This is a genomic window from Lacrimispora xylanolytica (genome assembly GCF_026723765.1).
Lineage (GTDB): Bacteria > Bacillota > Clostridia > Lachnospirales > Lachnospiraceae > Lacrimispora > Lacrimispora xylanolytica.
Genome location: NZ_CP113524.1, coordinates 2183772 through 2241442 on the forward strand (window position 1 = coordinate 2183772; position 57671 = coordinate 2241442).

Genomic DNA, 57671 nt, shown 5'->3' on the forward strand with positions numbered 1-57671 from the left:
GGAATCGAGCCTATTCCAGTTCCAGCCATGGAAGAATACTTAGAAGAGGATATTGATATCCAGGCAGGACGCCTGGCAGCTGTTACGGCTCTGGAACCTGAACGACCAAATCCAGCCGATGTATTCAGTGGCAGCATTTCTCCTGTTCAAGAGAAAGAGGAAGATATCGTTCCATTCGAACCAGATTGGAAGAACGAGCCATTTATGGAAGAATTAGACGAACCTTCTATATATATGAAGAAAGAGAGTCGAACCTTAAAGGAGATGGAAGTCGTAGAGGAGGAGTTTCTTCCGGTAGAAAAACCAGATACCTTTACGGTTCCCGAAGAACAGAAGACAGTGGTTACGGCTACCGGAAAAATCATTGAAACAGATACGGAAGCCCTGCAGAAAAAATTGGTGAGCAAACGGGAGGAAGCCGCTAAGGAAGGCGATCTCTCTGTCAGCCAGCAGATCAAACAAAAAGAAGAAGTGGTGAAAAAGGAATACCAGTATCCCCCGGTTACATTATTGAAAAAAGGAAAAGCAACGGCTTTTTCTGACCGGGAATACAGGGAAACTGCCATTAAGCTTCAAAAAACCTTACAAAACTTCGGCGTTGGAGTTACTGTGACTAACATCAGCTGTGGTCCCTCTGTGACCCGGTATGAGCTTCATCCGGAACAAGGCGTAAAGGTGAGTAAAATCGTCAGTCTGGCTGATGATATTAAATTAAGCCTTGCTGCAGCCGATATTCGAATCGAAGCACCCATTCCTGGAAAATCTGCAGTGGGGATTGAAGTACCAAATAAGGAGAATAATATGGTATATCTGAGGGATATTCTGGAAGCGGAAAACTTTAAGAATCACTCCTCTAAGATTGCATTTGCCGTGGGAAAGGATATTGGCGGTCAGGTGGTTGTTACGGATATTGCCAAGATGCCTCATCTGCTCATTGCGGGTGCCACAGGCTCCGGTAAATCCGTCTGCATCAACACTCTGATTATGAGTATTATTTTTAAAGCGGACCCGGAAGACGTAAAGCTGATTATGATCGATCCAAAGGTAGTGGAACTAAGTGTTTACAATGGAATCCCCCACCTTCTTCTGCCGGTAGTCACAGATCCTAAGAAAGCTTCCGGTGCACTGAACTGGGCGGTAGCGGAGATGACGGACCGTTACAACAAATTTGCCCAGTACAATGTAAGGGAAATTAAAGGATATAATGCCAAAGTAGATAGTATCAAAGATATCGATGACGAGAACAAACCGAAAAAGATGCCTCAGATCGTTATCATTATCGACGAGCTTGCAGACCTTATGATGGTGGCTCCGGGAGAAGTAGAGGATGCCATCTGCCGTCTTGCCCAGTTAGCCAGAGCGGCAGGCATTCATCTGGTCATTGCAACACAGCGTCCATCCGTTAATGTCATCACTGGTCTTATCAAGGCCAATGTGCCTTCAAGAGTTGCCTTTGCGGTATCTTCTGGTGTGGACTCCAGAACCATCATTGATATGAACGGTGCGGAAAAACTTTTGGGAAAAGGAGATATGCTGTTTTATCCGGCAGGTTATCCAAAGCCCATGCGTGTACAGGGAGCCTTTGTTTCGGACTCTGAGGTTTCCAAGGTTGTCGATTTCCTGACAGAACAGGGAATGACTCCAGACTATGATCTTGAGGTAGAAAGCATGATTTCTGCATCTCCTGGAGGTCAGGAGATGAAAAGTGGTGGAAATGACCGGGATGAGTATTTTGCTCAGGCAGGAAAATTCATCATTGAAAAAGATAAAGCCTCTATTGGTATGCTGCAGCGGATGTATAAAATCGGCTTTAACCGTGCGGCAAGAATTATGGACCAGCTTGCAGAAGCTGGCGTAGTCGGAGAAGAAGAGGGCACCAAGCCCCGGAAGGTTTTAATGAGTCCGGAAGAATTTGAGGAGATGTTGGAGCAGGGTTATTAATATAGATAGGGAACTTACATACAGGAGGATGATGCGGATGAAAACAGATATTGAAATCGCACAGGAGGCGGTTATGCTTCCGATTAAGGAAGTGGCTGCTTCCTACGGGATTTTAGAAGATGATATTGAGCTATACGGAAAGTATAAGGCAAAGCTTTCAGACCAGCTTTGGGAACAGGTAAAAGATAAAAAGGATGGAAAGCTGGTTTTGGTAACGGCCATTAATCCAACTCCGGCAGGAGAAGGAAAGACCACAACGACAGTAGGACTTGGGGAAGCCTTTGGAGTTATGGAAAAAAAGGCGATGATTGCTTTAAGAGAGCCATCTCTGGGACCGTGTTTTGGAATTAAGGGAGGCGCAGCCGGAGGCGGATATGCTCAGATCGTACCTATGGAGGACTTAAACCTTCATTTTACGGGAGATTTCCATGCCATTACTTCTGCCAATAACCTGTTATCCGCATTGCTGGATAATCACATCCATCAGGGAAATGCCCTGGAGATAGACACTCGTCAGATTCTCTGGAAGCGCTGTCTCGATATGAATGACCGTGCCCTTCGAAACATCGTGATTGGCCTGGGATCAAAAGCAGAGGGGTTTGTGAGAGAAGATCATTTTGTAATCACGGTTGCTTCTGAAATTATGGCCATTCTTTGCCTTGCAAATGACATGGATGATTTAAAAGAACGCCTAGGAAAGATTATTGTGGCATATAATTATGCTGGAGAGCCGGTAACTGCCCATCAGCTCCATGCAGTTGGTGCAATGGCAGCTCTTTTAAAGGACGCCTTAAAGCCTAACCTGATTCAGACCCTGGAGCATACAGGAGCCATTGTTCACGGCGGACCATTTGCCAACATTGCCCATGGCTGCAATAGTGTACGCGCCACAAAGACAGCATTAAAGCTGGCAGATATTGTAGTGACGGAAGCTGGATTTGGTGCTGATTTAGGTGCGGAAAAGTTCATGGATATTAAATGCCGCAAGGCAGGACTTAAGCCGGACGCCATTGTTTTAGTTGCCACCATCAGAGCCCTTAAATATAACGGCGGAGTTCCAAAGGATCAGCTGAACCAGGAGAATATTCCTGCACTTGAAAAAGGAATCGTCAATCTGGCAAAGCACATTGAAAACATGCAGAAATACGGAGTTCCCGTTGTTGTCACTTTAAATTCCTTCCTTACGGATACAGAAGCTGAATACCAGTTCGTCAAGACCTTCTGTGAGGAAAGAGGCTGTGAATTCGCTCTGTCCGAAGTATGGGAAAAGGGCGGAAAAGGCGGAATCCAGCTTGCAGAGAAGGTACTCTATACTCTGGAAAACAAGGAAAGCAAGTTTGCACCCATTTATCCTGATGATATGGGATTAAAGGAGAAGGTGGAGACTGTAGCAAAAGAAATATATGGAGCCAAAGGAGTGACATATGCCCCTGCAGCTTTAAAAGCCCTTAAAAAATTCGAGGAAATGGGATATGGAAACCTGCCAGTCTGTATGGCGAAAACACAGTATTCCCTTTCTGATGACCAGACAAAGCTGGGCCGCCCGGAAGGATTTGAAATCAATGTAAGGGATGCCTATGTATCAGCTGGTGCAGGGTTTGTGGTTGTACTGACAGGTGCCATCATGACGATGCCCGGCCTTCCTAAAAAGCCGGCGGCAGACGGCATTGATATTAATAAAGACGGAATAATAACCGGATTATTCTGATGGAGGTTTCTATGAAGTTTAAAGATTGGCTGAATGACTTAAAATATGAAGTATTACAGGGGAGTCTTGACGAGGAAGTGGATGAAATCGTCTACGACTCCAGAAAAGCCAGAGAAGGTGCTGTATTTGTATGTATGAAGGGAACGAAGGTGGATTCCCATGAATTTATCCCGGCAGTGGCGAAAGCCGGGAGTAAGGTTTTCGTAGTTGAGGAAAGGGTTCCCCTTCCTCAGGGCGTAACTGCAATCTATGTACATAATGCAAGAGAGGCTCTTGCCCTTCTTTCCGCAGCCAGATTTGGTTATCCGGCAGAAAAGATGGTGACCATCGGTGTTACTGGCACCAAGGGAAAAACCACTACCACCCATATGATTAAGGCGGTTTTAGAAGCCTGCGGAAAAAAAGTCGGCATGATCGGCACCACCGGCATTGTCATCGGTGAGACCGTAACTCCTACCAAGAATACAACACCGGAATCCTATGAACTTCATGAGGCATTTAAAAGCATGGTGAAAGCTGGATGCCAATACATGGTAATGGAAGTATCCTCCCAGGCTTACAAAATGCACCGGGTGGCAGGCATTACCTTTGATTACGGCCTGTTCACCAACATTTCTCCCGATCACATTGGACCGGATGAACATGCAGATTTTGAAGAGTATCTGTTCTACAAATCAAGAATTTTCCACACCTGTAAAAAGGGTATTATGAATCAGGATGATGCTCATTTTGAGGAAGTGACAAAAGATGCCGCATGTGAGCTCTACTCCTTTTCCATGGATAGGGAAGGGACGGACTTTAAAGCGGAAAATATCCATTTTGTATCCCAGCCTGATTTCGTGGGAATCGAATTCGATGTAAAGGGACGATATAACCTTTCGGTTCGTGTCAATATACCAGGACGCTTCAATGTGGCCAATGCTCTGGCAGCCGTCAGCGTTTTAAGCTTCCTTGATCTTCCAAAGGACAGAATCTGCCATGGACTGGAACATTTAAGTGTAAACGGCCGTATGGAAATCGTTCACACCTCGGATAAATGTACCGTCATTGTGGATTACGCTCATAATGCTATCAGCATGGAAAGCCTTCTTTCCACACTGAGAGATTATCATCCAAAGCGCCTTGTCTGTGTGTTTGGCTGTGGAGGAAACCGGGCCAAAGACCGCCGTTACTCCATGGGGGACAGCGCCGGCCGTCTGGCGGATTTTACAATTATTACCGCCGATAATTCCAGGTTTGAAAAGACAGAAGATATTATTGCGGATATTCGGGGCAGCATTGTAAAAACCGGCGGTGAATTTATTGAAATCCCGGACCGCAGAGAAGCCATCCGTTACAGTATGGAACATGCTAAACCAGGTGATATGATTGCCATTATAGGCAAAGGCCACGAGGATTACCAGGAGATGAATGGGGTACGTCACCATTTTTCCGACCGGGAAGAGGTTTTAGAGGCAGCAAAAGATCTAAACTTATAAAATACTCAAAAGTGAAACATACATGCCGGAAGCTGTGATTTGGGGCTTTCGGCTTTTCCACGGCAGATGGGAGGTTTGTGCGCCAGAGGCGTACAGGAAACGGAGGAAGTAATGGTAAACATGACGGTAAATGAAGTTATAAAAGCAACAGGAGGCAAACTGCTTTGCGGCCATCCTGATACAGTATTAGAACACTTAAGCATAGATTCCCGAAGTGAGAAGGAGCGCTCCCTGTTTGTTCCATTAATCGGAGAAAAGGTGGATGCCCACCGGTTTATTGACCAGGCATTTTCAAATGGAGCAGCCGCTGTACTGACCAGTGAACACGATTCCATGAATTCTGAAAAGCCATGGATCCGGGTGGAGGATACAAAAAACGCCCTTCAGGCAATTGGACGCTTTTACAGAGAACGTCTTACCATACCTCTGGTAGGAATCACTGGAAGCGTTGGAAAGACAACGACCAGAGAAATGGTAGCATGTGCTCTTTCTGCTGGCTTTAAGGTTTTTAAGACCCCTGGGAACCATAACAGTCAGGTGGGAGTTCCCATCACGCTTTCTGAAATCACTCCAGAAGATGAAATTGGAGTTATTGAACTTGGTATGAGCGAACCTGGAGAATTAACAGTCATTGCTAGGCTTGCAAGCATTCAGATGGCAGTCATTACAAATATTGGAGTCACCCACATAGAGCAGCTTGGTTCCAGGGAAAATATTTATAAAGAAAAGCTTACCATACAGGATGGACTGATGGAAGGCGGAATTCTGTTCTTAAATGGGGATGATGACATTTTAAAAGACACAAAAGCAAAAGAAGGATGTAAAACCATTTACTACGGGACTGGAGCTAATGCAGATTACCGGGCAGAAGATGTACATCTGGAAGAAGGTTTTCCAGCATTTACAGCCGTTTTTGAAGATCAGAGGGTTCCGGTAAAACTGTCTGTCATGGGAAGCCACAATGTTTTAAATGCCATGGTATCCCTTGCAGTTGCATCTGAGCGCGGCATCCCATTGGAAGCGGCTGCAAAGAAACTTTGTGAATTTACCGGCTTTAAGAACCGCCAGCAGATTTATGAATCCAATGGTATGACAATTATAGATGATACCTATAATGCCAGCCCTGTCTCCATGAAAGCCGGTCTTGAGGTATTAAATTCTCTTACAAAGGTAAAACGACGGATTGCTGTATTAGCTGACATGAAAGAGCTTGGAGAAGATGCTCCAAAATACCATTATGAAATTGGGGAGTATATCACAGAACATCCCATTTTTGAAGTAGTGACCCTTGGAGAGCTGGCAGGTGAAATTGCAAGGGCGGTAAGAGAACAGTCTAAAGAAATACAGGTAAAAGAATTTATGGAGCAGGAAGCTCTTGTTACATATTTAAGAGGAGAGTTAAAAGAAGGAGACGGAGTTCTCTTTAAAGGCTCAAACAGTATGAAACTCAGTCAGGTGGCCGATCAGTTCCATCTGGTTTAATCCTTTGATATACAGATAGAAACAGGTGAAGGAATGACAGAACAATATGCCCGTATTATCATAGATATTTCCCATGAAAAAGTAGACAGAACCTTTGATTACCGGATACCCGAAAGGCTATCCGAAGAAGTGTCTGTGGGATCCTTGGTCCTCATACCTTTTGGGAAGGGAAATGCCATGCGCAAAGGGTATGTGGTTGGCATTACCCCACATGCAGACTATGACAAGGATAAGATTAAAGAAATAGCAGGGATTGTAACAGACAGTGTTACGGCAGAATCCCTGCTTATTTCCCTTGCCTGGTGGTTAAAGGAACAGTATGGTTCCACCATGAATCAGGCTTTAAAAACCGTACTTCCGGTAAAGCAGAAGATAAAACCAAAGGAAAAAAAGATCCTCCGCTGTCTTCTTAAGCCGGAAGAATTAAAAAAGGCATTGGAAGAAGCGGAGCGAAAGAATTATAAAGCCAGATTCAGGCTTTTTCAGGCATTCATGGAAAGTCCCATGATTCCATATGAGATTGCAGTCAACCAGATGAACCTATCCTCCGCCACGTTAAAGCCGGTGATAGAAAAAGGTCTGATTACTCTTGAATCCGAAGAAGTATACCGAAATCCCATCACGTTAAAGAAAAGCCATGCCCAGCACGTTTTGTTAAACCAGGAACAGCAGACCATTGTGGATGCGTTTCAAAGAGATTATTCTGAGAATATAAGAAAAACATATCTCATACATGGCGTTACAGGAAGCGGTAAAACAGAAGTCTATATGGAGCTCATTGACCGGGTGATTCAGGAGGGAAAACAGGTAATTGTCCTGATTCCTGAAATCGCCCTTACCTATCAGACCGTCATGCGGTTTTACGGTCGATTTGGAAGCCGGGTATCTATCATCAATTCCAGGCTGTCTGCCGGGGAACGGTACGATCAGTTTGAACGGGCCAGAAATGGGGATATTGATATCATGATAGGCCCAAGATCCGCTCTTTTCACCCCATTTTCCCGCTTGGGACTGATTCTTATAGACGAGGAGCACGAAGGGGCCTATAAAAGCGAGGTAGTCCCCAGATACCATGCCAGAGAAGTGGCAGAAAAAAGAGCCTCCATGCAGAATGCTTCCCTGGTCTTAGGTTCTGCGACGCCTTCCTTAGAAGCCTATACCAAAGCTTTAAGAGGGGAATACAGCCTCTTTTTACTGACAGAACGGGCAAAAAAAGACAGCCGTATGGCCAATGTATGGGTAGCAGATCTGCGACAGGAATTAAAGGAAGGAAATAAGACCATTTTCAGCAGGCCTTTAAAAGAAAAGATGGAAGAGCGTCTGGCGAAAAAAGAACAGATCATGCTGTTTATCAACCGGAGAGGCTATGCGAACTTTGTTTCCTGTAGGTCCTGTGGAGATGCCATACGATGTCCCCACTGTGATGTGACTCTGACCCTTCATAATAACCGCAGCCTGGTCTGCCATTACTGTGGTCACACCATTCCCATGCCAAATGAATGTCCATCCTGCGGTTCTCCTTACATTGCCAATTTTGGAGTAGGGACCCAGAAAATCGAGCAGATGACAAAAAAAATGTTTCCATCTGCCAGGATTCTTCGTATGGATCTGGATACAACGAAGAAAAAGGGAGGCCATGAGGAAATCCTCACTGCCTTTTCAGAGGGAGAAGCAGATATTCTTATTGGTACACAGATGATAGTAAAGGGGCATGATTTTCCAAACGTAACGCTGGTAGGAGTTCTGGCTGCTGATCTATCCTTGTATACCCCAGACTACCGAGGCGCAGAACGTACCTTTCAGCTCTTGACCCAGGCGGCCGGAAGAGCTGGCAGAGATGAGAAGCCTGGAGATGTGGTAATCCAGACCTACAGTCCCGAGCACTATGCCATTACAACGGCTGCCAGCCAGGATTATCCGGCCTTCTATGAACAGGAAATGGTATTTCGCCGTATGATGAAATATCCTCCTGCAAATGTTCTTTTGACCATTCAGTTTTCTTCCAAAAATGAGGAGGCTCTGATATCAGCTTCAGAGGCGGTGGCAGCTTATGTTACCCCTTTGGCAGAGAAGGAAATGGTACAGACAATTGGCCCTTCAGAGGCTTCTGTATACAAAATTAATGATATTTATAGAAAAATTTTATACTTGAAACACGTAAACTATGATATACTAATAAAAATCAGAGATCAGATTGACGGTTTTTCTGAAAACCGACCGGATCTGTTTGACCTGGTCCTGATACAATATGATTTTTCATAAATGAGAGGATAAGAGAAGATGGCGATTAGAAAGATTAGAACCATTGGAGATGAAATTTTAAGAAAACACTGTAAGCCGGTGAAGGAAATTACACCGCGAATCATAGAACTGGTAGAAGATATGTTTGAAACAATGTATGAAGCCAATGGCGTAGGCCTTGCTGCTCCCCAGGTTGGTGTTTTAAAGCAGATCGTTGTAATTGACGTAGATGACGGCAATCAGTACGTGCTCATCAATCCGGAGATTATAGAAACCGACGGAAGCCAGACAGGACCGGAAGGCTGCCTTAGCGTTCCTGGAAAGTCCGGTACCGTAACAAGACCAAACCATGTAAAAGTAAGAGCCTATGATATTGAGATGAAACAGTTTGAACTGGAAGGCGAGGAGCTTTTAGCCCGTGCCATCTGCCATGAATGCGACCACTTAAATGGAGATCTTTACGTGGATAAGGTGGAAGGTGAGTTAGAGGATGTTACAGATCTTCCGGAAGACATGGAAATCATGGATATGGAGGAAGAGGAGTAAATATGCGTATTGTTTTTATGGGAACGCCTGAATTTTCCGTGCCTGCTCTAAAGGCACTGGTAGAGGCTGGACATGATGTGGTTGGGGTGGTGACCCAGCCGGATAAATCAAAAGGCAGAGGAAAAGAAATACAGATGCCGCCAGTAAAAGAACAGGCTTTGGAATACGGAATTCCTGTTTACCAGCCTGTTAAGGCCAGAGATCCTGAATTTGTTAAGGTCCTGGCTGATTTAGCCCCAGATACCATGGTTGTTGCAGCATTTGGCCAGATTCTTCCAAAAAGCATTCTGGATATTCCGAAATACGGCTGTATTTGTATCCATGCTTCCCTTCTTCCGAAATACAGGGGAGCAGCACCCATACAGTATGCAGTCATTCATGGAGAAAAGGAAAGTGGAATCACCACTATGCTTATGGCAGAGGGGATTGATACGGGAGATATGCTGGATCAGGAGGCGGTTTCCTTAGATTCAAAAGAAACTGGTGGAAGTCTCCACGATAAGCTGAGCCAGGTTGGAGCTGCCCTCATTTTAAAAACATTAAAAAAACTGGAAGATCAAACCGCAGTCAGAACCCCTCAGGACGATTCAAACTCCAACTATGTCGGCATGATAAAAAAGTCCATGGGTGATATTGACTGGTCCATGGAGGCTGTCAGCATAGAACGGCTCATCCGGGGACTGAATCCATGGCCCAGCGCCTATACAGTCTGGAATGGAAAAACAATAAAAATCTGGGATGCTGAAGTTGTGGACAAAGAGTACGAAGGCCCCTGCGGTCAGGTGGTGGAAACCGGTAAGGATTGTCTCGTTGTAAAGACGGGAAAAGGCGGCTTATCCATCAAAGAGCTTCAGATGCAGGGGAAAAAACGTATGGACATCGGCGCATTTCTGCGGGGATATCCGATTGTGGAAGGCACTGTTTTTGAAAGGAGTGTTTGATTATGTTTTACGGAGGAATGATGGGATATTATTATGATCCTACCTTGATATTTGTAATCATTGGCGCTTTATTATCCCTGGTTGCTTCAGCCAGAGTAAACAGCACATACAATAAATATTCAAAAGTTAGAAGCATGTCAGGGATGACTGGTGCAGAAGCTGCCAAGAGGCTTTTAAATTCTCAGGGAATTTACGATGTCCAGGTACGCCCTGTAAGCGGTCAGCTGACGGATCATTACGATCCAAGATCAAAGACCGTGAATCTATCTGATTCCGTCTATGATTCCACGTCAGTTGCTGCCATCGGTGTTGCTGCCCACGAGTGCGGTCATGCCATGCAGGACAACACAGGATATGTTCCCTTGAAGCTTCGTGGGGCCATTGTTCCGGTAGCCAATATCGGCTCTCAGGCGGCTTTCCCGATTATACTTTTAGGCTTTTTCATCGGGGGCGTGGGTTCCCCGTTAGTTAACATAGGATTGATTCTTTTTTCTGTAGCAGTCCTTTTCCAGCTGGTCACACTACCAGTGGAATTTAATGCTTCAAGCAGAGCCATTCACCTTCTTGGTGAAGTAGGCATTTTGGGAAGTGAAGAACTTGGACATACCAGAAAAGTTCTGGGAGCGGCGGCACTCACCTATGTAGCTGCTCTTGCTGCAACTGTGCTGCAGCTTGCAAGACTTGTATTTTTATTTGGAGGAAGAAGGCAGGATGACTAAAGAAACAGACAGCAGGGAGATTGCCCTTGATATCCTCATGGAGATACTGGAAAAATCAGGATACAGCCATATCATTCTGCGTCAGGCATTAAATAAATATCAATATCTGGACAAATCGGAGCGGGCCTTTATTTCAAGGTTAGTAGAAGGAACCTTGGAATATCTGCTCCAGATTGATTATGTCATAGACTCTTTTTCCAGTACAAAGATAAAAAAGATGAAACCTGTCATCCGTACCATATTGAGGATGTCGGTCTATCAGCTTTTATACATGGACCGGGTACCGGATTCCGCTGTTTGCAACGAAGCCGTTAAGCTTTCTGTAAAAAGAAAGTTTACCGGCTTAAAAGGCTTTGTAAACGGAGTTCTCCGCAATATTTCAAGAAACAAGGAAACCCTTTCCTGCCCCAATGCTTCCGTACGTTATTCCATGCCTGAGTGGATCGTATCCATGTGGGAGAAGGAATACGGAAGGGAAACTGCAGTTGCAATGATGGAATCGTTTTTAAAGAACAAAAAGACCACGGTTCGTTGCAATTATGCCAATGCTGCCAGAGAAGAGATACTAAAAAGCTTACAGAAACAGGAGGTAATCGTAGCAGAATCCGGACTTTCTGATGCAGTTCTTTATCTGGAGAAATACGATTATTTAGACAGCCTGGAGGCGTTTAAAAAGGGATGGATTCAGGTACAGGATTTAAGCTCCGTTTTTGTAGGGGAAGCAGCGGATCCTAAGAAGGATGATTATGTCATCGATGTTTGCGGAGCCCCGGGTGGCAAAAGCATTCATATCGCAGATAAGCTAAATGGAACTGGACTGGTTGAAGTCCGTGACTTAACTGCTTATAAAGTGGACTTAATACAGCAGAACATCGACAGATGCGGATTTAAAAACATACGCACTAAGGTTCAGGATGCATTAATTCTGGATCAGGAATCCATAGAGAAGGCAGATATTGTGATTGCAGACCTGCCTTGTTCCGGACTTGGAATCATCGGTAGAAAACCGGATATCAAATACCGGTTAAAGCCAGAGGACCTAAAAGAGCTGGCTTCTCTCCAAAGAGAGATTCTCTCCGTTGTCCAGTCCTATGTAAAGCCAGGTGGGAAGCTGGTTTTCAGTACATGTACCGTTAATAAACAGGAGAATGAAGAAAATGCCCTCTGGTTCTTAAAGGAGTTCCCGTTTGATCCTTTGGATCTTACCGGGAAGCTTGGAGACGGGATTTCTTCTGAGACCTTAAAGCAAGGATATATACAGTTATTGCCGGGAATCCATCCTTGTGACGGATTTTTCCTTTCGGCATTTGTAAAAAGGTAAAAAGAATGGAAAAAACAGATATAAAATCTATGGATTTGGAGAAGCTCACTTCATTTGTGGCATCATTAGGAGAAAAACCATTTCGGGCAAAGCAGTTATATGAATGGATGCATAAAAAGCTGGCTTCTGATTACGATGAAATGACCAACCTTCCCAAATCTCTGAAAGAAAAATTGCTGCAGTCAGCAGCATTTACATCCCTTGTGGTCGTAGATGAAAAAATTTCACAAATAGACGGAACAAGAAAATACTTATTCAGCCTTTCCGATGGAAACATCATTGAAAGCGTTCTGATGAAATACAATCATGGAAATTCTGTCTGCATTTCTTCTCAGGTGGGCTGCCGCATGGGCTGCCGTTTTTGTGCGTCCACCCTTGACGGACTGGAACGAAATTTAACCGCCTCAGAAATGCTGGACCAGATCTACCGGATTCAAAAGCTGACAGGGGAGAGAGTTTCTAATGTAGTTGTCATGGGGTCTGGCGAGCCTATGGATAATTATGACAATCTCATTGACTTTATCCGCCTTCTCACGGATGAGAACGGTCTTAACATCAGTCAGCGAAACATTACAGTATCAACGTGTGGCATCGTTCCCGGAATCAAAAAGCTGGCGAATGAGGACCTTCAGATCACACTTGCCCTTTCCCTTCATGCACCCAATGATGAAGTGAGAAAAACGCTGATGCCAATAGCAAAACGATATTCTCTTTCAGAAGTATTGCCTGCGTGCCAGGAGTACTTTGAAAAGACAGGAAGAAGGCTTACCTTTGAATACAGTCTGGTAAGCGGCGTGAATGATAATCTAAAAGAAGCGAAGGCACTTGCTGATCTTTTAAAAGGAATCAATGGCCACGTAAACCTGATTCCAGTCAACCCCATAAAAGAACGGGATTACGTGCAATCAGACCGGAAGGCCATACTGGATTTTAAAAATTATCTTGAAAAAAACGGAATTAATGTTACTATAAGAAGAGAAATGGGACGGGATATCAACGGTGCCTGTGGACAGCTTAGAAAGAGTTTTATCAGTAAGGAATAATGCGGAAGGGAGAACGAAGCGATGAAGGCTTGCGCTATGACCGATATTGGAAGAGTTCGAAATGCCAATCAGGATTATGTCTTTGCTTCAGCCGAATCTGTGGGCAGCCTGCCCAACCTTTTTCTGGTTGCAGACGGCATGGGCGGTCATAAGGCTGGGGATTATGCGTCCAGATATATATCAGAACATCTGGTGGAGCATATAAAACAGGCCGAAGACTCTGAAATTATACCCCTTCTGCGAGAGGGAATCGAAAAAGTCAATCAGATGCTCTACCAGGAGTCGAGAGACAAAGCGGAATTAAACGGCATGGGCACAACACTGGTAGCTGCTGTGATTGAAGATTCCTCCATGTATGTGGCAAATGTAGGGGACAGCAGGCTTTATCTGATCCGGAATCAGTTAAAGCAGATTACAAAAGACCACTCCTACGTAGAAGAGCTTGTTTCCCTGGGACAGATGGAACGGGGAAGCAGGGATTACCGTGAAAAAAAGAACATTATAACGAGAGCGGTTGGTACGGAAGAAAAGCTTGAGATCGATTTTTTTGAGGTCAGCCTTGAGCCGGGAGATTATGTACTTATGTGTTCTGACGGACTCAGCAATATGCTTGAGGACGCTGAGATGGAAGAAATTATCTGTTCAGAGCTGGAACTGGGGGAGAAGGCAGAGAAATTGATAACAGTCGCCAATGATAACGGAGGAAAGGACAATATTGCAGTCGTTCTCATAAATCCGGAAATTGGCAGGGAGGAAAGCTTATGATTCTAAGACCTGGCACATTTTTACAGGACAGATACGAGATACTGGAACAAATCGGTTCCGGCGGTATGTCATATGTGTATAAGGCCCTGTGCCATAAATTAAACCGCCTTGTTGCCATAAAAATATTAAAAGAAGAATTCAGTTCAGACGGTAGCTTTGTCAGTAAATTCAAGATGGAAGCACAGGCGGCAGCCCGCCTTTCTCATCCCAACATTGTGAATATATATGATGTCGTCGATGAGGACAATCTCCATTATATTGTGATGGAACTGATCGAAGGAATCACGTTAAAAAATTATATATCAAAAAAGGGCTGTCTTGATGTAAAAGAAGCCATTGGTGTTGCCGTACAGGTTGCTCAGGGTATAGCTGCGGCTCACGAACAAGGCATCATTCATAGAGATATTAAGCCTCAGAATATCATTATAGCCAGAGATGGCAAGGTAAAGGTTGCGGATTTTGGCATTGCCAGGGCAGCCTCATCTCAGACCCTCAGCGCGACTGCGGTAGGATCGGTTCATTACATATCCCCAGAGCAGGCCAGAGGCGGATACAGTGATGTCAGAAGCGATGTATATTCACTGGGTATTACCATGTATGAGATGGTGGCTGGACGGGTACCATTCCAGGGAGAGAATACGGTTACCGTAGCCCTGGCTCATTTAGAGACCCCAATTACACCTCCAAGCTATTATAACGAAGACATCCCGGTAGGACTTGAAAATATCATTCTCAAATGTACAGAGAAAAAGCCGGAATACCGTTATGGAAGCATGCAGGAGGTAGTGGCTGATCTACGCCATGCTCTGGTGGATCCCAATGGAGATTTTGTTCAGCAAAATCCCCAGATTGATGATTCCCAGACCGTGATCATAGGAAAACCGGAGCTGGAGCAGATTCGTTCCGGCAGAAAGGTTTCTCAGGACGCCCCCTCTGCCCCACATGGAATGCGGGATAAGGATCAGAGAAGGGAACGACGCCCCGAAAGAGGGGAGAATCCCAAACAGACAGCAGCAAGAACCAAAAAAGAGGATTCCGGCGAGGATATAAATCCTAAGATTGAAAAACTTCTTACTGCGGCAGGTATTTTGGTTGCAGTTATTATAGTAATTGTATTGGTGGTTGTATTTGCAAAGGTAGGCGGTCTTTTCCGTTCCGGTTCCTCTAAATCACAGGAATTAACGGCAACGGAATCAACAGAAGAGACTTTAAGCGAGAAGAGTGTTAAGATGCCAAGTGTACTGGGACTGACAACGGAACTTGCAGAGCAAAAGTTAAAAGAAAACGGCGGTCTCTATATGAAGACCAGCGATTACGTATACTCTGATACTGTTGCAGAAGGTGATATTGTTTCCCAGGATCCGTCTTCCGGCACTGTGGTTGACAAATATTCAGCGGTTTATGTGGTCGTGAGTAAAGGCCCGGAACATGTAAAGATAGATTTGACCAACTTAGGGCTTGAAAAAATGGAGGCTGCATCAGCAAAGACTCTGTTAGAAGAGAAGAAGCTGGTGGTTAAGATTGAGCAAAAAAACAGTGAAAGCATCCAGAATGGCTATGTCATAAGCTATAGCCCAACGGAGGCCAAGGAAGGCGATACCGTAACCATCACTGCAAGCAGCGGACCTGCTCTTACAAATCCGGTAACGGTACCAAACCTTGCCGGGCAATCAAAGGAGCTGGCGGCAGAGCTTTTGGCTGATGTAGGACTGACAGAGGGATCGGTGTCAGAGGCGGTCTCAGAGACAGTCCCTAAGGGAATGGTAATCAGCCAGTCAGCAGCGGCTGGCAGTCAGGTAGAGTCAGGCTCAGCGGTTAACCTTGTAATAAGCAGTGGAACGGCACAGCAGGCAAAATACAAATATCTTGCTTCCATTGACAAATCCTATTCTCTCCAAAATATTATCGGACCGGGTTCAGGAAGTACTCAGCTGACTTTAAAGATTCAGCTGAGACAGAATGTTAATGGAAGAGATGAGGTTCGGGATCTTATGGCACCAGTCACCTTAACAGGAGACCAGATGCTTCCGGTTTCATTTAAAAATTTAGAAGGAGCTTATGGTGTGACAAGCGGAACGGTAGAAATTGTGAATGTGGAAACTGGAGAGGTAATCAATTCCTATTCCATCACATTCGTTCCGGTTCCCCAATCGTAAGGAATTGTATATGACAGGAAAAATATTGAAAGGAATCGCAGGATTTTACTACGTACAAGCAGCGGATGGAAAGCTTTATGAATGCAGGGCGAAAGGAATTTTCCGAAATAAGAACGTAAAACCTCTGGTTGGAGATGATGTTGATATTTCTGTTCTGGATGAAACAGAGCTGAAAGGAAATATCGATAAGATTCTCCCTAGGAAAAATGCCCTCATTCGTCCCTCTGTTGCCAATGTGGATCAGGCGCTGGTGCTGTTTTCCGTTACCCAGCCTGAGCCGAATTTAAATCTTCTGGACCGCTTTCTGGTTATGATGGAGGTTCAGGAGGTTCCTGTCAATATCTGCTTTAATAAAATTGATCTTACAGGCGATGAAAGGCAAATGGAGCTGGCCGCTATTTATGAGAAAGCAGGCTATCCGGTGTATTTTACCAGCACCTGTGAGAAACAGGGTATCAGGGAGATTAAAGATCTGGTTCAGGGGAAGACCACAGTGTTAGCAGGTCCTTCTGGCGTGGGAAAATCCACGCTGACCAATCTGTTATATCCTAAGGCAGAGATGGAGACAGGTACCATCAGCGAAAAGATACAAAGAGGAAAGCATACCACCAGACATTCGGAATTATTTGGAATTGGCCGGGATACCTATATGATGGACACCCCTGGCTTTAGTTCCATGTACATCGAAGATATGGAGTGCGGCTGCCTGAAAGATTATTTTCCGGAGTTTGAGGCTTATGAAGAGAATTGTAAGTTTCTTGGCTGTGTCCACATCGGAGAAAAGGTCTGCGGCGTAAAAGATGCCGTATCAGAAGGAAAAATCAGCCAGAATCGCTATGATAATTACAGGCTGTTATATCAGGAACTGAAAGAGAAAAGGAGATACTAACGATGTTAAAACTTGCCCCCTCTATATTAGCTGCGGATTTCAAAAATCTTGGACAGCAGGTAATTGATGTGTCTTTGGCAGGAGCACAGTATATTCATCTGGATGTAATGGATGGGGCATTTGTACCCAGTATATCATTTGGAATGCCAGTAATAAGCAGTTTAAGAAGCTGTACAGACCGGGTTTTTGATGTTCATATGATGGTAGAGGATCCAGGACGCTATATCAGCGATATAAGGGCTGCGGGTGCAGATTTAATCTGTGTCCACGCGGAAGCTTGTACACATCTGGACCGTACGGTCAATCAGATTAAGGAGGCTGGCCTAAAGGTGGGAGTTGCCCTTAATCCGGCTACTCCGTTATCCGTACTTGACTGTATCCTTCCTGAGCTCGATATGGTTCTCATCATGTCAGTTAATCCAGGCTTTGGGGGACAAAAATTCATTCCTTATACTCTTACTAAGATCCGGAATTTAAGAAACCTCTGTAAGGAACGGGGACTTGATACAGATATACAGGTGGACGGTGGCGTTACCTGTGATAATGTGAGGGAACTGATAGATGCTGGTGCTAATGTTTTTGTTGCAGGCTCAGCCGTTTTTAAGGGAGATGCCGCAGCAAACACCAGAGACTTTTTGAAAATATTCGAGGAATATGAAGGGTGAAAGAAGAAATTACAGGATTGATCGTTACTGGAGGCCCGATTGACCATGGCTTTGCCCGGGAATTTATTAAGGGCAGAACCTTTGATAAAATCATTGCTGTAGACAGGGGCTTAAATGCTGTTTTACATCTGGAGCTGATACCAGATGCCATTGTAGGAGATTTTGATTCCGCAGATGAACAGGTCTTAAATGAATTTAAAAGCAGGTCCCTTCCTGCTGACTGGGAGATTCACAAGCCGGAAAAAGATGAAACGGATACAGAGCTGGCAATCCATACAGCACTCCGCCTTGGCTGTACCAGGCTTATTCTCCTTGGGGCAACTGGCGGCCGCTTAGATCACTTCCTGGGGAACCTTCATTTGCTTTATTTCGCTTTAGAAAAAGGGATAGATGCAGCTATCGTAGACGAAAAGAACTGGATCACTGTCACGAAGCATGGCCGCACGTTTGAAGGGGATAAGATTTATGGAAAATATATTTCTTTTCTGCCCTTGAGTGAAAAGGTCACAGGCATTACCCTAACCGGTTTTAAGTATCCCCTCTACAAAAAAGACATTACCATCGGAACCAGCCTCTGTATCAGCAACGAACTGACGGGACCTGTTGGAAGGATGGAATTTGATTCCGGGATACTGGTGTGTGTGGAATCTCATGACTAAGGAATCTATTATGGTATACATGGGGCTGATATTCCATGGCCTGCCTGACATACAGACTTTATAAACGCGTCTTGACCAGTCTCATTACACTCTTAGATTCTGGTTCAAGGCGTTTTTTTGTATTCTGTAAAACTTACTTACATTTAAATTGGAATCATAAAACGTTGCAGTCTGTCTAGTACGATAAATCGTAAAAATTACAGAAAAAGAACATGAGTGGTATGGTTTAAAATATCAAAACTGGATATTTATATCACTCCACTTGCATGCTAAGATAGGGAGCAACAGAAGCAGCAAGGGAGGAATTGAAATGAACAGAGCCAATACCAGAATACATAAGGTAGCGCTTACCGGTCTGTTTGCAGCCATGTCTTACGTTGTATTTACATTTCTGCAATTTAAAATCACGCTTCCGGGAGGGGATGCCACGTCTATTCATCTTGGAAATGCAGTATGTGTATTAGGTGCTCTTATCCTTGGCGGTCTTTACGGAGGCCTTGGCGGGGCTATTGGAATGACCATAGGAGATCTTTTTGATCCTGTCTACGTTATCTACGCACCAAAAACATTTATATTAAAATTATGCATCGGACTCATTACCGGCTTTCTGGCACATAAAGTTGGTAAGATTGGTGAGACTTCTGATAGAAAACATATCTTCATGTGGACAGTCATCGCGGCCGTGGGAGGTCTGTTATTCAATGTTATTTTTGACCCTTTGGTTGGTTATTACTATAAACTCCTCATTCTTGGAAAGCCTGCCGCAGAGGTGTCTCTGGTCTATAATATAGCCGCAACCTCCATTAACGCAATGACTTCGACCATTGTATCCGTAGCAGTTTATATGCCGCTTCGCACTGCCCTGGCAAAATCAGGGTTATTATCAAAACTCAAATAGGAGCTATTTATGACACCAGAAAAACATCAGAAAAAGATTGCTGTGATAAACGATTTATCCGGATACGGCCGCTGTTCTCTGACGGTGGTCATTCCCATACTTTCCGCTTTAAAGATACAGTGCTGTCCGGTACCAACCTCCATTTTATCCAATCACACCGGGTTTCCGACTTATTTTTTTGATGACTATACAGAAAAGATGCCCATGTACATCGAGGAATGGAAGAAACTTCACTTGACCTTTGACGGAATATACAGCGGATTTCTTGGCTCAGAAGCCCAGATTCAGATCGTCATTGATATGATAAAGGAATTTGGAACAAAGGAAGGCAGAGTAATTATTGACCCTATTATGGGGGATCACGGAAAAGCGTACCAGACCTATACCCCCCAGATGTGCAGCCGGATGAAAGAGCTTGTGGGATACGGCAATATCGTTACTCCCAATCTGACAGAGGCATGTATCCTCACTGGAAGAGAATATCAAAAAGAAGGCTTTCGCCGAAACGAGCTGATTCAGATGGCGGAAGAAATCAGAGAATTAGGACCTGATGCCGTTGTGATTACGGGTGTAAAGGAAGGCAGCTTCGTGACGAATGTGGTTCTGGAAGCGGATGGAACCCACCATTTTATAAGAACCCGGCATGTGGGAAATGAAAGGCCTGGAACGGGAGATGTTTTCTCCAGTATTATAGCCGCCTATGCTGTTCATGGAGCTTCATTAAGAGATGGCGTCAGAAAAGCGGCAGATTTTGTGAAAGAATGTATTTTGAAGTCAGACGAATTAAATGTTCCGGTTGAAAACGGAGTTTGTTTCGAAGAACTCCTTTCTTTGCTCATTCGACACAGATAATGAGATGAAATAAGGGGATTTTTAGGAAAAGGGGCTTTTCTTTGCCCTTTTTTTGTAGTATAATCAACGGCAGATTATTATGTGGATCTGTTTCCGCAAAGAATATTGAAAAGAAACCAGGAGGAATACCATGTTAGATTTAAAGTTTGTAAGAGAAAATCCTGAAATTGTAAAGGAAAATATGAAAAAGAAGTTTCAGGACAGCAAGCTGCCATTAGTGGATGAGGTCATCGAACTGGATGAGCAAAACCGGTCAGCGAAGCAGGAAGGGGATGCTTTAAGAGCAGAACGAAACAAACTTTCCAAACAGATTGGTGCCTTAATGGGACAGGGCAAGAAAGAGGAAGCAGAAGAGCTTAAGAAAAAAGTAACGGATGCTTCGGAGCATCTGGCATCTCTGGAAGAAAAGGAACGTGATTTTGAGGAAAAAATCAAAAAAATCATGATGACCATTCCTAACATCATCGATCCAAGTGTACCAATTGGAAAGGATGACAGTGAGAACGTAGAAGTTCAGCGTTACGGCGAGCCAGTCGTTCCTGAATTTGAAATTCCTTACCATACTGACATTATGGAACGCTTTGACGGCATTGACCTTGACAGTGCAAGAAAAGTAGCAGGAAACGGTTTTTATTATTTAATGGGTGACATTGCAAGACTTCATTCCTCTGTTATTTCTTATGCAAGAGACTTTATGATTAACCGTGGATTTACCTACTGTGTTCCTCCTTTCATGATCCGCAGTGAGGTAGTAACTGGTGTTATGAGCTTTGCTGAGATGGATGCCATGATGTACAAGATTGAAGGCGAAGACTTATATCTCATTGGTACCAGCGAGCATTCTATGATTGGTAAATTTATTGATACCATTCTCCCGGAGGCAAAGCTTCCTCAGACACTTACCAGCTATTCTCCCTGCTTCCGTAAAGAAAAAGGAGCTCACGGTCTGGAAGAAAGAGGCGTATACCGAATCCACCAGTTCGAAAAGCAGGAGATGATCGTAGTCTGCAAGCCGGAAGAAAGCATGGATTGGTATGAGAAATTGTGGCAGAATACCGTTGACTTATTCCGTACCCTTGATATTCCGGTAAGAACCTTAGAGTGCTGCTCTGGCGATCTTGCCGATTTAAAGGTAAAATCTGTGGATGTGGAAGCCTGGTCCCCAAGACAGAAGAAATACTTTGAGGTAGGAAGCTGCTCTAACTTAGGAGATGCTCAGGCAAGAAGACTGAAAATCAGAGTCTCTGCTGAAGATGGAAACAAGTATTTTGCTCATACCTTAAACAATACAGTTGCAGCTCCTCCAAGAATGCTGATCGCATTTTTAGAGAACAATTTACAGGCTGATGGAAGTGTAAGAATTCCGGAAGCGTTACAGCCATATATGGGCGGTAACAAAGTGATTATGCCAAAATAATAGCCAAGTTACAGGGTTGTTGCAGAATGCTGATGAGAAAAATCAGAGCTTCATTTTGCAGCAGCCCTTATTAAAAAAGGAGGATCAATCATATGATTAAATTCAACCATTTTAACTTCAATGTATTAGATTTGGAAAAAAGCTTAAAATTTTACAAAGAGGCACTGGATCTTACCCCGGTGAGGGAAAAAACCGCAGGAGATGGTTCCTTTAAGCTTGTATTTCTGGGAGATGGTAAAAGTGATTTCACCCTGGAGCTTACTTATCTGACAGAACGGAAGGAACCTTACAATTTAGGAGAATGTGAATTCCATCTTGCCTTTCATGTGGATGAATACGAGGAGCTCTATAAAAAGCATAAGGAAATGGGAATCATTTGCTTTGAAAATCCCGGCATGGGAATCTATTTTATCAGTGATCCTGATGGTTACTGGATTGAGATCGTTCCTGCCAGATAAGGAGATTGTCTGTGTATATTGATGTAAACGAAGTCACACTGTATTATGAGGTTTCAGGAAGGGGGCCAGCCATTGTACTGGTTCATGGCAATGCTCAGGATCATCGTATCTTTCGGGAAACAGCCAATAAGCTAAGTCAGGATTATACCGTCTATCTTTTAGATTCAAGGTGCCATGGAAAAAGCAGCCGGGTGGAAACACTTGGTTATGAGGAGATGGCAGCGGATGTGGCGGAGTTTGCCAGGAAGCTGAATCTTAAAAATCCATATTTTTGCGGCTACAGTGACGGAGGAATTGTGGGGCTTTTACTTGGAATCCGGTATCCCGGCCTTTTTAAAAAGCTGATCCTATGCGGAGCCAATTCAGATCCCCGGGGAATGAAACGCTTGTGGCTTAAGCTGTTTGCATTGACAGAAAAGCTGACCTTTGATCACAGGAGGCGCATGATTCAGACAGAGCCCCGGATCACAGCAAAAGAGCTTGGGAAAATTTCCGTACCAACTATGATTCTTGCCGGGCAATGGGATATGATAAAAGAATCCCATACCCGGTATCTTGCGAAAAAGATCCGTCACAGTTTTTTGAGGATACTTCCCAGGGAAGGCCATGGAAGCTATATCGTCCACAGTGAGAAGCTTTACTATATTATAAAGAAATTTTTGGCATCTCCTCTTCGGCAGTAAATTATCGTTGTGCCTGATGACAGGGTGTAAAGAAAAAACACTTGACACTTGCCGAAAATTATTGTATGATATCACAGGTGATGATATGGAAAAGATTGCAAGACAGGGACTTCTGTATGATTTCTATGGAGCGCTTTTGACGGAGCATCAAAGACATATCTATGAAGATGTGGTATTTTATGATCTGTCTTTAAGTGAGATTGCAGAAGAACAGGGAATCAGCCGCCAGGGGGTACATGACCTCATTAAGCGGTGCAATAAGATTCTGGAAGGTTACGAAGAAAAGCTTCATCTGGTAGATAAGTTTGAACGCACAAAAAAACTGGCAAGAGAAATCCAGAGCCTGACCAAAGAATTCTCTGAGAAAAGAGACATGGAACTGATCCATCGCATCAAAGAGATATCGGGCGAAATCATTGAGCTGGAAGCTCATTAGGAGGGCGTTAGATGGCTTTTGAGAGCTTATCCGATAAATTACAAAATGTATTTAAAAATTTAAGAGGCAAAGGACGTTTGTCTGAAGCCGACGTAAAAACAGCCCTTAAAGAGGTTAAGATGGCTTTACTCGAAGCCGACGTAAGCTTTAAGGTTGTAAAACAGTTTATCAGCGCTGTGCAGGAGCGGGCCATTGGACAAGATGTCCAGAACAGTCTGACTCCGGGACAGATGGTAATAAAGATTGTAAACGAAGAATTGATCAACTTAATGGGTTCTGAAACCACGGAGATCCAGTTAAAGCCGGCCAGTGATATGACCGTAATTTTAATGGCTGGTCTTCAGGGTGCCGGTAAAACCACGACAACTGCTAAAATTGCCGGTAAGCTAAAGGCAAAAGGCAGAAAACCTGTTCTCGTTGCTTGTGACGTATATCGTCCGGCTGCGATTAAGCAGCTGCAGATCAACGGAGAAAAGCAGGGTGTGCCGGTATTCTCCATGGGTGAAAACCATAAGCCTGTTGATATCGCTAAAGCAGCCATTGCATCAGCATCCAAGAATGACCAGAATGTAGTAATTCTTGATACGGCTGGACGTCTTCATATTGATGAAGACATGATGAATGAGCTGATTGAAATCAAAGAGGCCATTGAGGTAGATCAGACGATTCTTGTGGTCGATGCCATGACTGGACAGGACGCAGTGAATGTTGCTGGAATGTTCAATGATAAGATTGGGATTGATGGTGTTATTGTCACTAAGCTTGATGGTGATACCAGAGGCGGAGCAGCCCTTTCCATCCGTGCCGTAACCGGTAAGCCGGTGCTTTATGTAGGTATGGGAGAGAAGCTTTCGGATTTGGAACAGTTTTACCCCGACCGTATGGCGTCAAGAATCCTTGGTATGGGAGATATTCTTTCTCTCATTGAAAAGGCAGAAAGCCAGGTGGATGAAGAAAAGGCAAAAGAGTTGTCCCAGAAGATCCGGAAAGCAGAGTTTGATTACAACGACTTTTTAGATCAGATGAGCCAGATCAAGAATATGGGCGGCATGGCCAGTATTATGAGCATGATGCCTGGTATGGGACAATTAAAAGACGTTGATTTTGACGAAAAAGCCATGGACCGCGTGGAAGCGATTATTCTTTCCATGACGACCAAGGAACGGACCACCCCTGAACTCATGAAGAATGCTTCCAGAAAGCAGCGAGTGGCAAAGGGTGCCGGAGTGGATATCAGTGAGGTAAACCGAATCGTCAAACAGTTTGACCAGATGAAGAAGATGATGAAGCAGCTTCCGGGAATGATGGGCGGCGGCAAGCGTCATGGAGGCGGATTACTTGGTAAACTGAAATTACCGTTTTAATATTACTTAGAAGTTAGCAAGGCAGATTCCTGCGTTCGCTATATATAGCTTTAAAATATAGATTTAAGGAGGTGAATTTCAAAATGGCAGTAAAGATGAGATTAAAAAGAATGGGTCAGAAAAAGGCTCCTTTTTATAGAATTGTAGTTGCAGATTCCAGATCTCCCAGAGATGGTAGATTTATCGAAGAAATTGGTTACTATGATCCTACCACAGAACCAAGCGTAATCAAGTTTGACGAAGAGAACGCTAAAAAGTGGTTGGCAACAGGTGCTCAGCCAACAGAAGTTGTAAGCAAGCTTTTAAAGATCGCCGGTATCCAGTAGTGAGAGGTGAAGCATATGAAAGAATTAGTAGAAGTAATTGCAAGAGCACTGGTTGATAATCCTGATCAGGTTGCTGTTACTGAGACTGTAAAGGATGATGAAATTGTCCTTGAGCTTACGGTTGCACCTTCCGATATGGGTAAGGTTATTGGCAAACAGGGTAGAATTGCAAAAGCGATTCGTTCTGTCATAAAAGCAGCAGCTTCCAAAGAAGACAAAAAGGTTACTGTAGAAATACAGTAATCATAAAAGACCGCCGACCTGTCGGGAAGACGGTCTTCTTTTGTTCTTTTAAAGAAGCATTTTAATTTCTTGAAATGAGCCGGGTAGCTATATCCGGTTTCTTTTGTATGATTTGGAGAGACAGATGGAAAATTTGTTGAGAGTCGGTGTAATTTCTTCTACCCACGGAGTAAAGGGAGAAGTAAAGGTTTTTCCAACCACAGATGACCCCGCCCGTTTTAAATCCTTAAAAAAGGTAATGTTAGATACAGGACGGGAACACATGGATCTGGAAATACAGGGTGTTAAGTTTTTTAAGAATATGGTCATCCTTAAATTCAAAGGGTTTGATTCCATTGATGAAATCGAAAAATATAAGGGCAAAGATCTGCTGATATGGAGAGACCAGGCGGTAAAACTTGGTCCGGATGAGAATTTTATCATTGATCTCATTGGACTGCGCGTGGTTACTGAGGATGGAGCAGAATTTGGTACTTTGACTGATGTGATAAAAACAGGAGCCAATGATGTCTATGAAGTAAGAACCGGGGAAGGGAAAGACGTCCTGCTTCCTGCAATCAAGGAATGTGTTCTTGGGGTGGATTTAGAAGAAGGAATTATTACGGTCCACATCATGGACGGCCTTCTGGATTAAAGCAGAGGAGTAAAGCAAATGAATTATCATATATTGACCCTGTTTCCGGAAATGGTCTTAAATGGACTTCATACCAGCATCATCGGCAGAGCAGCTGAAAAAGGGCTGCTTTCCATAGAGGCCATTGATATCCGGGAATATTCTACGGACAAGCATCGCCATGTGGATGATTACCCTTACGGCGGCGGAGCAGGAATGGTCATGCAGCCCATGCCCATCTGTGACGCTTATGATGATCTGTGCGAAAAAATCGGTAAAAAACCCCGCGTCATCTATATGACTCCCCAGGGGAAAGTTTTTAACCAGAAGATTGCACAAGAGCTGGCGAAGGAAGAGGATCTTGTTTTTCTATGCGGCCATTATGAAGGCATCGATGAAAGAGCTCTGGAACTGATTGCTACGGATTATTTGTCCATTGGAGACTACGTGCTCACTGGTGGGGAGCTGCCTGCCATGGTTATGATTGATTGTATCTCCCGCCTGATTCCTGGAGTATTAAATAACGATACCTCAGCAGAATTTGAATCCTTTCACGATAACCTGTTAGAGTATCCCCAGTATACCCGCCCGGAAGAGTATAAGGGCTTAAAGGTTCCAGAGGTTCTTTTGTCCGGTCACCATAAGAATATTGATGCCTGGAGAAGAGAACAATCCATCAAGCGGACCTTAGAGCGCAGACCTGATCTTTTGGAGGGGGCAGTCCTCTCAAAAAAAGAAGCAGAATATTTGAAAAACCTTGAAAATGAGCGGGAAAACCGGGTATAATTTAAGAAAGAAAGGACTTGCAATCCCTAGTCCTTTATGATAAAATACAAAATGTTGTGATGAAAAGGAGATGTTCCTCTGTTACGGATTTTTCGTATGAAGTATTAAGAACATCAAATAAAAATCAAGGAGGTTCACACAATGAACGAAATTATTAAGAATATCGAAGCAGCACAGTTAAAGCAGACCGTACCGGTTTTCCACGTTGGAGATACTGTTAAAGTATTTAACAAGATCAAAGAGGGAAGCCGTGAAAGAATCCAGATTTTCGAAGGAACCGTTATTAAGAGACAGAACGGCGGCGCCAGAGAAACATTTACCGTAAGAAAGAATTCTAACGGTATCGGCGTTGAGAAGACCTGGCCATTACATTCCCCTTCTGTAGACAACATTGAAGTTGTAAGAAAGGGTAAAGTAAGAAGAGCTAAACTGAACTACTTAAGAGACAGAATCGGTAAAGCTGCTAAGGTTAAAGAATTAGTTAAATAATTCCGGAACAGGCGAGGGGGACAATGCAAATTGTCCCTTTCTTTAGTAGATGGGGTGTTTGGTATGGAATTTTATCACAGTGATGACAATAATAAGCTCCGTCATGTAATCAACTGGATTGTTGATATTGTTGTAGTAATCGCGTTTGCATGGTTTCTGGTTTATTCTTTGGGAACACAGATTGTAATTGCAGGGCATTCCATGTATCCCCTTCTTTCTTCAGATGATGTGGTGTTGATGGACCGTCTTGCTTATGATTTTGGACATCCCGGCAGATTTGATGTGGTGGTGTTTCAAAGAGAAGACCGCAAGATGAATGTAAAACGAGTCATAGGATTGCCGGGTGAAACCGTGCAGATTAAAAATGAAGAGATCTACATTGATGGTGAGAAATTAAAACAACCGGCAGGTCTTGGCCGGGTATCTTTAGCTGGACTGGCGGAAAAACCAGTAAAGCTGGGAGAAGAAGAATACTTTCTGCTGGGAGATAACAGAGACAGCAGTGAGGACAGCCGATTTGCTAATATCGGTAATGTAAGCAGCAGTCAGATTCAGGGTAAGGTCTGGTTTCGTATGCTGCCGTTGGTAAAGATGGAATTAATTCGTTCGAAATAGAGGAATGTTATGAATATACAATGGTATCCAGGTCATATGACCAAAGCCAAAAGGGCTATGAAAGAAGACATCAAATTAATCGATCTGATTATTGAGCTTGTGGACGCGAGGGTTCCCCTAAGCAGCAGAAATCCGGATATCGATGATTTGGGAGCTGGAAAGGCACGTATGGTTCTGCTTAATAAGTCAGATCTTGCAGATGAACGCTATAACAATGCATGGACAGAATATTTTGAGGCTCAGGGTTTTCATGTGGTTAAGGTCAACTCAAAGAGCGGCTCAGGTCTTAAGCAGATTAATGGTGTGGTTCAGGAAGCTTGTAAGGAAAAGATAGAAAGAGACCGAAGAAGGGGAATTTTAAACCGGCCGGTACGTGCCATGGTTGTAGGAATTCCCAACGTAGGTAAATCTACCTTTATCAATTCCTTTGCAGGAAAAGCTTGTGCAAAAACAGGGAATAAACCGGGAGTCACCAAAGGCAACCAGTGGATCCGTTTGAATAAGAGTCTGGAGCTTCTTGATACTCCTGGAATCTTATGGCCAAGGTTTGAGGATCAGCAGGTGGGAATCCGTCTTGCTCTTATTGGATCAATTAATGACCAGATCTTAAATAAAGACGAACTTGCCATAGAACTGATCCGTTTCTTAAAACGGGATTATCCCAATGTTCTTAAGGAACGGTTTGGAATAGAAACAGAAGATGAGTATCAGATACTGAAAGAGGTGGCGAAAGCCAGAGCCTGCCTTCAAAAGGGTGGGGAATACGACTTGATCAAAGCCTCCAATATATTGATTGACGATTATAGAAACGGAAAGCTTGGACGCATGACCTTGGAATTTCCTATAAAAACAGCAGAGTAAAATGCGGGCGGCTCTTTTTGGGCGGCCCTGTTTTTCCATTAAAAAGGCGGAGCAAAGAGAATGAGAAAATTAACAGAAGAAAAACTCTTAGCGGAACAGGAACGCTTAGAGAAGATGAAAGAGTATGAATATGCATACGAAGACCATGTGCTGGTTTGTGGCATTGATGAAGTAGGCAGAGGCCCTCTCGCAGGTCCTGTTGTGGCAGGAGCTGTAATACTGCCAAGAGATTGTCAGATCCTATACTTAAACGATTCCAAGAAGCTCTCAGAAAAGAAGAGAGAAGCTCTGTTTTTGGAAATCAAAGAAAAGGCCGTGGCTTACGCCGTTGGAGTCATTGGTGCAGAAAAGGTTGATGAAATCAATATTTTACAGGCGACCTATGAAGCTATGAGGCTGGCAGTCAGTAAGCTTGGAACTCAGCCTCAGGTGCTTCTAAATGATGCTGTTACCATTCCGGGCCTAACCATGGAACAGGTTCCCATTATAAAAGGAGATGCAAAGAGCGTATCCATAGCAGCCGCCAGTGTCTTAGCAAAGGTGACAAGAGATCATATGATGGAAGAGTATGATACCTTATTCCCTCAATATGGCTTTGCAAAGCACAAAGGGTATGGCACTGCGGCTCATATCAGTGCACTGAAAGAATATGGTCCCTGCCCCATTCACCGCCGCAGTTTCATTAAAAACTTTACAGATTAGGGAGAGGCCATAGTCCATTGAAAAGTAACAGAGAAATCGGAACTGAATATGAAGCAGTCGCAGCCGCCTATCTTCAAAAAACCGGCTATGATATACTGATACATAATTATAAAAATAAAATGGGAGAAATTGATCTCATAGCAAAGGAAGGGAGCCAGCTGGTATTCATTGAAGTGAAATACCGGAAGAATCTTTCAAAGGGTGATCCGGCGGAAGCGGTTGATGGAAGAAAGCAGCTGCGAATCAGAAACGCTGCCAGAGGCTACTTGTATTTTAACCGCTACGGAGAGGACACATCCTGCAGATTTGATGTGGTAACCATATTAGGCGAGGAGATCCGTCTCATTAAAGATGCATTTTAATGGAGGAAAATAGATGAAAGCTATGTGGAAACGTGCAGGAGAAGGAAGCTATTTAAGTTATAAGGTCTCAGAAGGGGTTCCTTACTTTTCATTCCCCATACTGGAAGACACAGGTCTTGTAAAACAGGGATTTTCCACGAAAATGGGAGGGGTCAGTGAAGGCAAGTACGCGACCATGAATTTCACCTATACCAGAGGTGATAATCCAGAGCATGTGACTGAAAACTACAGACGGATGGCTAAGGCTCTTTCCGTTGATGTGGAAAAGATGGTGTTATCCTATCAGACCCATACCACCAATGTAAGGCTTGTAACGGAAGCTGACGCTGGGAAAGGCATTTTCAAAGAAAGAGAATACACGGATGTGGACGGGTTAATCACCAATGTTAAAGGAATTACCCTTGTTACCTTTTATGCGGACTGTGTACCCTTATACTTCTTAGACCCGGTTCACAAGGCAATCGGTTTAAGCCACTCAGGCTGGAGAGGGACCGTAAAAAGAATGGGGGAAGTGACGGTAAAAAGGATGGGGGAAGCCTTTGGTACCAGACCAGAGGATGCTATCGCATGCATCGGTCCCAGTATTTGTAAAGACTGCTACGAAGTGGGAGAAGAAGTGATCCTTGAGTTTCAAAAGGGATTTGACCAGAAATACTGGGAAGATCTATACACCCCGAAAGATAACGGCAAATACTGGCTGGATCTGTGGAAAGCCAACGAAATTATACTTTTGGAAGCTGGAATCAGGAGAGAACATTTGGGAGTTACAGACATCTGCACTCATTGTAACTCAGATTATTTGTTTTCTCACCGGACTACAGGCAATGATAGGGGCAATTTGGCTGCATTCCTTTCTCTGTCAGAGTGAATAAGTATATAAAGGCCAACAAAACAAAAAACTGGCTGCAGCGCTGGCAGGATATCCTCGTCCAGTGTTGCAGCCGGTTTTAAATTAAGCTATGCTTTATATTTTTTCAACAGATTCTGAATTTTTTCAGTGGAGCTTAAAGCTGTGCTGATTGGAACATCGTGATTTAAGGAGTTGACAATCGCAGCCATATACTTACTGATATCAGCTTCCACATACCATTCACGGTCTAACAGCTCAGCCGGACGATAGTTTAAGTTGGTGGTCACAACCCGGTCGATATAGCCCTTGCTGTAGTAATCATCAAACTTTTCCAGGCCATTGGTAAAGAGTCCAAAGGTACAGCAAACGATGACTTTATCTGCTTTACGCTCTTTTAACTCTTTTGCTGTATCCAGCATACTTTCACCGGATGAAATCATATCATCAACGATCAGCACGGTTTTTCCTTCTACGGAAGCACCTAAGAATTCATGAGCAACAATCGGGTTACGTCCGCCTACTACTTTAGAGTAATCTCTTCTCTTATAGAACATACCCATATCAACACTTAAGTTGTTGGCAAGATAAACGGCACGATCCATAGCACCTTCATCAGGGCTTATAACCATCATGTTCTCTTTGTCAATCTTAAGATCCGGATACTGCTTTAATACTGCCTTGATAAACTGATACGTAGGCATGAAATTGTCAAATCCGCTTAATGGAATCGCGTTTTGAACTCTTGGATCATGAGCATCAAAGGTGATAATATTGCTGACTCCCATGTGTACAAGTTCTTCCAAAGCCATGGCACAGTCTAAAGATTCTCTTTTGGTTCTTTTGTGCTGGCGGCTCTCATAAAGGAAGGGCATGATTACGCTGACTCTGTGTGCTGTTGCGCAGGATGCTCCCAGAATTCGCTTTAAATCCTGAAAATGATCATCTGGTGACATGTGGTTGATATAACCATTGACTGTATAGGGTATACTATAATTTGTTACATCTACCATAGCAAAAACATCCGTTCCACGAACAGATTCTTTGATAATTCCTTTCGCTTCTCCGCTTCCAAAGCGTGGACATTCGCAGTCAAGAAGATAGGAATTTACATCGTATCCGCGGTAGTGAAGATCAGCCTCACGACGCTTTAATTCTTCGATGTCGTTTCTGCGGAAACCTACAATGTGGTCGTTTACTTTTTCAGCCAGTTCCCGGCAGCTTTCCAGTGCCGCAAGTTTTAAGGGCGCAACAGGCAGTTGGTCTTTAAATACATAATCATTTGCCATGATAAAGAATTCCTCCATAATGAATGAACAGCCAGCTTTTTATCTGCCTGTTTCTTATCTTACCCCTTTTATACCATTGATAGACAGAATGCGTCAATAGGAATTGTTGTATTTTAGTGAAAAAAACAAAAAACGCTTCCTTTACAAAGAGAGACAATCTTGTTATGATATATTAGTATAGCACTAGAAAGGGAAACAAATATGAGCAAAAGAGGACATATTATTAAAAAAGTCGATCCGGATTCCATCGCAGATCAGCTGGAATTAGTTCCTGGAGATGCCGTGATTTCAATAGACGGCAAGGAACTGGAAGACATTTTTGACTATGAATATTATATAAATAATGAATCCATTCTTATGGTTGTCAGAAAAGAAAACGGGGAAGAATGGGAACTTGAAATAGAAAATCAATATGAGGATCTTGGAATCACATTTGAAAATGGCTTGATGAGTGAATATCGAACTTGCCGAAATAACTGTATTTTCTGTTTTATTGATCAAATGCCTCCTGGTATGAGAGAAACACTATACTTTAAGGATGACGATTCCAGACTGTCATTTCTTCAGGGAAATTATGTGACCCTTACCAATATGAGCGAGAAGGATATCAACAGAATTATTGAGTTTAAACTGGCTCCTATTAATATATCGGTTCATACCACCAATCCTGTTTTACGCTGCAAGATGCTTCACAACCGTTTTGCAGGAGAAGCTCTTTCAAAAATCAAGCAGCTTTACGATGCCGAGATTCCAATGAATGGGCAGATTGTTCTATGTAAAGGAGTCAATGACGGAGAAGAGCTTGAGAGGACGATTAAGGACTTATCAGAGTACCTTCCCCATATGAAGAGCGTATCCATCGTCCCTGTTGGTGTATCCAAATTCCGTGACGGCTTATATCCCTTGGAACCATTAAACAGCCATGATGCAAGTAAGGTAATCGATACCGTAGAGAAGTGGCAAAAGAAGCTTTTTAAAGCTCACGGCAGCCACTTTATCCATGTCAGTGATGAGTTTTATATTTTGGCGGGACGTTCCATGCCGGAAGAAGAACGATACGACGGTTACGTTCAGCTGGAAAATGGTGTGGGAATGACCAGGCTTTTGGAGGAAGAGGTCACAGAAGCCTTAAATAAGCTGGAACAGGATAATATGGAAGAAGAGGTTGCTATTGCCACAGGAAAACTGGCTGCCCCGTATATAGAAGATCATGCAAAAAAAATCATGGAGAAATTTCCAGGAAGAAAGGTTCATGTATACACCATTACCAATGTTTTTTTCGGAGAGCAGATTACAGTGGCAGGTCTGATTACCGGCCAGGACTTAATCAGTCAATTAAAGGATAAAAACCTTGGAAGCAGACTTCTGCTTCCGGAATGTATGTTCCGCAGCGGAGAAGAAGTATTTCTCGATGACCTGACACGGACCGATGTACAAAAAGCTTTACAAGTACAGGTAGATATTGTAAAATCAAGCGGTCAGGATTTAGTACAGGCTGTTTTGGGGCCGGTAAAAGAGAACGAAGCTTCTTATGACGGATACGAATTAAAGGAGATATTATATGAGTAAACCAATCGTTGCCATCGTAGGCCGACCGAATGTAGGGAAGTCTACGCTGTTTAATGTTTTAGCTGGCGATACCATTTCTATTGTAAAAGATACGCCAGGGGTCACCAGAGACAGAATCTATGCGGACTGTAGCTGGCTGGACCGAAATTTCACCCTGATCGATACCGGCGGTATTGAACCGGACAGCAAGGATATCATTCTGTCCCAGATGCGGGAACAGGCGGAGATTGCCATTGCTACTGCTGATGTAATTGTATTTATTGTGGATGTACGCCAGGGTCTTGTGGATTCCGACTCAAAGGTTGCAGACATGCTTAGAAAATCAAAAAAACCAGTGATTCTTGCAGTTAATAAGGTAGACAGCTTCCAGAAGTTCGGCAATGATGTCTATGAATTCTACAATCTGGGAATGGGTGATCCGGTTCCAGTATCCGCAGCCTCAAGACTTGGTCTGGGTGAGCTTTTAGATGAAATCATCAAGCATTTTGGTGAGGCAGAAGAGGGCGAGGATGAGGATGACCGTCCAAGAATTGCTATCGTTGGGAAACCTAACGTAGGTAAATCTTCTATTATAAATCAGCTTCTGGGAGAAAACCGTGTTATTGTTTCCAATATTGCCGGTACCACCAGAGATGCTGTGGATACGGAAATCGTTCACAATGGAACAGAATATGTGTTTATTGATACAGCCGGCCTAAGACGTAAGAGCAAGATTAAAGAGGAACTGGAACGTTATAGCATTATCCGTACCGTAACGGCCGTAGAGCGTGCTGACGTGGTGGTCGTGGTAATTGATGCGGAGGAAGGCGTTACCGAGCAGGATGCCAAGATTGCAGGCATTGCCCATGACCGGGGAAAAGGTATTATTGTGGCTGTGAATAAATGGGATGCCATTGAAAAACATGACAAGACCATTTACGAATATACCAACAATATTAAAAACACCCTTTCCTTTATGCCTTATGCAGAATTCGCTTTTATCTCTGCAAAGACAGGGCAGAGAATGAATAAACTTTTTGAACTGATTGATATGGTTCGTGAGAACCAGACTCTCAGGGTCGCTACAGGCGTGTTAAATGAAATTATGACTGAGGCAGTAGCTCTTCAGCAGCCGCCGTCTGACAAAGGAAAGAGACTTAGACTATATTATATCACCCAGGTTGCTGTTAAGCCGCCGACCTTTGTAATCTTTGTCAATGACAAGGAACTGACCCATTTCTCTTATACAAGATATATTGAAAATAGGATTCGGGAATCCTTTGGTTTTAAAGGAACATCCCTTAAAATTATTTATAGAGAAAGAAGCGGAAAGGATCAATAGTATGGAAAGAATTATCTGTCTTTTGGCTGGTTATTTATTTGGTTTAATACAGACCGGTTATCTTTACGGTAAAGCACATAAGATTGATATCCGTAACCATGGAAGTGGAAACTCCGGTACTACCAATGCCTTACGGGTCATGGGGGCAAAGGCAGGAGCAGTGGTGTTTTTTGGAGATTTCTTAAAATCCCTGCTCCCCTGCCTCCTGGTCCGGGTGATCTTTAAAGACAAACCAGAGATGGTGTATTTACTGATGATGTATACAGGCTTAGGAGTTATTTTGGGCCATAACTATCCCTTTTATTTGAAATTTAAAGGGGGAAAGGGCATTGCGGCTACCGCTGGCTTAATTGTAGCTACCGATTTACGTATGACGCTTTTATGCTTCGTAGCCTTTTTGTCTATCGTAATCATTACCAGATACGTTTCCTTAGGCTCTCTTGTAGTGGCGGTCATACTGTTTACCTGGCTGGCTGCTTTTGCCACTTTAGGTGCTTATGGAATTGATCAGGGGCTGCTTTTCGAGTTCTACATAATAACAGCTTTGATCAGCGGATTGGCGTTTTGGCGTCATCGGGCAAATATTGGACGTCTTGTCCGTGGTACAGAGAATAAAATCTCCCTAAACTTTGGAAAAAAATAAAATGAGGTGTAGGAAATGGCAAAAATTGGAATAATCGGATCGGGAAGCTGGGGTATTGCTTTGGCATCTCTTCTATATAATAATAAGCATGAGGTGACGGTTTGGTCGGCACTTCCAGAAGAGATTGTTGAGATGAAAACGACGAGGAGACATCATACTCTTCCAGAGCTGGTACTTCCAGAGGATATGGCCTTTACAGAAGACCTTGAAGAAGCCATGACTGGACGGGACATTCTGGTTACTGCGGTTCCTTCTATTTATGTCCGTTCCACAGCAAAAAAGATGAATCCGTACTGTCGGTATGGCCAGGTAGTTGTCAATGTTGCAAAAGGCATTGAAGAATCCACGCTTATGACCCTTTCAGAAATATTGGAAGAAGAGCTTCCCATGGCAGATGTGGCAGTCTTATCTGGCCCAAGCCATGCCGAAGAGGTGAGCAGAGGATTACCAACCACTTGTGTGGCAGGTGCCCGTACCAGAAAGACAGCAGAATACATTCAGGGAATTTTTATGCATGAAGTGTTCCGGGTCTATACAAGCCCGGATATCCATGGAATAGAAATAGGCGGTTCTTTAAAAAATGTCATTGCACTTGCAGCCGGAATCGCTGACGGACTTGGCTATGGAGATAATACGAAAGCAGCTCTCATTACAAGAGGCATTACTGAGATCTCCAGACTTGGCACTTCCATGGGCGGTAAGTTCCAGACCTTCTGCGGACTTTCCGGCATCGGTGACCTGATTGTTACCTGTGCCAGCATGCACAGCAGAAACAGAAGAGCCGGTATTTTAATCGGTCAGGGAAAAACCATGGAAGAGGCAACAAAGGAAGTCAAGATGGTGGTAGAAGGTATTTACTCTGCCAAAGCTGCGCTTGCTCTCTCTGAAAAATACGAAGTTTCCATGCCTATTGTGGAACAGGTAAATGAAGTTTTATTTAACAATAAATCTGCTTCTGATGCGGTGAAAGATCTTATGCTTCGTGATAAGACAATCGAAAGTTCCGACCTCCCGTGGGAAGATTAATGGATACTGATTTTTTTTATATTTAAAATAAAAGCAGTTGACATTTTTTTAAAGCCATTTTATTATAAAGACTATGTATATATAGTCAGAGGAACTGTATATATCAAATCATTTCATGAGGAGGAATGGATTATGAAAAAATCTATGAAGAAGTTATTGAGCGTTACTATGGCTGTTGCCATGGCCGCCTCATTGACTGCTTGTGGTGGACAATCTTCTGGTTCAGGTACTACTGGTGCAGATACTAAAACATCAGATGGCGCAAAGACAGAAGCACCAAAAGCATCTGGCGAAGGCACCATTAAGATTGGTGGCATCGGACCGATTACAGGGAGCACTGCAATTTATGGACAGGCTGTTATGAACGGTGCTGAACTTGCAATTAACGAGATTAATGCAAACGGTGGTATCGGCGGCGCTCAGATCGAGTATAATTTCCAGGATGATGAGGGAGATACAGAGAAAGCTGTAAATGCTTACAATACCTTAAAAGACTGGGGAATGCAGGTATTAATGGGAACTGTTACATCTGCTCCTTGTATCGCTGTAGGCGCAGAGTCAAGCAATGACAATATGTTCCAGTTAACTCCATCCGGATCTGCTGTGGATTGTACAAAGTTCGAGAATCAGTTCCGTGTATGCTTCTCAGACCCAAACCAAGGTTCCGCTTCAGCGCAGTACATCGGTGAAAACAAGCTGGCAACCAAAGTAGCAGTTATCTATGACAGCTCTGATGTTTATTCCACTGGTATTCATGATAAGTTCATTTCCGAAGCAGGAAACCAGGGACTTGAGATCGTAGCAGATGAAGCTTTTACTGCTGATAACAACACTAACTTCTCCGTACAGCTTCAGAAGGCACAGGATTCCGGTGCTGAGCTGGTATTCCTTCCAATTTACTATTCTCAGGCAGCTTTGATCCTTGCACAGGCAAAGCAGATGGGCTTTGAAACATCATTCTTTGGATGTGACGGTCTTGACGGTCTTTTAACTGTAGAGAATTTCGACAAAACTCTTGCAGAGAATGTAATGCTTCTGACACCATTCGCAGCTGACGCTAAGGATGAGTTAACTCAGAAGTTTGTAGCTTCCTACAAGGAGAAATACAAAGAAACACCAAACCAGTTTGCTGCCGATGCCTATGATGCAATTTATGCAATCAAGGCTGCTTCTGAAAAAGCAGGCGTGACAGCTGATATGGACGCTTCTGCCATCTGTGATGGATTAAAGAAAGCCATGACTGAAATCACAATCAACGGTTTAACCGGAGAGAACATGAAATGGACTGCTGACGGTGAGCCTGATAAAGCTCCTAAGGCTGTTAAGATTGTAAATGGTGTTTATAACGCAATGTAATTTGGAAACAAATATCATTTGGTAAATGACCCAATGGAGGGTCGTCCAAGGGACGACCCTCTTATTTTAAAATAAACAACGAATGAGGTGCGTTGGTATGATGAGTTTCATATCCTATTTTATTAATGGTTTAAGCCTGGGCAGTGTCTATGCGATTATTGCTTTAGGATATACCATGGTATATGGCATTGCCAAGATGCTTAACTTTGCTCATGGCGATGTAATTATGATTGGAGGATACGTGGTGTTCACAGTCGTCAGCACAATGGGCTTAGGTCCTGTTGCAGGCGTACTCCTTGCGGTTATCTTATGTACTGTTTTAGGCGTGGTCATTGAGGGCGTCGCTTACCGCCCTTTGCGTATGGCAAGTCCTCTTGCAGTTCTGATTACAGCAATCGGTGTGAGCTACCTGCTTCAAAACATCGCACTGCTTGTTTTCGGATCCAATCCCAAGTCTTTTACTTCCGTAGTAACAATTCCTGCGCTTAAATTAGCAGGCGGAAAATTAACGATTTCCGGCGAAACCATAGTTACCATTATCAGCTGTGTCATTATAATGATCTGCCTGACTACTTTTATTAAAAAGACAAAAGCAGGACAGGCGATGTTGGCAGTGTCAGAAGATAAGGGAGCTGCCCAGTTAATGGGTATTAACGTAGATGGTACCGTTGCTCTTACCTTTGCCATTGGTTCTGCTTTGGCAGCGATTGCAGGAGCACTGTTATGTTCTGCATACCCAACCCTTACTCCATATACCGGTTCCATGCCTGGAATTAAGGCATTCGTAGCTGCGGTATTTGGAGGAATCGGTTCTATCCCGGGGGCACTTATCGGCGGACTTTTGCTGGGTATCATTGAGAATTTAAGCAAGGCTTATATTTCATCCCAGTTGTCTGATGCCATCGTATTTGGAGTTTTAATTGTTGTTCTTCTTGTGAAACCAACCGGTATCTTAGGCAAGAAGATAAGCGAGAAAGTATAGGTGGGATAAATGGATAAAAGTAATAGAACTAATTTTCGTCTGAGTAAAACATTAAAAAGCAATATCATCACCTATGGATTAGTGATCGTTGCCTTTATCATTGTCCAGATGCTTGTAAACGCTGGGCAGGTAAGCAGTCTTATGAAGGGGCTTTTAGTACCTCTGTGTATTTATACCATACTGGCTATATCCCTGAATCTGACTGTTGGTATTCTCGGAGAGCTGAGTCTTGGACATGCTGGTTTTATGTGCGTTGGTGCATTCTCCAGTGCCATTTTCTCTATTTCCATGTTAGAGACCATCCCAAATGCCGGCTTTCGCTTTTTTCTGGCCATCCTGATTGGTGCAGCCTCAGCTGCAGTGGCTGGAATTATTGTTGGAATCCCGGTGTTAAGACTTCGTGGCGACTACCTGGCTATCGTTACTCTTGCTTTTGGTGAGATTATCAAGAATGTAGTTAACGTTATTTTTATTGGTAAGGACTCCAATGGCTTACATTTTTCCATGAAAAATGCGATGGCACTTAATATGGAAAAAGATGGAAAGATGATTTTGAATGGTGCCCAGGGAATCACTGGAACGCCAAAGAACGCTACGTTCCTGATTGGTGTACTCCTCATTCTGGTCACTCTTTTTATCGTACTGAACTTAATCCATTCCAGATCCGGACGTGCAATCATGTCAGTGCGTGATAACCGGATTGCGGCTGAATCCATTGGTATTAATATAACAAAGTATAAGCTTATGGCATTTACTATCTCTGCTTCCTTAGCAGGTGTGGCAGGAGTGCTTTATTCTCACAATTTATCCTCGCTTACGGCTACACAGAAGAATTTTGGCTACAACCAGTCTATTATGATTCTGGTATTCGTGGTTCTTGGAGGAATTGGTAATATCCGTGGTTCTATGATCGCGGCAGTGATACTGACTCTGCTCCCTGAACTGTTAAGAGGCTTAAATACGTATCGTATGCTGATTTACGCCATCATCCTGATTTTCATGATGATTTTCAACTGGAGTCCTAAGCTTATTGACTTAAGAAAACGTATTTTTCATAAGAGCAGGACAGAAAGAGAGAGGGTGTAACCATGGCTTTGCTTGAAATCAAAAATCTTGGAATCTCCTTCGGTGGCTTGCGTGCCGTAGATAATTTTAGTATTACCATAGAAAAAGGACAGTTATATGGTCTGATCGGCCCCAATGGTGCGGGTAAAACCACCATATTTAATCTGTTGACAGGTGTATATAAACCCAATGCAGGTACCATTCTTCTCGATGGGGAAAACATTACCGGCAAAAAAACAATGGAGATCAATAATGCTGGAATCGCAAGAACGTTCCAGAACATCCGTTTGTTTAAAGAATTGACCGTACTGGATAACGTGAAGACGGGACTTCATAACCGCCATTCTTATTCTACATTAACTGGCATCCTTCGACTGCCAAAGTATTACAAAGTGGAAAAGGAAATGGATGAAAAGGCAATTGAGCTTTTAAAGGTATTTGACTTAGATCAGGAAAAAGACATTCTTGCCTCTAATCTGCCTTACGGTAAACAGAGAAAGCTGGAGATTGCAAGGGCTCTTGCCACTGGCCCCAAGCTGTTACTCCTTGACGAACCTGCGGCAGGTATGAATCCCAATGAGACCAAAGAGCTTATGGACACCATCCGGTTTGTGCGTGACAATTTTGATATGACGATTCTGCTGATTGAACACGATATGAAGCTTGTCTCCGGCATCTGCGAGAAGCTGACTGTTTTAAATTTCGGTCAGGTACTTATCCAGGGTGGCACTGCAGATGTATTAAATGACCCTGAAGTCATCAAGGCATATTTGGGCGAATAAGGAGGCTTAAGACATGGCAATACTTGAAGTGAAAAATCTGGAAGTATACTATGGCGTGATCAAAGCGCTGAAAGGTATTTCCTTTGATGTAAACGAAGGAGAGATCGTGGCTTTAATCGGTGCCAATGGTGCGGGAAAAACCACAACTCTTCATACCATAACCGGTCTTTTAAAGTCAGCTTCCGGCAGTATACAATTTGACGGCAATGACATCACCCGTATCAGGGGAGATAAAATCGTTGGAATGGGTATGGCCCATGTACCGGAAGGAAGGCGTGTATTCGCAGCATTAAGTGTATACGAAAACTTAAAGCTGGGTGCTTACACCAGACGGGATAAGAACGAAATAGAAGAAACCCTTCAGATGATCTATAAGCGCTTTCCAAGGCTTTTAGAGAGAAAGAATCAGCCTGCTGGAACCTTAAGCGGCGGTGAACAGCAGATGTTAGCCATGGGACGTGCTCTCATGAGCCATCCTAAGGTCATCGTTCTTGATGAGCCATCCATGGGACTTTCTCCTCTCTATGTAAGTGAGATTTTTGATATCATTCAGGAGATCAATAAATCAGGTACCACTGTATTGCTGGTAGAGCAAAATGCGAAAAAGGCATTGTCCATTGCAAACAGAGCTTACGTGTTGGAAACAGGAGACATTGTATTAAGCGGAGATGCAAAAGAGCTTATGAATAATGATTCTGTGAAAAAGGCTTATCTAAGCGAATAATAGGAACTCAATTTTAGAGTAGATACATTTCACCCTGTATATTGCGGTCAGGCTCATGCCTGAAGTGATATGCAGGGTGTTTTTGTATAAAAATTTGTCCGTATCATCAAGAAATTTTATATCACTTATGATATGATAATTGTTATTACATACAGGGGGGATAAAATGATGTATATGACGCTGATTCAATGCAGCTTTAAACAGCAGATACAATACAAATGGAATCTGTTATTTCACATCATAGGGGATTTTTTAAGAATATACATAAAGGTTTGTATTTGGAAAGCCCTTCTAACGGCAGGAAAGGGCATTGAGAGTGATTTTAAATCTCTGGCAGCTTATACAGTTTTGGCAACTATGGTTATTCTCCTGACAAAATCCAGCGTGGCAGGAGACCTTGCAGATCGTGTCAGGTCTGGAATGATCGCAGTGGACCTCATTCGCCCCATCTCCCTGAAATGGTACTTTTTCTTTCGCCAGATGGGTGGGAACTTGTTTGATTTTTTCTTTGAAGGAGTATTAATTGCTTTCTTATCATGGGTGATCTGGGAGCTTCCATTTCATGGTATCAGCGTAATACTGCCATTTATCCCATGTCTGATGGGTGGGATTGTCATCATGTTTTACATACAGTATATGTTTGGTCTGCTGGTGTTCTGGATGAAAGATGGAACATATACCAATATGATTACTTACGCCCTATTCGTGTTATTTTCAGGAATAGAAATTCCGTTGTGGTTTTATCCCGACTGGCTTCGGACCATAGGAGAGTTTTTACCGTTTCGCTATATTGTCCATGAACCAATTACCATATGGTTAGGCCAGAAAAGTGGAAGAGAAATAGTAATGACTCTTATCGTGCAGGGGTTCTGGCTCCTGGTATTGTATATGGTAGAACGATGTCTGTGGAGTTTTATAAAAAAGAAACTTGAAATTCAGGGAGGGTAAATATCATGATTGGCTTATATATTGCATTTGCCAGAATTTCATTTTTAACACAGCTGGAGTACCGGGGACAGTATTTTATGAGAATGGTGTCAAAAATACTTGGCTGGTCCACTGGTTTCATTATGCTTATGGTCCTCCTTCAAAAATTTCAGACCATTGGAGGCTGGAGTATTTATGAAATCCTGTTGCTTTACGCGTTTGATGTTCTTTCCTATTCCATAGCCGGCACCTTTTGCATGGGAGCTTTCGGTAAGCTGCCAGGCATGATTCGACAGGGGGAACTTGACAGTATCTTAACAAAGCCTGTTAATCCGTTTGTGTATCTTGTATCCACTAAAATCAGCGCAGGATATACCAGCAATTATATTATCGCTTTGGGTATAATCATCTTTAGCTTAAGAAAGCTGGGAATAGTCCTGGACGGCTTCCGGTCAGTCTGGCTGGTTTTGGATATCATAGGCGCTTCCCTGATACAGATGGCTGGATTTATGATTACTACAGTTCCTGCTTTTTGGCTCTATAAGAGTGATGGACTTTATCAGTTGTTCTATAAGAATTTTACAGAATTTTTAAAATATCCAATCTCTATCTATAACGTTGGAGTTCAGACCCTTTTGACGTTTATATTGCCATATGCATTTATCAATTACTATCCAGTGCAGTATTTCTTAAACAAGGAAGAAGGAAGATTTGCTTCCTGTTTTATGTTCTTGACACCAATTGTAGGAATTGTGGTTTTTTGGGGGGCATACCTTTTTTTGCTGAGAGGACTAAGAGCTTATCATAGTACCGGGTCGTGATGATTTTAAAGGGAAAGGAAGTTATACAATGTCATTGATTGAAGTTAGTCATGTATCAAGAGAATTTAAAAGCTTTCAAAGGCCGGAAGGACTGAAAAACGCTTTATATACTTTATTTAAGCGGGAATATGAGTATAAGATGGCAGTAGATGATGTTTCCTTCTCTATTGAAAAAGGTGAGCTTGTGGGGTACATAGGCCCAAACGGAGCAGGGAAGTCCACTACCATAAAAATGCTGTCGGGTATTCTGGTGCCTTCCTCCGGCACTGTTATTACCGGAGGAATTGTTCCGTGGGAGCAGCGCAAAAAGAACGCCAGTCATATTGGTGTTGTTTTTGGACAAAGGTCTCAGCTGAACTGGGACCTGCCGATGGAAGATACCTTTGAACTATACCGCAGAATGTATCGTATCCATAATAATAGTTATCATAGAAATGTAGACATGTTCGTGGAGCTGTTAGAAATGCAGCAATTTTTAAGAAAACCCGTAAGACAATTAAGTCTTGGACAAAAAATGAGGGCCGAGCTGGCAGTTGCTCTTCTTCATGACCCCTCCATACTATATTTAGATGAACCGACCATTGGTCTTGATGTGGTAGTAAAAGATAAAATACGTAAATTCATCCGAAGCCTGAATCAGGAGAAAAAGACGACAGTGATCCTTACAACACATGATATGGATGATATCGAGGAAATCTGCAATCGAATTATCATGATTGATCATGGAAAACTGGTGCTTGACCAGACGATACATGATTTTAAGATTCAGGGAACCGATCATTATTACGTGGAACTCTCTTTTTCTTCCAATCATAAACCTCTTAACATACCTGGCGTCCTTATGGTAAAGGAAGAAGCAGCCTGTCATACGTATCAGGTGGATTCTGGCATGGTTTCGTTTAATCTGCTGTTGCGCTTATTATCAGATTCTTATGATGTTACAGATATCACAATTAATAAGCCGGAGATAGACGAAATTGTAAGAAGACTTTATAAAAGGACAGGGGAAAGAGAGCAAAGTGAATAGCTTTTACATATTAAATGATGCTATCCGTTACGTGGAAGATCATATATACGAACCAATTACGCCGGAGGACATTGCCAGTGCATGTAATTATTCTGTATCTAATCTTAAATACTTGTTCCAAAAAGTATTTCAATACGGAATGATGGATTACGTGAACAAAAGAAAAATAACGGAGGCCGCCGGTAGACTGATACAAACCGAAGAGACGGTAGGCTCCGTTGCTTATCATTATGGATATAGCTCTCAGGAAGTATTCACCAGAGCATTTTATAAGGTATGGGATGAGACTCCTGGGACTTACCGTAAGAATCATCAGTTCTACAGATTTTTCCCAATGCAGGAGTTTATCTATGATTCCTGTAAGGTATTTCGCAGGCGGTTTGATCTTCGGCCTCTTTTTAGGGAGCTAAAGCAAACAGATTCCTCCATAGTAGCTTGCTTTGATATCATAGGCATCCGTTTTATTAAAACGTGCTTTGGAAGAGAGGCCGGAGATGCCGCAGCTTTAAAAGCTCTCCAGCGAATCGAGTCATTGACAAAAAGGGGCGGGCACTTATACCGTATGGCTGGTGATAAGTTTGTAGTAAATTTTGAATCCTCTGATTATGAGACGGTTCGCTGTGCAGTTGTCGAAGTTTTAAGCTGCAATACGAATCCCTTTCTATATAAAGAAAATACGATCCCCTTGCCCATGTTTGCAGGTATAGGGGACGTTTCTGCGAAAGAGAACACAGAAGATAATTTATTTCCCTTTCTTGATGATATTCTAAAAAGCGCTCATAAAAGATTAGAAAGAACCTTTCGTGGAATGGATGGCTGTGATTATTTTAAAATGGTCTATGAGGAAAATTCTGGCCTTTATCAAGGATTTGCTTTAAATACATGGAAAGGCAGCAGAATGGGCCGTACAGGCCTCATCTCTCATGTGCCAGGAGAAGAGACCCAAAGTGTATTCCGGCTTGATCATGAGACATCGCCCGTCAGATGGAATACATCTGGTCAGGAATATGAACTGTTTTTTCCACAAGGAGAGTTCTGGTATAAAAAAACAGTCTTTGACAGCCTTGGGAATATGGTAAGGGAGCATTATTATATCATCAGAGACCTGACCTGTTGTGATAGAAGTACGGTTACTTTTACCCTTCTTTTTCTGGAAATAGTAAAAACCTTGGAAGGAAAGATTCTGACTCTAAATGAAGGCGAATTAAAGGAGGCGCTTCATGATGGCTCCATCTCAAAAAAGGATTACCACTTCATAAAATCCACAGGAGAATCCATACGAAACATGATTGAAAAGAAAACGGAATAATCTTTTCTCCCTCGCATATAGTGTAACAGCACAGAAGGGGGAATCTTTATGGACAATTATAACGTATACAATGATATCAAAGCCCGAACCAACGGAGAGATCTACATTGGAGTGGTGGGACCGGTAAGAACAGGAAAATCGACTTTTATCAAGCGTTTTATGGAATTAATGGTATTGCCGGGCATGGAAGACGAACATCAGAAAACGCAGACAAGGGACGAACTGCCCCAAAGTGCTGCAGGAAAAACTATTATGACCACGGAGCCGAAATTCATCCCCAAGGAAGCAGCAACCATTCGTCTGGGCGATGAAATCGAGACAAAGGTGCGCCTGATTGACTGTGTAGGCTTTATGGTAGAAGGAGCCGCTGGACACATAGAAAATGACGAAGAGCGCCTTGTAAAAACACCCTGGTTCGATTATGAAATCCCATTTACCAAAGCAGCTGAAATCGGCACCAGAAAAGTCATCAATGACCATTCCACCATCGGTGTGGTGATTTCTACAGACGGTACCATTGGTGAACTGAAACGTCCCAACTACATAGCAGCCGAGGAGCGCACCGTACAGGAATTAAAAGTCCTTGGAAAACCGTTTATCATTCTCCTTAATTCTGCAAAGCCATTTTCTGATGAGACGACTGCACTTTCCAAGGAAATGAGCCAGAAATACGGAGTAACGGTACTGCCTGTTAACTGCGAACAGTTAAAGAAAGAGGATGTAAATAACATCCTGGAGCGTGTGTTAAAGGAATTCCCTGTAACAGAAATGGATTTCTATATTCCAAAATGGCTGGAAATTCTTCCTGCTACCCATTGGCTTAAGGCTCAGGTCATTGAAGCAGCCAAGAACATGGTGAAGAAAGTAACTCACATGAAAGATGTGGCTTCTGATCTTTATGACGGCGCCGCTGAAAGCATCCGCGCAATAAAAGTCCAGAACATGGATATGGCAGATGGAAGCGTAGCTCTTGGAATGGATGTAGATGACAGCTATTATTATCAGATTTTAAGCGATTATGTAGGCCTGCCCATTGAAGGCGAGTATCAGCTGATGCAGACCTTAAGCGAGCTTGCGAAGATGAAGGCAGAATACGAAAAGGTCAACCAGGCCATGAGTCAGGTCCGGTTAAAAGGCTATGGCGTTGTAACGCCGGAACGCTCCGAAATCATTTTAGACGAACCAGAAGTTATCAAGCATGGCAATAAATATGGAGTTAAGATGCGTGCAGAGGCACCTTCCATTAATTTAATCAAGGCCCATATCCAGACTGAAATTGCTCCGATTGTGGGAAGTGAGCAGCAGGCAGAGGATTTGATTGCCTACATCAAGGAAAATGCCAGAGATGGGGAAGAAGGAATCTGGAACACCAATATCTTTGGAAAATCCATTGAGCAGATTGTAGAAGACGGCATTCAGGCTAAGGTATCCCAATTGACAGAAGATTGTCAGTTAAAGCTTCAAGACACCCTCCAAAAAATTATTAATGATAGTAATGGCGGTATGATTTGCATTATTATCTAAATTAATGGTATAATACGAAAAAACAGATACAAAAGGAGGGCTCATATGAAATTGATGTTCATTGGCGCAGCCCATGAGGTTACCGGCAGTTGTCATTATCTGGAGGCAGCCGGATTAAAAATCCTTGTGGACTGCGGTATGGAGCAGGGGATTGACAGATTCCAGAATGTGGAACTGCCTGTGAGCTACGCAGAAATTGATTACGTTCTATTGACCCATGCACATATCGATCATGCAGGGATGCTCCCCTTTATCTATGCCAGAGGCTTCCGCGGACGGGTAGTTTCTACCTATGCAACAGCTGATCTTTGCGGCATTATGCTCAAGGACAGCGCACATATACAGGAATCAGAAACAGAATGGAAGAACCGCAAGGCCAGACGGGCAGGTCTGCCGGAAGAAGAGCCGCTATATGGGATTAATGACGTGGCTGGGGTCTTAAAACAATTCATTTCTTATGCCTACGATGAAAAGGCAGAGCTTGAAGATGGCTTAACCATCCGCTTTACTGATGTAGGCCATCTTCTGGGATCTGCTTCCATCGAAGTATGGGCAACAGAAGACGGCGTTACGAATAAAATTGTCTTCTCCGGTGATATCGGCAACAAGAACAAACCTCTGATCCGCGATCCTCAGTATATAAAGGAAGCGGATTATGTGGTTATGGAGTGCACTTACGGTGACCGCCTTCACGGAGCGATCCCAGATCATGTTTCCGTGCTTTCTGACATCGTTCAGCGGACTTTAGACAGAGGCGGCAATGTCGTAATTCCTGCCTTTGCGGTTGGAAGAACCCAGGAACTCCTTTACATGTTCCGACGTATAAAAGCCGAGAAGCGGATCATAGGCCATGATAGATTTGAAGTGTACGTTGACAGCCCTCTTGCAGTGGAAGCAACCCAGGTGTTTAAGGATAATCTGGTTGACTGCTATGATGAAGAAACAAAGCAGCTGGTATTAAATGGGATTAACCCTATCTCATTTCCAGGGTTAAAGCTTTCTGTTACCAGTGACGAATCCAGGAACATTAATTTCAATCCTAATCCGAAGGTAATTATATCGGCAGCAGGAATGTGCGATGCCGGACGAATTCGGCATCATTTAAAACATAATTTATGGAGACCTGCCTGTACCATTGTCTTTACAGGCTATCAGTCCGTTGGGACATTAGGAAGAAGTCTGTTAGATGGAGCAGGAGAGGTCAGGCTGTTTGGAGAAACCATCCAGGTCGAAGCTCATATTGAGCGAATGGAAGGGATGAGTTCACATGCAGACCGGGAAGGACTGATTGGCTGGTTGAACGCATTTGAGAATAAGCCTAAACAAGTATTTCTGGTACACGGTGACGATTTCGTCTGCAATTCCTTTGAACAGCTTCTTGAAAATGAATATGGGTATCAGGCAACGGCACCTCACTCAGGCTCGATCTACGATCTGTCTAAGGGCGTTTGGCTGAATCATACAGAAGGTGTTGAAGTAGTCAGAGCACCGGAGCCTCTAAAAAAACCGGCTGGTGTATATGGAAGACTTTTTGCTGCCGGCGAAAGGCTTTTACAGGTGATCCGTCATAACGAAGGCGGTGCCAATAAAGATCTTGCCAAGTTTGCAGATCAGATTAATTCATTATGTGATAAATGGGATAGATAAGGAGATATACAAAAACGTGAATAAGGTAATGTTATATACAGACGGAGCTGCAAGAGGAAACCCGGATGGACCGGGCGGTTACGGTGCAGTTTTGCAATTTACGGATTCCAAAGGGCAGCTCCATGAAAAGACGCTTTCAGCAGGTTATGTAAAAACCACCAATAACCGTATGGAACTAATGGCAGCGATTGCCGGTTTAGAGGCACTCACAAGGCCATGCCAGGTGGAGCTTTATTCCGACTCCAAGTACGTTACCGATGCCTTTAACCAGCGATGGATTGACAATTGGGTGAGAAATAACTGGAAGCGGGGGAAAAGTGGTCCTGTAAAGAATATTGATTTATGGGAAAGACTTTTAAAAGCAAAAGAACCCCACCAGGTATCCTTTCACTGGGTGAAAGGACATGCTGGGCATCCGCAGAATGAACGGTGTGACCAGCTGGCTACAAGTGCTGCTGATGGAAACAATCTTTTGGTGGATGAGGGACTGTAAATGGTAGGAGATTCCAAAAACTTACATATCTCTTACAATGTCTTACTAAATGCGAATTCCTATTTCTTTTCTAATTTATTTATGATATGGTAGCTTCATCAAATCAGGTTAGGATGATCGTTCATGAATAAAGGCAGAGGGATTTGGATTGTCATAGGGAGTATTCTGGTGATCGGTGTGCTGATGACGCTAGCCACCACCAGTTTCATTAACAGTAAGGAAACTGCTCCAAGTCCTGTTGGTGTTCAGAACTATTCCAGTTCAGAACTTACTTCGAATCAGGAATATGGCGCATATTATAACAAAGAAAAACCGAAGGAACAGTCCTCCTATCCGGAGGAAGGAGCCAGTTTAAAACGATCGGCAAAAGCAGATGCAAAGGGAGAGGCTTCCCAAAGAATGATGGCAGCAGCAGAGCCAGAGCCAGAAGAGAAGACCGAGATGATACAAGACTCTTCTGAGGCCGATTCAGCTCCTGTCCCATCTTTAAAAGTGGCAGAAGCAGCCGAGCAGGAAACTGTCTTGTCTCCCATAAGCCCGGATGTGAAAGCCAAAGTGTCGGTTGAATCAAATACAGACGGTGGGGCTGTTGCTTATCAAAAACATTTAAAGAGTCTGGATGAACAAATTAAAAAAATCCGGGACGAATCAGGAAATTCCAATACCTATTCCATGAAAGCTCTTGCTGACAAGGAATTAAAGCTTTGGGATACGGAGCAAAACACCATATATGATACCATTGCCCAATCGCTTTCAGAAGAGGAGCGAAAAACTCTGGAGCAATCTCAGCAGACCTGGATGAAATCCAGAGATGCAAAAGCAGAAGAGGCCGCGAAAAAATTCAGCGGGGGCAGCCTGGAAGGTCTTGAATACACCGCTTCTTTAGCAGACTCTACAAGGACCAGGGCCTATGATCTGGTAAAGGAGTATTCCGAAGTATTATCTACATTAAATAATCAGTAAAGTACGGCTTTTGCCGTACTTTTTTGTTGGAATGAAAAAATTTCCATTGGAACATCTTGATAAATAAAACCCCTTATGATAGGATAGTAAGATAAATGAAATGATATAAAAAACCAGGGATGCCGCCAGTAACGGCATTTTGTCAGAAGAGACAATATAACAAACGGAGGACAGTAACGTGAAGAACTACGGTGTGAATGAACTGAGGAGAATGTTCCTTGAATTTTTTGAGAGTAAGGATCATTTGGCTATGAAAAGCTTTTCTCTTGTTCCTCATAATGATAACAGCTTGTTATTGATTAATTCAGGTATGGCTCCTTTAAAGCCATATTTTACCGGTCAGGAGATTCCCCCGAGAAAGAGAGTGACCACCTGCCAGAAGTGCATCCGCACCGGTGATATTGAGAACGTTGGAAAGACTGCACGTCACGGCACATTCTTCGAGATGCTGGGTAACTTCTCCTTTGGTGATTATTTTAAGAAAGAAGCCATTCAGTGGTCATGGGAGTTTTTAACTGAAGTAGTCGGGCTTGAGGCAGACAGGCTTTACCCTTCTATCTACCTTGAAGATGATGAGGCTTTTGAAATCTGGAACAAAGAGATTGGAATAGCTCCGGAACGTATTTTCCGTATGGGAAAAGAAGATAATTTCTGGGAGCATGGTGCCGGACCTTGCGGACCGTGTTCTGAAATTTATTACGACCGCGGCGAGAAGTATGGCTGCGGCGAAGCTGGATGTACGGTGGGCTGTGACTGTGACCGCTACATGGAAGTATGGAATAACGTATTTACCCAGTTTGAGAATGATGGACACGGTAATTACGAAGAATTAAAGCAGAAGAACATTGATACTGGTATGGGGCTGGAGCGTCTTGCTGTTGTAGTACAGGATGTGGATTCTATCTTTGATATCGATACCATTAAGGCCCTTTTAAACCGTGTGGCTGAGCTTGCACATACAGAATATAAGAAGGATTCCAATGTGGATGTATCTCTTCGTTTGATTACAGACCATGTTCGTTCCTGTACCTTTATGATATCTGACGGCATTATGCCTTCTAATGAAGGAAGAGGCTATGTGCTTCGCCGTCTGCTCCGGAGAGCAGCTCGTCACGGAAGGCTTTTGGGTATCGAAGGAAAATTCCTTGCAGACCTTTCACAGACTGTCATTTCACTTTCTAAGGATGGTTATCCAGAGCTTGACGAAAAGAAAGCAATGATTTTAAAAGTTCTTTCTCAGGAAGAAGATAAGTTTAATAAGACCATTGACCAGGGTCTTTCTATCTTAAATGATTTGGAAGAGGATATGCGCAAGAAGAATGAGACGATTCTTTCCGGAGACGAGGCATTTAAGTTATATGATACCTACGGATTCCCACTGGATCTGACTCTTGAGATTCTGCAGGAGAAAAACTTCAGCGTGGATGAAGATGGCTTTAAGGCTGCCATGCAAAAACAGCGTGAAACAGCGAGAAATGCAAGAAAAACAACGAACTATATGGGGGCTGATGTTACTGTTTACCAGTCTATTGATCCTTCCCTTTCTACAGAGTTCGTAGGTTATGATAAATTAACATGTACTTCTTCTATAACTGCACTAACGACTGAAACAGAACTTGTGGAAGCCCTTACAGACGGTGAGATTGGAACTATTGTTACCAGTCAGACTGTATTTTACGGCACCATGGGTGGACAGCAGGGTGATGTTGGCACTATTGTAAGTGAAAATGGTGAGTTTAAAGTAGAAGATACGATTCATTTACAGGGTGGAAAAATCGGCCACGTTGGTAAAATGATAAAGGGAATGTTCCAGACCGGAGATGAGGTTACATTAAAGGTTTGTGAAAAGAATCGTCAGAATACAGGGAAAAACCACAGTGCCACTCATCTGCTTCAGAAAGCATTAAGAGTCGTTTTGGGAAGTCACGTAGAGCAGGCTGGTTCTTTGGTTGATGGAGACAGACTTCGTTTTGACTTTACCCATTTTTCAGCCTTGACACCAGAGGAAATCAAAGGTGTGGAAACACTTGTGAATGAACAAATTAAGAATGCACTTCCTGTCAATACAGAAGTCATGTCACTGGAAGAAGCAAAGAAATCAGGCGCGATGGCATTGTTCGGTGAGAAATACGGTGATACCGTGCGCGTAGTAAAGATGGGAGACTTCTCTACAGAGCTTTGCGGTGGAACCCATATTGCCAATACCGGTGTAATCGGTTCCTTTAAAATCCTTTCTGAAACAGGAATTGCTGCTGGTGTTCGAAGAATTGAAGCCCTCACTGGTGATGGTCTCATGAATTATTACGAAGAAACCGAGCGTGAATTCCATGAAGCGGCAAAAGCTGCCAAAACAACGCCTTCTTCACTGACTTCAAAAATCGAATCATTGTTAGAAGAAATCAAGGCACTTCATTCTGAAAATGAAAAGTTAAAGAGTAAGCTGGCAAAGGATTCTCTTGGCGATGTTATGGATCAGGTTAAGGAAGTAAACGGCATCAAGGTTCTGGCGACCAAGGTCATGGATGTAGATATGAACGGACTCCGTAATTTAGGAGACCAGTTAAAAGATAAATTAGGGGAAAGTGTCATTGTGATTGCCTCAATCCAGGGGGATAAAGTCAATCTTATGGCTTCTGCCACAGAGGAAGCTCAGAAGAAAGGTGCTCATGCTGGAAATCTGTTAAAAGAGATTGCAGCACTGGTAGGAGGAGGCGGCGGAGGTCGTCCAAACATGGCTCAGGCAGGTGGAAAGAACCCGGCCGGAGTGGAAGATTGCCTTGCAAAAGCGAGGGAAGTAGTAGAGGAACAGCTGAAATAATTGCTGTTGAAATACGAAAAAATATGAAAGTTTTTCTTGACGTATGGCAAAATTATGCTATAATCATATCAGTGCTATAAAATACCCAAACAGTTGTATTATGCACAAGTACACAACTGGAGGGAGGTTAGGTGTGAGCTATGTCAAATGTAATCGTTAAAGACAACGAGACCTTAGATAGCGCTTTACGCAGATTCAAAAGAAACTGTGCTAAAGCAGGTATCCAGCAGGAAATTCGTAAGAGAGAGCATTACGAAAAGCCAAGCGTAAGACGTAAGAAAAAGTCTGAAGCTGCAAGAAAACGTAAATATAACTAATAGTTAAAAGATAAACCTCTGGTTTGGCCTAGGCGTAACCAGGGGTTTTTTCTACTTTTGGCGGGCCGTAGAATTTTCCATATCCTCTTTGCATATAGTATAAAGGAATAAATGTGAGGAAGGCAGAGAAAATATGTTGGAGGAATCGATAGAAAAGGCAGCTTCCACCTTAAAACTCCCCAAGGATGTCGTGCTTGGAGAGGTGCTTGTGTCCTTTCTCGGACGCCACAGTGTTGTGATTGAAAATTACCGAAGCATCATCATGTACACAGATAGCTTTATCAAGCTTCAGGCAAAAAACTGCCGGGTAAATATCTCCGGAAGCAGGCTTATCATCGAATATTACACCAATGAAGAGATGAAAATCAATGGATATATCAAATCCCTGGAATTTGAATAAGCAGGGGAGTTGGAGGTGTAAGAACGTGATTGAATGGCTGAGTCGCCGCTTTTTCGGTTATCTTTTTATAGAAATGTCCGGTTTTTCTCCGGAACGGTTTTTAAATATGTGCACGGTTCATGAGATAGAATTATGGCAAGTTGTTAATACTGGTCCAACCTATCAATTTTTTATGACCGTACCGGGGTTTCGAAAGATCAAGCCTCTTGTCCGCAAATCGAAGGTCAGACTTAGAATTTTAAAAAAGTTTGGACTTCCTTTTTTTTTATACCGCAATCGGAAGCGTAAATTTTATGCAGCTGGACTTTTTGGCTTTTTCTTCATTCTTTATACACTGTCTCTCTTTATCTGGGATATTAAATTTGACGGAAACAGAATGTATACATACGACACTCTTCTTAAATATTGTGAATCAGAACAGATTCATTACGGTATGATAAAGTCGAAAATTGACTGCGATCTTTTGGAGGAATCTCTCCGTACCGCATTTCCAGAAATAACATGGGTATCTGCGAGGGTATCAGGAACCAGGCTTTTGGTTAAGATAAAGGAAAATGAAGTGCTTTCAGAAATCCCGGTAAAGGATGAAACACCATGCGATATCGTGGCGGAAAAGGACGGGGTAATTACATCGATGATTGTACGAAGCGGAGTTCCAAAGGTAGCAGTTGGCGATACGGTTACCAAAGGTCAGATACTGGTAAGTGGTGCGCTTCCTATTATTGGAGACAGCGAAGAGATTGTAAATACTCATTATGTTCATTCGGAAGCAGATATTCGTGCAAAGACGGAGTATCATGAGACAAGACGGATTCCCTTATATCGTAAGATTGATGTGGAAACAGGAAAGGTTCGGAGAGGATTGTATGTCAAAGCCTTTGAGAGTTCTTTTCTGCTCATGCGTCCTCGCCCGGAGGGAACCTCATGGAAAAGAACCATGGAGGAAGAGCAGCTTCATTTATTCCAGAATTTTTACCTGCCCATATATATAGGAAAGATAACCGGAAAGGAATATATTTCCTATGAGCGACCCTATACGGAAGAAGAAAAAAAAGAGCTGGCCGATAAAATGAATCAAGAGTTTGAAAAAAAATTATTGGAAAAAGGGGTACAAATTCTAGAAAATCATGTTAAAATACTAGATAATGAATCTTTATGCCAAATTGCCATGGATTTCATAACCGATGAACCAGTTGGAAGGCAGGAAGGAATTAAGATGCAGACAACAGAAGAACCGGAGGAGACAAATCATTCAGATGAGCGTAATTGAGACAATCATAGATATTCCAGCAGAGCACGAAAAAAATGTATGCGGACAGTTTGACAGTTACTTAAAGAAAATGGAACGGACTCTTCATGTTACCATGGTAGCAAGAGATGGTGCTCTTAAAATTATTGGACCTGACCAGATGGTTCAAAAAGCAAGAAGCGTTTTTAATAATCTGATCGAACTGTCCAAACGGGGCAATACCATTACAGAGCAGAATGTGGACTATGCCCTCTCTCTATCATTTTCAGAAAACGACAGTCAGATCCTTGAAATAGATAAAGATATTATCTGCCGTACCATAAGCGGCAAGCCAGTAAAGCCAAAGACCCTTGGTCAAAAACAATACGTTGATCAGATCCGAAAAAAGATGATTGTATTTGGAATCGGACCTGCCGGTACAGGAAAAACATATCTTGCCATGGCTATGGCCATACAGGCGTTTAAAAATGGGGAAGTGAACCGGATTATCCTCACAAGACCTGCCATAGAGGCAGGAGAGAAGCTTGGATTTCTTCCTGGCGATCTTCAAAGCAAGATTGACCCTTATTTAAGGCCTCTTTATGATGCCCTTTATCAGATTATGGGAGCAGAAAGCTTTCTTCACAATTCAGAGAAAGGGTTAATTGAGGTGGCTCCGCTTGCCTATATGAGAGGTCGAACCTTAGACAATGCCTATATCATTCTGGATGAAGCCCAGAATACCACTCCTGCCCAGATGAAGATGTTCCTTACAAGAATTGGTTTCGGATCAAAAGTCATTGTAACCGGTGACCAGACGCAAAAGGACCTTCCCACAGGAGCTGTATCCGGCCTTGATATGGCAATGCGTATTTTAAAGAAAATTGATGATATCAGCTTTTGTCAGCTGACAAGCAGCGATGTGGTCCGCCATCCTCTTGTTCAAAAAATAGTACAAGCCTATGATGATTTTGAATCTAAGAATAAGGCGGGAGAACGAAAGACGAAAGCCCCTGGGGGCAGAAAGGCACATTATGACAATTAACATTGAATACGAGTCTGAAAAAAAACTCGATATTCCCTATGAAGATATTATTACAGCCGTGATTGAAACATCCATGGATTATGAAGGGTGCCCTTATGAGGCAGAGGTCAATGTCCTGATTACTGATAATGAGGATATCAGGCAGATCAATCAGGAGTTCCGTAACATAGACAACCCTACGGACGTCCTATCTTTCCCTATGGTGGATTATGAATTTCCTTCCGACTTTGACCGCCTGGAGGATATGGCAAATGACTATTTTAATCCTGAAACAGGAGAGCTACTTCTTGGAGATATTGTGATTTCCGTTGATAAGGTAATCGAACAGGCGGAAAAATACGGCCACTCTGAGGCCAGGGAGATGGCATTTTTAGTGGCTCACAGTATGCTGCATCTGTTCGGCTATGATCATATGGAAGAGGAAGAACGCCAGATCATGGAACAGAAGCAGGAAGAAATATTAAGTCGGAGGGGATATGTAAGATGATGAAAAGGGTATGGTTTGGGCTTATTGGTGCCGTGGTGTCTGCCACTTTTTTATTTGGTTGTACAAGACATTATGAGGAAGTATCCGTAACAATGTCATCGACGAAAGAAGCTTCTTCTACTGAAATTAAGATTAACAGCAGTACAGAAGCCGAACAAACACCAGAGGAAGGCCCAGGTGATTACTATACCTTTTCAGAACGCCAGGAAAAAGACGGGATGATTCGCAGTTATCTGACCGGGGAGATGGTAAAGTCAGACATTGGAAACCGAAGACCGGTTGCTGTGATGATGAGCAATGATAAGGTTGCCCTGCCACAGTACGGAATCAACCGGGCCGGTGTGGTTTATGAGGCACCAGCAGAAGGCGGCATGAACCGGTACATGGCGATTATTGAAGATTATGACAATTTAGAGCGGATCGGCTCCGTGAGAAGCTGTCGTACTTACTATACATACTTTGCCCGGGAATTCGATGCAATCTATGCTCATTACGGCCAGAGTACTTTTGCAAAACCTTACTTAGCCAATGTAGATAATATCAATGGGTTGGAAGCCATTGGTAATGTGGCATATTACCGTTCCAAAGATAAAAAGCCTCCTCACAATGCGTATACAAGCGGGAGCAGGCTGAACGAGTCTATTAAAAAGCTTGGATATTCTCATGAATACAATAAAACGTATGAAGGCCATTACCGCTTTGCCAAGACTGGGAAAGAAGTCACACTGGAGCATGCGCCCCAGGTCAAGGATGCATATAAGGTCTATCCAGGATATCCTCTCAATAAGCCATGGTTCGAATATCATGAAGAGGATGGTTTATATTACCGCTTCCAGTATGGAGGTCCCCACAAAGGGAATGAAGGGCAGATTAAGGTAAAAAATATTTTGTTTCAATACTGTCCGGCAGCACATTATGCAACGACTGATTATTTGGATATTAATGTGCGAAGCGATTCCTTTGGAATGTATATTACTCAGGGACGTGCAATTCCCGTTAAGTGGTCGAAGAATGATGAATTCGGACCCACACATTATTACGACATGGAGAATAATGAGATTATCCTGAACCAGGGGAAGACCTGGGTTTGCATTATTCCTGCACAGGATTCTCCCAATGTAGAATTATATGGAAAACAATAGAATTAAAAAAGCCCCAGCCAAACGAGGCGCCTCAAATTTTCTGATTCAGGGAACCATTCTTGCGGTTGCGGGTATTATCGTGCGTATTATCGGAATGTTCTACCGGATTCCTCTGGCCAGTATTCTTGGAGATGAAGGAAACGGATATTACAGTTCTGCTTTCTCAATTTACTCTATCCTTTTAATTGTTTCGTCCTATAGCCTGCCGACTGCAGTTTCTAAGATGGTGGCCACCAGACTGGCACGAAAAGAATATATTA

At 43.1% G+C, this 57671-nt stretch carries 58 protein-coding genes (2 of these 58 cut by a window edge); 57 read left to right on the forward strand and 1 reads right to left on the reverse strand.

Annotated features, from left to right (window positions below):
• The 32 genes from OW255_RS10310 to pgeF all read left to right on the forward strand — a co-directional run.
• Positions 1–1941, forward strand: the 3' portion of a protein-coding gene (locus OW255_RS10310; RefSeq protein WP_024835999.1) for an FtsK/SpoIIIE family DNA translocase. 789 nt of this gene lie to the left of the window's left edge; the window shows 1941 of its 2730 coding nt (coding positions 790–2730); its start codon lies off the left edge, out of view; its stop codon occupies positions 1939–1941.
• A gap of 37 nt (positions 1942–1978) precedes the next feature.
• A complete protein-coding gene (locus tag OW255_RS10315; RefSeq protein ID WP_268116528.1) occupies positions 1979–3649 on the forward strand; it encodes a formate--tetrahydrofolate ligase in 1671 nt (556 codons plus the stop codon).
• 11 nt (positions 3650–3660) lie between these two features.
• Complete coding sequence (locus OW255_RS10320; RefSeq protein WP_268116529.1) at positions 3661–5127, forward strand: UDP-N-acetylmuramoyl-L-alanyl-D-glutamate--2,6-diaminopimelate ligase; 1467 nt, start codon at positions 3661–3663, stop codon at positions 5125–5127.
• Positions 5128–5238: 111 nt separating this feature from the next.
• Entirely contained in the window at positions 5239–6609 is a 1371-nt protein-coding gene (locus OW255_RS10325; RefSeq protein WP_268116530.1) for a UDP-N-acetylmuramoyl-tripeptide--D-alanyl-D-alanine ligase, read from the forward strand.
• A 33-nt stretch (positions 6610–6642) separates the two neighbouring features.
• A complete protein-coding gene (gene priA / locus OW255_RS10330; protein ID WP_268116531.1) occupies positions 6643–8871 on the forward strand; it encodes a replication restart helicase PriA in 2229 nt (742 codons plus the stop codon).
• 18 nt (positions 8872–8889) lie between these two features.
• Positions 8890–9396 carry a peptide deformylase gene (gene def, locus OW255_RS10335; RefSeq protein WP_024835994.1) on the forward strand — a complete coding sequence of 169 codons (507 nt, stop codon included), beginning with the start codon at positions 8890–8892 and terminating at the stop codon, positions 9394–9396.
• 2 nt (positions 9397–9398) lie between these two features.
• Positions 9399–10337, forward strand: a complete 939-nt coding sequence (gene fmt / locus OW255_RS10340; protein WP_268116532.1) for a methionyl-tRNA formyltransferase — start codon at positions 9399–9401, stop codon at positions 10335–10337.
• 2 nt (positions 10338–10339) lie between these two features.
• Positions 10340–11056 carry a zinc metallopeptidase gene (locus OW255_RS10345; RefSeq protein ID WP_268116533.1) on the forward strand — a complete coding sequence of 239 codons (717 nt, stop codon included), beginning with the start codon at positions 10340–10342 and terminating at the stop codon, positions 11054–11056.
• Positions 11049–12377, forward strand: coding sequence for a 16S rRNA (cytosine(967)-C(5))-methyltransferase RsmB (gene rsmB, locus OW255_RS10350; RefSeq protein WP_268116534.1), 1329 nt, complete (start codon positions 11049–11051; stop codon positions 12375–12377). Before OW255_RS10345 ends, rsmB begins: the two co-directional genes overlap by 8 nt.
• A 5-nt stretch (positions 12378–12382) precedes the next feature.
• Positions 12383–13420 (forward strand): dual-specificity RNA methyltransferase RlmN, encoded by a 1038-nt coding sequence (gene rlmN, locus OW255_RS10355; protein WP_268116535.1) that lies wholly within the window; start codon positions 12383–12385, stop codon positions 13418–13420.
• A 21-nt stretch (positions 13421–13441) separates the two neighbouring features.
• The gene (locus tag OW255_RS10360) at positions 13442–14185 is read left to right on the forward strand and encodes a Stp1/IreP family PP2C-type Ser/Thr phosphatase (RefSeq protein ID WP_268116536.1); all 744 of its coding nucleotides are present in this window, start codon (positions 13442–13444) and stop codon (positions 14183–14185) included.
• Positions 14182–16341 (forward strand): Stk1 family PASTA domain-containing Ser/Thr kinase, encoded by a 2160-nt coding sequence (pknB, locus tag OW255_RS10365; RefSeq protein ID WP_268116537.1) that lies wholly within the window; start codon positions 14182–14184, stop codon positions 16339–16341. Before OW255_RS10360 ends, pknB begins: the two co-directional genes overlap by 4 nt.
• Before the next feature lie 10 nt (positions 16342–16351).
• Positions 16352–17230, forward strand: coding sequence for a ribosome small subunit-dependent GTPase A (gene rsgA, locus OW255_RS10370; RefSeq protein ID WP_024835987.1), 879 nt, complete (start codon positions 16352–16354; stop codon positions 17228–17230).
• Positions 17231–17232: 2 nt separating this feature from the next.
• On the forward strand, positions 17233–17895 hold the full coding sequence (gene rpe, locus OW255_RS10375) for a ribulose-phosphate 3-epimerase (RefSeq protein WP_024835986.1): 663 nt from the start codon (positions 17233–17235) through the stop codon (positions 17893–17895).
• Positions 17892–18554 (forward strand): thiamine diphosphokinase, encoded by a 663-nt coding sequence (locus tag OW255_RS10380; protein ID WP_268116538.1) that lies wholly within the window; start codon positions 17892–17894, stop codon positions 18552–18554. Before rpe ends, OW255_RS10380 begins: the two co-directional genes overlap by 4 nt.
• A 310-nt stretch (positions 18555–18864) precedes the next feature.
• A complete protein-coding gene (locus OW255_RS10385) occupies positions 18865–19452 on the forward strand; it encodes an ECF transporter S component (protein ID WP_268116539.1) in 588 nt (195 codons plus the stop codon).
• Between the two features lie 9 nt (positions 19453–19461).
• Entirely contained in the window at positions 19462–20304 is an 843-nt protein-coding gene (locus OW255_RS10390) for a pyridoxamine kinase (RefSeq protein ID WP_268116540.1), read from the forward strand.
• Positions 20305–20434: 130 nt separating this feature from the next.
• A complete protein-coding gene (gene serS / locus OW255_RS10395; RefSeq protein WP_268116541.1) occupies positions 20435–21721 on the forward strand; it encodes a serine--tRNA ligase in 1287 nt (428 codons plus the stop codon).
• A 92-nt stretch (positions 21722–21813) separates the two neighbouring features.
• Positions 21814–22179, forward strand: a complete 366-nt coding sequence (locus tag OW255_RS10400) for a VOC family protein (protein ID WP_024835981.1) — start codon at positions 21814–21816, stop codon at positions 22177–22179.
• Between the two features lie 11 nt (positions 22180–22190).
• A complete protein-coding gene (locus tag OW255_RS10405; RefSeq protein WP_268116542.1) occupies positions 22191–22862 on the forward strand; it encodes an alpha/beta fold hydrolase in 672 nt (223 codons plus the stop codon).
• A gap of 85 nt (positions 22863–22947) precedes the next feature.
• Positions 22948–23298: a YlxM family DNA-binding protein gene (gene ylxM / locus OW255_RS10410; RefSeq protein ID WP_024835979.1), complete on the forward strand. Its 351-nt coding sequence runs from the start codon at positions 22948–22950 to the stop codon at positions 23296–23298.
• Positions 23299–23309: 11 nt separating this feature from the next.
• Positions 23310–24662, forward strand: coding sequence for a signal recognition particle protein (gene ffh, locus OW255_RS10415; RefSeq protein WP_268116543.1), 1353 nt, complete (start codon positions 23310–23312; stop codon positions 24660–24662).
• Positions 24663–24745: 83 nt separating this feature from the next.
• On the forward strand, positions 24746–24988 hold the full coding sequence (gene rpsP, locus OW255_RS10420) for a 30S ribosomal protein S16 (RefSeq protein ID WP_024835977.1): 243 nt from the start codon (positions 24746–24748) through the stop codon (positions 24986–24988).
• 15 nt (positions 24989–25003) lie between these two features.
• Positions 25004–25231 carry a KH domain-containing protein gene (locus tag OW255_RS10425; RefSeq protein WP_024835976.1) on the forward strand — a complete coding sequence of 76 codons (228 nt, stop codon included), beginning with the start codon at positions 25004–25006 and terminating at the stop codon, positions 25229–25231.
• 124 nt (positions 25232–25355) lie between these two features.
• Positions 25356–25865: a ribosome maturation factor RimM gene (gene rimM, locus OW255_RS10430; protein WP_268116544.1), complete on the forward strand. Its 510-nt coding sequence runs from the start codon at positions 25356–25358 to the stop codon at positions 25863–25865.
• A gap of 18 nt (positions 25866–25883) precedes the next feature.
• A complete protein-coding gene (trmD, locus tag OW255_RS10435; RefSeq protein WP_268116545.1) occupies positions 25884–26630 on the forward strand; it encodes a tRNA (guanosine(37)-N1)-methyltransferase TrmD in 747 nt (248 codons plus the stop codon).
• 141 nt (positions 26631–26771) lie between these two features.
• Positions 26772–27119 carry a 50S ribosomal protein L19 gene (gene rplS, locus OW255_RS10440; RefSeq protein WP_024835973.1) on the forward strand — a complete coding sequence of 116 codons (348 nt, stop codon included), beginning with the start codon at positions 26772–26774 and terminating at the stop codon, positions 27117–27119.
• A 63-nt stretch (positions 27120–27182) separates the two neighbouring features.
• Positions 27183–27734, forward strand: coding sequence for a signal peptidase I (gene lepB, locus OW255_RS10445; protein WP_024835972.1), 552 nt, complete (start codon positions 27183–27185; stop codon positions 27732–27734).
• A 9-nt stretch (positions 27735–27743) separates the two neighbouring features.
• Positions 27744–28595, forward strand: coding sequence for a ribosome biogenesis GTPase YlqF (gene ylqF, locus OW255_RS10450; RefSeq protein ID WP_024835971.1), 852 nt, complete (start codon positions 27744–27746; stop codon positions 28593–28595).
• Positions 28596–28655: 60 nt separating this feature from the next.
• Positions 28656–29297, forward strand: coding sequence for a ribonuclease HII (locus OW255_RS10455; protein ID WP_024835970.1), 642 nt, complete (start codon positions 28656–28658; stop codon positions 29295–29297).
• Positions 29298–29314: 17 nt separating this feature from the next.
• Complete coding sequence (locus OW255_RS10460; protein WP_268116546.1) at positions 29315–29659, forward strand: YraN family protein; 345 nt, start codon at positions 29315–29317, stop codon at positions 29657–29659.
• Positions 29660–29672: 13 nt separating this feature from the next.
• On the forward strand, positions 29673–30527 hold the full coding sequence (gene pgeF / locus OW255_RS10465; protein WP_268116547.1) for a peptidoglycan editing factor PgeF: 855 nt from the start codon (positions 29673–29675) through the stop codon (positions 30525–30527).
• 89 nt (positions 30528–30616) lie between these two features.
• On the opposite strand, the gene OW255_RS10470 is transcribed toward pgeF, so the two are convergent.
• Positions 30617–31795 (reverse strand): ribose-phosphate pyrophosphokinase, encoded by a 1179-nt coding sequence (locus OW255_RS10470; RefSeq protein WP_024835967.1) that lies wholly within the window; start codon positions 31793–31795, stop codon positions 30617–30619.
• A 201-nt stretch (positions 31796–31996) separates the two neighbouring features.
• Here OW255_RS10470 and OW255_RS10475 point away from each other — a divergent pair, with 201 nt between their 5' ends.
• The 25 genes from OW255_RS10475 to OW255_RS10595 form a co-directional block, all read left to right on the forward strand.
• A complete protein-coding gene (locus OW255_RS10475; RefSeq protein WP_268116548.1) occupies positions 31997–33364 on the forward strand; it encodes a DUF512 domain-containing protein in 1368 nt (455 codons plus the stop codon).
• Complete coding sequence (gene der / locus OW255_RS10480) at positions 33357–34685, forward strand: ribosome biogenesis GTPase Der (protein WP_024835965.1); 1329 nt, start codon at positions 33357–33359, stop codon at positions 34683–34685. The genes OW255_RS10475 and der overlap by 8 nt, the downstream gene beginning before the upstream one ends.
• 1 nt (position 34686) lies before the next feature.
• Positions 34687–35328 (forward strand): glycerol-3-phosphate 1-O-acyltransferase PlsY, encoded by a 642-nt coding sequence (plsY, locus tag OW255_RS10485; protein WP_024835964.1) that lies wholly within the window; start codon positions 34687–34689, stop codon positions 35326–35328.
• Positions 35329–35343: 15 nt separating this feature from the next.
• Positions 35344–36354 carry an NAD(P)H-dependent glycerol-3-phosphate dehydrogenase gene (locus tag OW255_RS10490; RefSeq protein ID WP_024835963.1) on the forward strand — a complete coding sequence of 337 codons (1011 nt, stop codon included), beginning with the start codon at positions 35344–35346 and terminating at the stop codon, positions 36352–36354.
• A 132-nt stretch (positions 36355–36486) separates the two neighbouring features.
• Positions 36487–37710, forward strand: a complete 1224-nt coding sequence (locus OW255_RS10495; protein WP_024835962.1) for an ABC transporter substrate-binding protein — start codon at positions 36487–36489, stop codon at positions 37708–37710.
• Positions 37711–37810: 100 nt separating this feature from the next.
• On the forward strand, positions 37811–38692 hold the full coding sequence (locus OW255_RS10500; protein WP_024835961.1) for a branched-chain amino acid ABC transporter permease: 882 nt from the start codon (positions 37811–37813) through the stop codon (positions 38690–38692).
• 9 nt (positions 38693–38701) lie between these two features.
• Positions 38702–39778 (forward strand): branched-chain amino acid ABC transporter permease, encoded by a 1077-nt coding sequence (locus tag OW255_RS10505; protein ID WP_268116549.1) that lies wholly within the window; start codon positions 38702–38704, stop codon positions 39776–39778.
• Between the two features lie 2 nt (positions 39779–39780).
• The gene (locus tag OW255_RS10510) at positions 39781–40539 is read left to right on the forward strand and encodes an ABC transporter ATP-binding protein (protein ID WP_024835959.1); all 759 of its coding nucleotides are present in this window, start codon (positions 39781–39783) and stop codon (positions 40537–40539) included.
• A 13-nt stretch (positions 40540–40552) separates the two neighbouring features.
• Positions 40553–41263: an ABC transporter ATP-binding protein gene (locus tag OW255_RS10515; RefSeq protein ID WP_024835958.1), complete on the forward strand. Its 711-nt coding sequence runs from the start codon at positions 40553–40555 to the stop codon at positions 41261–41263.
• A 165-nt stretch (positions 41264–41428) separates the two neighbouring features.
• Positions 41429–42211 (forward strand): ABC transporter permease, encoded by a 783-nt coding sequence (locus OW255_RS10520; protein ID WP_268116550.1) that lies wholly within the window; start codon positions 41429–41431, stop codon positions 42209–42211.
• A 5-nt stretch (positions 42212–42216) separates the two neighbouring features.
• Positions 42217–43011, forward strand: coding sequence for an ABC transporter permease (locus OW255_RS10525; protein WP_024835956.1), 795 nt, complete (start codon positions 42217–42219; stop codon positions 43009–43011).
• 28 nt (positions 43012–43039) lie between these two features.
• Positions 43040–44038, forward strand: coding sequence for an ABC transporter ATP-binding protein (locus OW255_RS10530; protein WP_268116551.1), 999 nt, complete (start codon positions 43040–43042; stop codon positions 44036–44038).
• Positions 44031–45347, forward strand: coding sequence for a helix-turn-helix domain-containing protein (locus OW255_RS10535; protein ID WP_268116552.1), 1317 nt, complete (start codon positions 44031–44033; stop codon positions 45345–45347). Before OW255_RS10530 ends, OW255_RS10535 begins: the two co-directional genes overlap by 8 nt.
• 48 nt (positions 45348–45395) lie before the next feature.
• Positions 45396–46871 (forward strand): stage IV sporulation protein A, encoded by a 1476-nt coding sequence (spoIVA, locus tag OW255_RS10540; RefSeq protein ID WP_024835953.1) that lies wholly within the window; start codon positions 45396–45398, stop codon positions 46869–46871.
• A 45-nt stretch (positions 46872–46916) separates the two neighbouring features.
• The gene (locus tag OW255_RS10545) at positions 46917–48518 is read left to right on the forward strand and encodes an MBL fold metallo-hydrolase RNA specificity domain-containing protein (RefSeq protein ID WP_024835952.1); all 1602 of its coding nucleotides are present in this window, start codon (positions 46917–46919) and stop codon (positions 48516–48518) included.
• Between the two features lie 16 nt (positions 48519–48534).
• A complete protein-coding gene (gene rnhA, locus OW255_RS10550) occupies positions 48535–49011 on the forward strand; it encodes a ribonuclease HI (RefSeq protein ID WP_024835951.1) in 477 nt (158 codons plus the stop codon).
• A gap of 123 nt (positions 49012–49134) precedes the next feature.
• Positions 49135–49974, forward strand: a complete 840-nt coding sequence (locus OW255_RS10555; RefSeq protein ID WP_268116553.1) for a lysozyme inhibitor LprI family protein — start codon at positions 49135–49137, stop codon at positions 49972–49974.
• A 211-nt stretch (positions 49975–50185) separates the two neighbouring features.
• Positions 50186–52792 (forward strand): alanine--tRNA ligase, encoded by a 2607-nt coding sequence (gene alaS, locus OW255_RS10560; RefSeq protein WP_268116597.1) that lies wholly within the window; start codon positions 50186–50188, stop codon positions 52790–52792.
• A 140-nt stretch (positions 52793–52932) separates the two neighbouring features.
• Entirely contained in the window at positions 52933–53109 is a 177-nt protein-coding gene (rpsU, locus tag OW255_RS10565; RefSeq protein WP_008975787.1) for a 30S ribosomal protein S21, read from the forward strand.
• Between the two features lie 133 nt (positions 53110–53242).
• Entirely contained in the window at positions 53243–53509 is a 267-nt protein-coding gene (locus OW255_RS10570) for a YabP/YqfC family sporulation protein (RefSeq protein ID WP_024835948.1), read from the forward strand.
• A gap of 25 nt (positions 53510–53534) precedes the next feature.
• The gene (gene yqfD, locus OW255_RS10575; protein ID WP_268116554.1) at positions 53535–54779 is read left to right on the forward strand and encodes a sporulation protein YqfD; all 1245 of its coding nucleotides are present in this window, start codon (positions 53535–53537) and stop codon (positions 54777–54779) included.
• Positions 54766–55782 (forward strand): PhoH family protein, encoded by a 1017-nt coding sequence (locus OW255_RS10580; protein WP_268116555.1) that lies wholly within the window; start codon positions 54766–54768, stop codon positions 55780–55782. Before yqfD ends, OW255_RS10580 begins: the two co-directional genes overlap by 14 nt.
• Positions 55772–56269, forward strand: coding sequence for an rRNA maturation RNase YbeY (gene ybeY, locus OW255_RS10585; protein WP_268116556.1), 498 nt, complete (start codon positions 55772–55774; stop codon positions 56267–56269). Before OW255_RS10580 ends, ybeY begins: the two co-directional genes overlap by 11 nt.
• Positions 56266–57411 (forward strand): DUF3048 domain-containing protein, encoded by a 1146-nt coding sequence (locus OW255_RS10590; protein ID WP_268116557.1) that lies wholly within the window; start codon positions 56266–56268, stop codon positions 57409–57411. The genes ybeY and OW255_RS10590 overlap by 4 nt, the downstream gene beginning before the upstream one ends.
• Positions 57398–57671, forward strand: partial view of a putative polysaccharide biosynthesis protein gene (locus OW255_RS10595; RefSeq protein ID WP_024835943.1) — the 5' portion only. 1403 nt of this gene lie beyond the right edge of the window; only the first 274 of its 1677 coding nucleotides appear in the window; it begins with the start codon at positions 57398–57400; its stop codon lies beyond the right edge, outside the window. The genes OW255_RS10590 and OW255_RS10595 overlap by 14 nt, the downstream gene beginning before the upstream one ends.

Coding starts and splice junctions, on each gene's coding strand:
- priA (WP_268116531.1), top strand. CDS start 6,643: ATGACAGAACAATATGCCCGTATTATCATAGATATTTCCCATGAAAAA.
- OW255_RS10315 (WP_268116528.1), top strand. CDS start 1,979: ATGAAAACAGATATTGAAATCGCACAGGAGGCGGTTATGCTTCCGATT.
- OW255_RS10490 (WP_024835963.1), top strand. CDS start 35,344: ATGGCAAAAATTGGAATAATCGGATCGGGAAGCTGGGGTATTGCTTTG.
- rsgA (WP_024835987.1), top strand. CDS start 16,352: ATGACAGGAAAAATATTGAAAGGAATCGCAGGATTTTACTACGTACAA.
- OW255_RS10325 (WP_268116530.1), top strand. CDS start 5,239: ATGGTAAACATGACGGTAAATGAAGTTATAAAAGCAACAGGAGGCAAA.
- OW255_RS10455 (WP_024835970.1), top strand. CDS start 28,656: ATGAGAAAATTAACAGAAGAAAAACTCTTAGCGGAACAGGAACGCTTA.
- spoIVA (WP_024835953.1), top strand. CDS start 45,396: ATGGACAATTATAACGTATACAATGATATCAAAGCCCGAACCAACGGA.
- OW255_RS10590 (WP_268116557.1), top strand. CDS start 56,266: ATGATGAAAAGGGTATGGTTTGGGCTTATTGGTGCCGTGGTGTCTGCC.
- OW255_RS10520 (WP_268116550.1), top strand. CDS start 41,429: ATGATGTATATGACGCTGATTCAATGCAGCTTTAAACAGCAGATACAA.
- OW255_RS10495 (WP_024835962.1), top strand. CDS start 36,487: ATGAAAAAATCTATGAAGAAGTTATTGAGCGTTACTATGGCTGTTGCC.
- OW255_RS10425 (WP_024835976.1), top strand. CDS start 25,004: ATGAAAGAATTAGTAGAAGTAATTGCAAGAGCACTGGTTGATAATCCT.
- OW255_RS10545 (WP_024835952.1), top strand. CDS start 46,917: ATGAAATTGATGTTCATTGGCGCAGCCCATGAGGTTACCGGCAGTTGT.
- OW255_RS10580 (WP_268116555.1), top strand. CDS start 54,766: ATGAGCGTAATTGAGACAATCATAGATATTCCAGCAGAGCACGAAAAA.
- def (WP_024835994.1), top strand. CDS start 8,890: ATGGCGATTAGAAAGATTAGAACCATTGGAGATGAAATTTTAAGAAAA.
- trmD (WP_268116545.1), top strand. CDS start 25,884: ATGAATTATCATATATTGACCCTGTTTCCGGAAATGGTCTTAAATGGA.
- lepB (WP_024835972.1), top strand. CDS start 27,183: ATGGAATTTTATCACAGTGATGACAATAATAAGCTCCGTCATGTAATC.
- rpe (WP_024835986.1), top strand. CDS start 17,233: ATGTTAAAACTTGCCCCCTCTATATTAGCTGCGGATTTCAAAAATCTT.
- der (WP_024835965.1), top strand. CDS start 33,357: ATGAGTAAACCAATCGTTGCCATCGTAGGCCGACCGAATGTAGGGAAG.
- pknB (WP_268116537.1), top strand. CDS start 14,182: ATGATTCTAAGACCTGGCACATTTTTACAGGACAGATACGAGATACTG.
- OW255_RS10390 (WP_268116540.1), top strand. CDS start 19,462: ATGACACCAGAAAAACATCAGAAAAAGATTGCTGTGATAAACGATTTA.
- ybeY (WP_268116556.1), top strand. CDS start 55,772: ATGACAATTAACATTGAATACGAGTCTGAAAAAAAACTCGATATTCCC.
- alaS (WP_268116597.1), top strand. CDS start 50,186: ATGTTCCTTGAATTTTTTGAGAGTAAGGATCATTTGGCTATGAAAAGC.
- OW255_RS10320 (WP_268116529.1), top strand. CDS start 3,661: ATGAAGTTTAAAGATTGGCTGAATGACTTAAAATATGAAGTATTACAG.
- OW255_RS10345 (WP_268116533.1), top strand. CDS start 10,340: ATGTTTTACGGAGGAATGATGGGATATTATTATGATCCTACCTTGATA.
- OW255_RS10555 (WP_268116553.1), top strand. CDS start 49,135: ATGAATAAAGGCAGAGGGATTTGGATTGTCATAGGGAGTATTCTGGTG.
- OW255_RS10475 (WP_268116548.1), top strand. CDS start 31,997: ATGAGCAAAAGAGGACATATTATTAAAAAAGTCGATCCGGATTCCATC.
- rplS (WP_024835973.1), top strand. CDS start 26,772: ATGAACGAAATTATTAAGAATATCGAAGCAGCACAGTTAAAGCAGACC.
- rpsP (WP_024835977.1), top strand. CDS start 24,746: ATGGCAGTAAAGATGAGATTAAAAAGAATGGGTCAGAAAAAGGCTCCT.
- OW255_RS10505 (WP_268116549.1), top strand. CDS start 38,702: ATGGATAAAAGTAATAGAACTAATTTTCGTCTGAGTAAAACATTAAAA.
- OW255_RS10510 (WP_024835959.1), top strand. CDS start 39,781: ATGGCTTTGCTTGAAATCAAAAATCTTGGAATCTCCTTCGGTGGCTTG.
- rsmB (WP_268116534.1), top strand. CDS start 11,049: ATGACTAAAGAAACAGACAGCAGGGAGATTGCCCTTGATATCCTCATG.
- pgeF (WP_268116547.1), top strand. CDS start 29,673: ATGAAAGCTATGTGGAAACGTGCAGGAGAAGGAAGCTATTTAAGTTAT.
- ylxM (WP_024835979.1), top strand. CDS start 22,948: ATGGAAAAGATTGCAAGACAGGGACTTCTGTATGATTTCTATGGAGCG.
- serS (WP_268116541.1), top strand. CDS start 20,435: ATGTTAGATTTAAAGTTTGTAAGAGAAAATCCTGAAATTGTAAAGGAA.
- OW255_RS10500 (WP_024835961.1), top strand. CDS start 37,811: ATGAGTTTCATATCCTATTTTATTAATGGTTTAAGCCTGGGCAGTGTC.
- fmt (WP_268116532.1), top strand. CDS start 9,399: ATGCGTATTGTTTTTATGGGAACGCCTGAATTTTCCGTGCCTGCTCTA.
- OW255_RS10525 (WP_024835956.1), top strand. CDS start 42,217: ATGATTGGCTTATATATTGCATTTGCCAGAATTTCATTTTTAACACAG.
- OW255_RS10515 (WP_024835958.1), top strand. CDS start 40,553: ATGGCAATACTTGAAGTGAAAAATCTGGAAGTATACTATGGCGTGATC.
- OW255_RS10360 (WP_268116536.1), top strand. CDS start 13,442: ATGAAGGCTTGCGCTATGACCGATATTGGAAGAGTTCGAAATGCCAAT.
- OW255_RS10470 (WP_024835967.1), bottom strand. CDS start 31,795: ATGGCAAATGATTATGTATTTAAAGACCAACTGCCTGTTGCGCCCTTA.
- OW255_RS10530 (WP_268116551.1), top strand. CDS start 43,040: ATGTCATTGATTGAAGTTAGTCATGTATCAAGAGAATTTAAAAGCTTT.
- rimM (WP_268116544.1), top strand. CDS start 25,356: ATGGAAAATTTGTTGAGAGTCGGTGTAATTTCTTCTACCCACGGAGTA.
- plsY (WP_024835964.1), top strand. CDS start 34,687: ATGGAAAGAATTATCTGTCTTTTGGCTGGTTATTTATTTGGTTTAATA.
- OW255_RS10400 (WP_024835981.1), top strand. CDS start 21,814: ATGATTAAATTCAACCATTTTAACTTCAATGTATTAGATTTGGAAAAA.
- ffh (WP_268116543.1), top strand. CDS start 23,310: ATGGCTTTTGAGAGCTTATCCGATAAATTACAAAATGTATTTAAAAAT.
- rlmN (WP_268116535.1), top strand. CDS start 12,383: ATGGAAAAAACAGATATAAAATCTATGGATTTGGAGAAGCTCACTTCA.
- OW255_RS10385 (WP_268116539.1), top strand. CDS start 18,865: ATGAACAGAGCCAATACCAGAATACATAAGGTAGCGCTTACCGGTCTG.
- rpsU (WP_008975787.1), top strand. CDS start 52,933: ATGTCAAATGTAATCGTTAAAGACAACGAGACCTTAGATAGCGCTTTA.
- ylqF (WP_024835971.1), top strand. CDS start 27,744: ATGAATATACAATGGTATCCAGGTCATATGACCAAAGCCAAAAGGGCT.
- OW255_RS10570 (WP_024835948.1), top strand. CDS start 53,243: ATGTTGGAGGAATCGATAGAAAAGGCAGCTTCCACCTTAAAACTCCCC.